Source organism: Rhizobium sp. 01T444, assembly GCF_056398305.1.
On sequence record NZ_JBFTPD010000013.1, the window covers coordinates 115,344 to 170,624 of the forward strand.

Genomic DNA, 55,281 nt, shown 5'->3' on the forward strand with positions numbered 1-55,281 from the left:
ATGGCGCCTTGAAGCCTACAAGCGCTGGCTGACGATGGACGAGCCCACCTGGGCGCGCGTCGACTACCCGAAGATCGATTTCAACGAGATCCACTATTACGCGGCGCCGAAGAGCACGCCGGGTCCGAAGTCGATCGAAGACGTCGATCCTGAAATCCTCAAGGTCTACGAGAAGCTCGGCATTCCACTGAAGGAACAGGAAATCCTGGCCGGCGTGCAGAAGCCGAAGATCGCGGTCGATGCAGTGTTCGATTCCGTGTCGGTCGTAACGACCTTCAAGGAAGAGCTGAAGAAGGCCGGCGTGATCTTCATGTCGATCTCGGAAGCCATCCGCGAGCAGCCGGATCTCGTGCGCAAGTACCTCGGCTCCGTCGTCCCGACGACCGATAACTACTATGCGACGCTGAACTCGGCCGTCTTCACCGACGGTTCCTTCGTCTTCGTGCCGAAGGGCGTGCGTTGCCCAATGGAGCTTTCCACCTACTTCCGCATCAACGAGAAGAACACCGGCCAGTTCGAGCGCACGCTGATCATCGCCGAGGAAGGCGCTTACGTCTCCTACCTCGAAGGCTGCACCGCGCCGCAGCGCGATGAAAACCAGTTGCATGCCGCCGTGGTCGAGCTCATCGCGCTCGACGATGCCGAGATCAAGTATTCCACCGTCCAGAACTGGTATCCGGGCGACAAGAACGGCAAGGGCGGCATCTACAACTTCGTCACCAAGCGTGGCGATTGCCGCGGCGACCGTTCGAAGATCTCCTGGACGCAGGTCGAGACCGGTTCCGCCATCACCTGGAAGTATCCGTCCTGCATCCTGCGCGGCGATGACTCCAGAGGCGAGTTCTACTCGATCGCCGTGTCCAACGGCCATCAGCAGATCGACAGCGGTACCAAGATGATCCATCTCGGCAAGAACACGTCGAGCCGCATCGTCTCCAAGGGCATCGCCGCCGGCGTTTCGCAGAACACCTATCGCGGCCAGGTCTCCGCCCACCGCAAGGCCTCGAACGCACGCAACTTCACGCAATGCGACTCGCTGCTGATCGGCGACAAGTGCGGTGCCCATACGGTGCCCTATATCGAGGCGAAAAATTCGACGGCGCAGTTCGAGCACGAGGCGACCACCTCGAAGATCTCCGAAGACCAGCTGTTCTACTGCCTGCAGCGCGGCATTCCGACCGAGGCTGCGATCGCGCTGATCGTCAACGGCTTCGTCAAGGAAGTTCTGCAGGAACTGCCGATGGAATTCGCCGTCGAGGCGCAGAAGCTGATCAGCATCTCGCTCGAAGGCAGCGTCGGCTGACATGAGCGAGGCGGACAAGAAGCGAATTCTTGAACGCCTGACGAATATGCGCGGAGAGATCCTGTCGAAGATAGGCCCCCGCGAGCAAAGATACGAGACAGCAGTGCCGCCGGAGCAGCCTTATATGTTTCTCCGGCAGCGCATGGAAAAATCGGCAAAGATGTTTCCGGATATCCCGGAATTTCTCGAAGGGCCTTGGCTCATAACGGTCGCGTTTCTCCGTGTCATTCGTTTCTTTTGGCGGTAGCGCCGAGCACAATATGCAGATGTCTTAGAAATTGCGCGAGGCTCCGATGAGCTACGCAGACCAAACGCAGGAACCAAAGATGCTTGAAATCAAGAACCTTCATGCCCGCATCGCCGAAGATGGCACCGAGATCATCCGTGGCCTGAACCTCACGGTGAAGGCCGGCGAAGTTGCCGCCATCATGGGCCCGAACGGCTCCGGCAAGTCGACGCTCTCCTATGTGCTGTCCGGCCGCAGCGATTACGAAGTCACCGAGGGCGACATTCTCTATAATGGCGAGAGCATCCTCGAGCTCGATCCGTCCGAGCGCGCCTCCAAGGGCATCTTCCTGGCCTTCCAGTATCCTGTCGAAATTCCTGGTGTCGCCACCATGCAGTTCCTGAAGGTGGCGATGAACGAGCAGCGCAAGGCACGCGGCGAAGACGAGCTGACGACGCCGGACTTCATGCGCCGGGTCAAGGACGCTGCGGCCAAGCTGCAGATCAACACCGAGATGCTGAAGCGCCCGCTGAACGTCGGCTTCTCCGGCGGCGAAAAGAAGCGCGCCGAAATCCTGCAGATGGCGCTGCTTGAGCCGAAGCTTTGCGTGCTCGACGAAACCGACTCCGGCCTCGACATCGACGCCCTGAAGGTCGTGGCCGATGGGGTCAACGCGCTGCGTTCGCCAAATCGCGCCGTTATCGTCATTACCCACTACCAGCGCCTGCTCGACTATATCGTGCCGGATACCGTGCACGTTCTCTACAAGGGCCAGGTCATCAAGTCCGGCGACAAGACGCTGGCCCATGAGCTGGAAGCCAACGGTTACGCCGACATCATCGGCGCCGCAGCCTGAGCGTGGCGGAAAGGACGACGTCCATGAACATGCAAACGACGAGCCGCCTGACCGCGGCCGAAGCGGCGCTGATCGAAGCGTTCAACCAGCAGATCGGCGAACTGCCGGGCAATGGCGCGGTCACTGCGCTGCGCGACCGGCTGCTCGACGACCTGAAGAGGGAAGGCCTGCCGACGCGCCGCGTCGAGGCCTGGCACTATACGGACCTGAAGAACCTGCTGCGCAACATTCCGGCCCAGGCGGGTGACGCCGGCTCAGAAGCGCTGGAGCCGCTGGTCGATGGTTCGCCGGTTCTTGCCGTGATCCAGGGCAAGCCTGATCACAAGGCTTCTGCCGGCGATCTCTCGGTTTCGGTCTATTCCGAAAAGCTGACCGACGGTTCGGCCGCCGCCAATCTCGACGCGCTCAGCCGCGACGATGCGGTCGGCCGCATCAACGGCAGCTTCGTTAAGGATGGCTATGTGATCGACGTGCCCGATGGCACCGAGTTCGAAGAGCCGCTGGAAATCCAGTTCGTGCATGCCGGCGGCGACATTCATACCCGCCTACCGGTTGCCTTCGGCGCCAATGTGAAGGGTGTCGTCATCGAGCGTCACCAGTCGGTGACCGACAATGCCGCACTCGTGTCGCATGTCAGTGACATAACGGTCGGGCAGGGCACGGAGCTCACCTGGATCATCCTGCAGCAGCAGGGGACTGAGGATACGCATCTCGGCCAGATCCGCGTCGATCTCGGCGCTGACGCCAAGTTGAAGCTCTTCGTCATCAATGCCGGCGGCAAGCTGGTGCGCCAGGAGCTGAATATCAAGGTGACGGGCGAGGGCGCCGATCTGACGCTGCGCGGCATCAATCTGCTCGGCGCCGAGACGCACACGGACGTAACGATGGTGCTTGGCCACGACGTGCCGCACACCGGCTCGACGGAAGTGATCCGCAACGTCGTCTTCGATCGCGCCAAGGGCGTCTTCCAGGGCATGATCCGGGTCGCGCCCGATGCCCAGAAGACCGACGCCAAGATGGCCTGCAACACGCTGCTGATGTCCGACGATGCCGAATTCTCAGTCAAGCCCGAGCTCGAAATCTTCGCCGACGACGTGCAGTGCGGCCATGGTGCGACGGTTGCCGATATCGACCACAACCATCTCTACTACCTGATGGCCCGCGGCATTCCGGAGAACAAGGCGCGCGCGATGCTCGTCAACGCCTTCGTTGCCGAGATCGTCGAGGAATTGGAAGACGAAGCCCTGGTCGAGGCGCTGGAAGGCGTCATTTCGGCCTGGCTGGAAAAGCACGCCTGATCGGATATCGCCATGGACAAGATCGTACCGGCAACCGCCTATGATGTCGAAGCCATCCGCAGGGATTTCCCGATCCTTGCGGAGAAGGTGCATGGCAAGCCGCTGGTCTATCTGGACAACGGCGCCTCCGCACAGAAGCCGCAGGCGGTGATCGATGCGATCTCGCATGCCTACAGCCACGAATACGCCAATGTGCATCGCGGCCTTCACTACCTGTCGAATGCCGCAACTGAAGCCTATGAAGCGGCGCGCGAAAAGGTTCGCCGCTTCCTGAACGCGCCTTCGGTTGATGACATCGTCTTCACCAAGAACTCGACCGAGGCGATCAACACCGTCGCCTACGGTTGGGGCATGCCCAAGATCGGCGAGGGCGATGAGATCGTGCTGACGATCATGGAGCACCACTCCAACATTGTGCCCTGGCATTTCATCCGCGAACGGCAGGGCGCCAAGCTCGTCTGGGTTCCCGTCGATGACGAAGGCGCCTTCCATATCGAGGATTTCGAGAAGAGCTTGACCGACAAGACCAAGCTCGTCGCAATCACCCATATGTCGAATGCGCTCGGCACCATCGTTCCGGTCAAGGAAGTCTGCCGCATCGCTCATGAGCGCGGCATTCCCGTTCTGATCGACGGTTCGCAGGGTGCGGTGCATCTGCCTGTCGACGTGCAGGAAATCGATTGCGACTGGTACGTCATGACCGGCCACAAGCTCTACGGACCGTCGGGCATCGGCGTGCTCTACGGCAAGAAGGACCGGCTGAAGGAGATGCGGCCCTTCCAGGGCGGTGGCGAGATGATCTTCGAGGTGAGCGAGGATATCGTCACCTATAATGATCCGCCGCACCGTTTCGAGGCTGGCACGCCGCCGATCGTGCAGGCGATCGGGCTTGGTTATGCGCTCGACTATATGGACAAGATCGGCCGCGAGAATATCGCGGCCCACGAGGCGGATCTGACTGCCTATGCCGAGGAGCGGCTCAAGGCGGTCAATTCGCTGCGCGTCTTCGGCAATGCGCCCGGCAAGGGCGCCATCTTCTCCTTCGAGTTGGCGGGCATTCATGCCCATGACGTCTCGATGGTGATCGACCGCCAGGGTGTTGCCGTTCGCGCTGGCACGCATTGCGCCATGCCGCTCTTGAAACGCTTCGGCGTGACCTCCACATGCCGTGCATCCTTCGGCATGTATAATACCCGCGCCGAGGTGGATGCGCTCGCAGATGCGCTCGACTATGCGCGCAAGTTCTTTGCTTGAGGAAGAAGCCATGAGCCTGAATGAAGAGAAGATCGACGTACGCGAAGGCATCGTGCATTCCAGCATTCCCGAAGCGGAGCTGGCGCGTCTCAGCGACGACGTGATCGGCGCTCTCAAGACCGTCTATGACCCGGAAATTCCAGCAGACATCTTCGAGCTCGGCCTCATCTACAAGATCGACATCGAAGACGACCGCATGGTGAAGATCATGATGACGCTGACGGCCCCCGGCTGCCCGGTTGCCGGCGAAATGCCGGGATGGGTGGAAAATGCCGTCGGCGCTGTTGAAGGCGTTTCGGGCGTCGAGGTCGCCATGACCTTCGATCCGCCGTGGACGCCGGAGCGCATGTCCGAAGAGGCGCAGGTCGCTGTCGGCTGGTATTGATCGATTAAGGTGATCGCCTTACATTGAATCATGAAGCACCGGATCTTGACCCCGGTTGTGGAAGGAGATTGAGCCCATGGGCTTTGCAGTAATGAGCATGACGGAAGCTGCCGCAGAACGCGTGAAGGCGATCGTTGGCAACGGTGGACCGGATGCCAAGGGCATTCGTGTCGGTATCAAGAAAGGCGGCTGCGCCGGGATGGAATATACCATCAACCTGGTGATGGAGGCCAATGCCAAGGACGACCTGATCGAGCGTGACGGTGCCAAGGTTTGGATCGAGCCGTCAGCCGTTCTCTACCTGCTCGGCACCGAACTCGGCTTCGAAACGACGACGCTACGTTCCGGCTTCATCTTCACCAATCCGAACCAGACATCGGCCTGCGGCTGCGGTGAGTCCGTCGAGCTGAAGCCCGCCGACCTGGCAGCGCTTGCCGCACGCGGCGATGCCGTGGTTCCGGCTCAGCATTAAAGCGTGTCGCGATCTTTCAGATCGCTTGACGCGCTTTAAGTCTTTGTTTTGCGCATATCGTTATCGCGAAACCGCTGCACACTTTTGCGCGACATGCTAAGCAATTTTTCATTGAAATTGCCTGAAGGCCGCCATAATTGGCGGCCTTTTGATTTTTATGAGCCTGTCCGAGACCGACAAGCGACCAAGAAGAAACGAAGCGGACAATGCTCTTTCTGTTCCTGAAGGGCGCCCTGCTGGGCGTCATCATCACCGCGCCGCTCGGGCCGATCGGAACGCTCTGCATCAACAGAAGCCTCGAGAAGGGGTTCTGGTACGGTTTTTCCGGCGGGCTGGGGACGGCGCTGGGTGACGCGAGCTACGCGCTGGTCGCGGTGACCGGGATTGCTGTTTTCTCCGAGGCCATGTCGACAGCCACTATTCCGCTGGCACTCGGCGGCGGGCTGATGCTGCTCTGGCTCGGCTGGCGGGGACTGAAGAACAAAGGAAAGATAAAGGCTGCGAAGATCGATGCGGCCGACTTCCTGCACACGACCATCTCGACCTTCCTGCTGACCATCTCCAATCCGGCGACGATCCTCTCCTTCGGAGCGCTGTTTGCCGGCCTCGGCCTGACCGAAGAGACGCGCCGCTTCAGCTCGGCGATGATCGTCTCGGGCGTCTTCCTGGGGTCGCTCCTCTGGTGGTTTTGCCTCAGTGGCGCGGTCAGCCTTGYAAGAGACCGGCTCTCGGCCGATTTCACGGCGAAAGTCGGCCGAGCGACGAGCTATATGCTGATCGCCTTCGGCGCGGTGGCGCTCGGTTCGGTGGCTTATTCGATCGTATAGCGAAGGGCGCTTTAATCGCGCTTGATGCTCATCAGCACATCCCAGAGATCGGCCCCGGTCTCAAAGACTGATGCGTTTGCCTTGTAGCTCTGTTCGGTCTCGACGAGGTCGGTCAGCTCGGTCGCGAAATCCACGCCCTGATCCGTCTCGGTGACGCTTGCCTGCACGCCTGAAGGTTCGACGGACTGGAAGCTGGTGTTCAGCCGGCCATAACCCGGCGTACTCGCATTGGCGACATTGTTGGCGATCGCACTTGCGCGCGTCGACTGCGCCAGCATTCCCGAGAGAGCCGTATGCGTAATTGCAGAAATGCTCATCGACCGTTTCCCTATTTCCGGACATCCAGCGTTTTACCGACAAGGATTTAGGGAATGCTGAACGGCTTCGGTTAGCGAAAGGCGAGGGGATCTGGGGCGGCTGTGCCGGAATGGCACGACAGCCTCAGCGACCGGCTCTCATACCCGCAATCAGGATATCGATGAGTTGCCTTGCTGCAGTCCGCCAGGCCGGGCCGCAGCTGATGCTCGCGCCGCCCGCCAGCGCGCGCAAAATGTCGAGAGGGTCCATCGCCAGACGGATTTCTCCGGTGGCGACTGCGCGCTCCACCAGCAGATTGACGGCACCGATAATCAAATCGGCAGAATCCGCATAGAGCTCGGAGGTGCCGCCAACAAGCGAATCCAGCACTTCCGACATGCCATGTTTCGTCACCACATAGTCGACGAACTGGACCAGCCACAGGCGGAGCGCTTCGACAGGCGGATGCGTTTCGGCGAGGCTTTTGGCGGCAGCGGCAAGCTGCGCCGTCTCATTGCGGTAGATGGCGGAAACCAGTGCATCGCGCGTCGGGAAATGACGATAGAGCGTACCGATGCCGACGCCGGCAATGCGGGCGATTTCCTCCAGGCTGGCGCTGGAACCCTTTTCGGCAAATACGGTCTTTGCCGTTTCCATCAACAGAAGGCGGTTGCGTTCGGCATCCGCACGCGGCTTTCGGACGGTGGACCCGTCACTTTTTTCGGCCATTTACGAGAAGTCCCCTTGATAAACGGAGGTACCCTCCGTATTTATCTGGAGGCATCCTCCTTTTATTCCATTTGAGGCCGGTGGGCAATGGTTCACCAGTCCGGAGCGGTGCGTCCATGATCAAGGAGATAATCATGAGTGGACTTTTTGGCGCGACATCGACCACCGACGAAGTGCTCGCCGGCGTCGATCTCAGGGGCAAGCGCGTGCTGGTGACGGGTGTTTCGGCTGGCCTCGGCGTGGAAACCGCACGCGTGCTGGCAGCCCACGGGGCGCAGGTGGTGGGCACGGCACGTGACATTGAAAAGGCGAGGGCGGCAACGGAAGTCGTGCGCGCGGATGCTGCCAATGGCGGCAGCCTCGATATCGTCGAGCTCGATCTTGCCTCTCTGGCAAGCGTGCGCGCCTGCGCCGACGCGCTCATTGCGGATGGCCGCCCCTTCGATGTCGTCATTGCCAATGCCGGCGTGATGGCCGCTCCCTTCGGCCACACCGCCGATGGTTTCGAAACGCAGTTCGGCACCAACCATCTCGGTCATTTCGTGCTGGTCAACCGCATCGCGTCACTCGTCAAATCGGGCGGCCGCGTGGTGATCGTCGCATCCTCGGGCCATCGCATGGCACCTTTCAGCCTCGACGACCTCAATTTCGAGAGCAAGACCTATGAGCCCTGGGCAGCCTATGCCCAGTCGAAGACCGCAAATATCCTGTTCGCGGTGGAGCTCGACCGGCGTCTTGGCGAGCGCGGCATCCGTGCAACGGCACTGCATCCCGGCGGCATCCAGACCGAGCTCGGCCGTCATCTCGACCCCGGCATGATCGAAGGCATAATGGCGCAGATCAATGCGGCACTCGCCGCCGAGGGCAAACCGCCCTTCCAGTGGAAGACGATTCCCCAAGGTGCGGCTACCTCCGTCTGGGCAGGTTTCGTCGCCCCGGCAGATGCGGTCGGCGGCAGATATTGCGAGAATTGCCACGTCTCCGAAGTGACGGATGCCGAGATCAGCCCGATTTCCGAGGGGGTGCGTTCCTACGCGCTAAATCCCGAGACGGCCAAGGCATTGTGGGCCAGGAGCGAAGAGCTGGTTGGCGAGCGCTTCTAAGCAGCAAATCGTCCCGCTTCGACGCAGATAGAAAGCAGGGGGACTGGGAAACTGGTGCCCCTGCCGAGGAATTGAACCTGGATCGGCTGCAAACCAGACAGCTGCTCTTACGTTGAGCTACGAGGGGCGTAGTGTCTTTGTGCCAGAAATTACGTTCGCAGGCGTACGGAGTTTCGATCGACGGTTCGAGAGTAAGGTTAACCCGGCGCGTAAGGCGATACAGGAGAAGGGTGCCCGGTACAGGGGCAGGCGACCCTTCTCCCTGCTGGTTTTACAGCGTCCAGCAACGATAGTTACGCAGAGAACCGAAAATGGTTCACAAGTGCGGATGAAAGTCCCGAAAAAGTCTGGCGGCTGTCCTTCATCGTCAGGAATGCATAGCTGCGCATCATCCGTCTCCGCAGCTCCTTGCCAATAGCCGCCGTTCAGGCCTTGATATCGAGGCCCGCTTCGACTGCGGCGGCGATGAATGCTTTGCGTGCATCCTCGCCGGTGCGCTTGCCCTTGATGACGTCGGCGCAGATCAGCAGCGCCTGGTCGAGTGCGGCGCCATCTTCCGTCGGCCAGTCCTCGATCATCGCCCAGGAGGCAGCCTGGGTATTATCGATGGTCACGTATTGGTCGGGCTCTTCGAGGGCGAGGAGTACAGGCTTCGACCATGGCGCCTGCATTCTGGCTTCGCTTTGATCCTGGGGCATTTGTTGTGGCCTTTCTTCGCGCATTCTCTATCAGAATTAGGAAAGCCCCTCCCATGATGGAAGGGGCTTGGATTGCTCAACGCTGGGCGTCTGGCCTGACTGCTATTCAGCTGCCTCTGCGTAGGCCTCAACCGGCGGGCAGGTGCAGATCAGGTTGCGGTCGCCATAGACGTTGTCGACGCGGTTGACCGGCGACCAGTACTTGTCCACGCGGAAGGCACCGGGCGGGAAGCAGGCCTGTTCGCGCGAATAGGGGCGATCCCATTCGCCGACAAGGTCTTCGACCGTATGCGGAGCGTTCTTCAACGGGTTGTTCAGCTTGTCCGAACGTCCCTCTTCGATGTCGCGGGCTTCCTGACGGATCGCCAGCATCGCTTCGCAGAAGCGGTCGAGTTCGGCCTTGGTCTCGGATTCCGTCGGCTCGATCATCAGCGTGCCGGCAACCGGCCAGCTCATGGTCGGTGCATGGAAGCCGCAGTCGATCAGGCGCTTGGCGACGTCATCGACGGTCACGCCGCAGCTGTCGACCAGCGGGCGGGTGTCGATGATGCATTCATGCGCCACACGGCCGGCAGCCGACTTGTAGAGCACGTCGTAAGCGCCCTTCAGACGAGCCGCGATATAGTTGGCGTTGAGGATCGCAACCTTCGTCGCCTGCGTCAGGCCTTCGCCGCCCATCATCAGGCAGTAGCTCCAGGAGATCGGCAGGATGGAGGCCGAGCCGAAAGCTGCTGCGGAGACCGCACCCGAACGGCCGTCCGTTTCCGGATGGCCGGGCAGATGAGGCGCCAGATGCGACTTGACGCCGATTGGGCCCATGCCCGGACCGCCGCCGCCATGTGGGATGCAGAACGTCTTGTGCAGGTTGAGGTGCGAGACGTCGGAGCCGATGTCACCAGGGCGAGACAGACCGACCATGGCGTTCATGTTGGCGCCGTCGAGATAGACCTGACCGCCGTGCTGATGCACGAGGTCGCAGATTTCCTTGACGGTTTCCTCGAACACGCCATGCGTCGACGGATAGGTGATCATGCAGCAGGAGAGATTATCCGCATACTGCTCCGCCTTGGCGCGGAAATCGTCGAGGTCGATATCGCCGTTTTCACGGACCTTCACGACCACGACCTTCATGCCGACCATCTGGGCCGAAGCCGGATTGGTACCGTGCGCCGAGGTCGGGATGAGGCAGACGTCGCGATGACCCTGGCCGTTTGCAATGTGGTAATTGCGGATGGTCAAAAGGCCCGCATATTCGCCCTGCGCGCCGGAATTCGGCTGCATGGAGAAGGCGTCGTAGCCGGTGACGGCGCAGAGCTTTGCCGTCAGGTCATCGATCATTTCGCGATAGCCGAGCGCCTGGTCGGCCGGCACGAAAGGATGGATGTCGGAAAATTCCGGCCAGGTGATCGGCAGCATTTCGGCCGTGGCGTTCAGCTTCATCGTGCAGGAGCCGAGCGGGATCATCGAGCGGTCGAGCGCCAGATCGCGGTCCGAGAGCCGGCGGATGTAGCGGGTCATTTCGCTTTCGGCGCGGTTCATGTGGAAGATCGGATGTGTCAGGTATTCGCTGGTGCGCAGCAAATCCTTCGGCAGGCGATAGGACGGCTCGAAATCGGCAATCTGGAAATTGCCGCCGAAGGCGCGCCAGACGGCTTCCAGCGTTGCCGGGCGGGTGCGTTCGTCGAGCGACATGCCGATCTTCGTCTGACCGACCTTGCGAAGGTTGACGCCTTCGGCGACGGCTGCACGCAGGATGAGGCCCTGCATGTGGCCGACATCGACGGTGATCGTGTCGAAGAAGGTATCAGGCTCGACCCTGTAGCCGAGCTTCTCCAGTCCCTTGGCCATCAGCACAGCCTTCTGGTGGACCTGCTGGGCGATCGCCTTGATGCCCTTCGGACCATGGAAGACGGCGTACATGGAGGCCATCACGGCGAGCAGAACCTGCGCGGTGCAGATGTTCGACGTCGCCTTCTCGCGGCGGATATGCTGTTCGCGCGTCTGCAGCGACAGGCGATAGGCACGGTTGCCGCGGGCATCGACGGAAACGCCGACGAGACGGCCGGGCATGGAGCGTTTGATGGCGTCCTTGACCGACATATAGGCGGCATGCGGGCCACCGTAGCCGACCGGAACGCCGAAGCGTTGCGAGGAACCGATCGCGATATCGGCACCCATTTCGCCCGGCGACTTCAGAAGCGTCAGCGACAGGATATCAGCGGCAACGACAGCGATGGCGCCCGTCTGGTGCAGGCGGGAGATCAGGCCGGTGAAATCGCGCACATGGCCGTGCGTACCCGGATACTGGAAGATTGCGCCGAAGACATCGACCGGATCGAGATCGGTGAAGGGATTGCCGACGATAACGCTCCAGCCGAGCGGCTCGGCACGGGTCTTGATCAGCTCGATCGTCTGCGGATGGCAGTCGGCATCGACGAAGAATGCCCTGGCCGTCGACTTGGAGACACGCTCGGCCATGGCCATGCCTTCGGCAGCGGCCGTCGCTTCATCGAGCAGCGAGGCGTTGGCGACGTCGAGGCCGGTCAGGTCGCAGATCATCGTCTGGTAGTTCAGGAGCGCTTCAAGGCGCCCTTGAGAGATTTCCGGCTGGTAGGGCGTGTAGGCCGTGTACCAGGCCGGGTTTTCCAGGATGTTGCGCTGGATGACCGGCGGCGTGATCGTGCCGTAATAGCCCTGGCCGATCAGCGAGGTCAGAACCTTGTTCTTGTTGGCGGTTTCGCGCAGCTTGTCGAGCGCTTCACGCTCCGTCATCGGCGCGCCCCAGAGGAGCGGCGCCTTCTGGCGGATCGATGGCGGCACGGTGGCGTCGATCAGCGCATCGAGGCTCTTGTAGCCGATGGTGCCGAGCATATCCGACATTTCAGACGGCGAGGGGCCGATATGACGACGGTTGGCGAAGTCATAGGGCTGATAGTMGGTGAACTGGAATTCGGTAGGCGTCGTCATTACGCAGTCAGCTCCTTATAAGCCGCTTCGTCGAGCAGGCCATCGGCATCGGCAAGGTTCTTGAGCTTGAGCTTGAAGAACCAGCCAGCACCCTGCGGATCGGAATTGACGAGCGACGGGTCGGCGACGATGGCCGGATTAACCTCGACGACCTCGCCATCAAGCGGGCAGTAGACATCCGAAGCCGCCTTGACGGATTCGACTGTCGCAGCATTGCCATCCTTGGAGAAGGTAGCGCCGACTTCAGGCAATTCCACGAAAACGAGGTCGCCGAGCTGCTCGACAGCGTAGGTGGTGATGCCGACGGTCGCGACATCGCCTTCGAGCTTCAGCCATTCATGTTCAGCAGTAAATTTCAGCATGGAAAAATCCTCTCGCAATAGGGGTCAGCGTTTGTAGGTCGGCGTGATGAAGGGAAGGGCGGAAACGGTGACAGGCAGATACTTGCCACGCACTTCGGCATAGACTTGCGTGCCGGCTGCGGCATGGGAGACCGGAACATAGCCCATGGCGACAGGGCCTTCGACGGAGGGGCCGAAACCACCCGAGGTGACTTCGCCGATCTCGGTCTTGCCCTCGGCATCGGCATAGAGCTTGGCATGGCTACGCACCGGCGCCTTGCCCTCAGGCTTCAGGCCGACGCGCTTGCGGGCCACACCCTTGTCCAGCTCGCCGAGAATGCGATCTGCACCCGGGAAACCGCCGGCGCGCGCACCGCCGGTGCGGCGGGCCTTCTGCATGCCCCATTCGATGGCCGCCTCGACCGGCGAGGTGGTCGTGTCGATGTCGTTGCCATAGAGGCAGAGGCCGGCTTCGAGGCGCAGCGAGTCGCGGGCGCCAAGGCCGATCGGCTCGACATCGGGATGCTCGAGCAACCGGTTGGTGACATCCACGGCCTTGTCGGCGGGAATGGAGATTTCAAAGCCGTCCTCGCCGGAATAGCCGGAACGCGAGACGAGACAGGAAACGTCGTGCAGGCGGCAGTGACGCACGTCCATGAACTTCATGGCGGCGACATCTGCCCAGAGTTCAGCCAGCGCTTCGACGGCGCGCGGGCCCTGCAGTGCGATCAGGCCGCGGTCGAGGACGGTGATCTCGCAGGTGTCGGAAAGATGCTTCTGCAGGTGCGCGATGTCTTGTTCCTTGCAGGCAGCGTTGACGACGACGAAGAGGTGGTCGTCGAGATGGGCGATCATCAGGTCGTCGAGGATACCGCCATTCTCATCCGTGAAAAAACCGTAGCGCTGGCGCCCTTCGGCAAGACCGAGAATATCGACGGGTACGAGGCTTTCGAGCGCAAGCGCTGCATCCTCATACTTGCCGGACTTCGCCTTGATGATGAGCTGGCCCATATGGGAGACATCGAACACGCCGGCAGCGTTGCGGGTCTGCAGGTGTTCCTTCATGACACCGGCCGGATACTGCACCGGCATGTCATAGCCTGCGAAAGGCACCATGCGGGCGCCGAGCGACAGGTGCAGCGCGTGTAGCGGGGTTTTCTTGAGGGCAGCAGTATCGTCCAAACGACGCCTCCGGTGTTTGCGCCGGATATTCCGGGCGCGGGCTCAAAACTGAAGGCGCGGTTGCGCCTTGTCTCCTTGAGCCCCCTCTGTCCCTGTGCCTGAGATTGTTATCCCTTCGGCGGGCGTTTCGAGAACGCCACTCTCCAGAGTTCCGTCTGCCCCTTGTGGTCCTTTTGCCTGAGAGTTTCCGGGGCGGTTGCTCCTTCGGCACCGGCATCTCGCGCCGGATTCTCCCAACAAGGTTGCGGCAATTATCCGGCGGTGGCAGGCCTTGGCAAGCAAAATGTCGCGACCGCACAAATTTTTGTCGCGACTCTAAAAAGCCGGTTGCGGTCCGGGGCAAATGGGCTTTTGCGTTCGCAGGCGAAATTGGCTATCGGCAGCCGAGAGCCTTTCCTGATCAGATTGAAACATTCTGATCAGGAAAGGCTCTGAGAGCGAGGAGATATTCGATGAAGATTGTCAGGACATCAGCTTTGGCGGCGCTGCTTTGCGCTTGCGGCTTTGCCGGATCCGCTGTCGGCCAGGACCATCAGCACATGCAGGGCATGGACATGGGCAACATGGGTTCCATGAACATGGCCGCTGACGGCGACGTCGTGAAAGTCGGCGATCTCGAAGTCTCCGGCGGTTTTGCCAAAGCGATGCTGCCCGGCCAACCCGTTGGCGGCGGCTTCTTCACAGTGAAGAACAACGGCTCGACCGATGACCGCCTTGTGTCGGTCACGTCGCCCGATGCCGGCGCGGTACAGCTTCACGAGATGGCCATGAAGGACAATGTCATGAAGATGCGCGAGCTGAAGGATGGCATTGCGGTTCCCGCGGGCCAGACCGTGGAGCTTTCGCCCGGCAACCTGCATCTGATGTTCCAGAAAGTGAAGACGCCCTTCAAGCAGGGCGACAAAGTACCGGTCACACTGACTTTCGAAAAGGCTGGAAAGGTCGATCTGGTGCTGAACGTGCTGTCGGCCCAAGGCAAATAAGTGCTGAAAAACAAAAGCCCGCGACCAAAGTCGCGAGCCTTGCTCCTCCCAGCAATATTTAAATCTCAGACATCCTCGTAGGACTGCAGGGCCTGCTGCAAGCCTGCCTGTGGCTGCCGATAACCCTTGGTCATGAGATCAAGCGCAACTTCGGTATTCTGGATGATATTGGTCGATTCTTCCGGATCTTCGCCGCTTTGATTGAGCTGGCGTTCGGCAATCTTTCGGGCCTCCCGCGCGGCCGTGCTCGTCGCCACGCGCTGAGGAATGCGCAGGGATTCGAAGGCGAGGGCAGCTGTACTTGCCGATATGGAAACAAGCTGTGTCATGCGCCCGTCATACCGGTGCGATCTTCGCGTTCGGCTTAAGAAAATCATTCGCATTTTACCGGATGGTAAGAATTCCGCAGATGCGATTGGAATCAGGATGGAATCGCAATAAACCGGAGGCATGTTCCAGGCTCTGCTCGTCGCGGTCGGCGGCGCAATCGGTTCGCTTCTGAGATATTATGTCGGCCTGGGTTCGTTGCGGCTCATGGGGCCTGGCTTTCCATGGGGCACGCTTATCGTCAATGTCGTCGGCTGCTTCATCATCGGTGTCTTTGCCGAGATGATCATGCGCCGTTTCAATGCATCGGTGGAGCTGAGGCTGCTGCTGATCACCGGCTTCCTCGGCGGCTTCACCACCTTCTCAGCCTTCTCTCTGGATGCGATCACATTGTTCGAGCGCGGTGAGGTTTTTGCCGGCGGCATTTATATCGCGGCAAGCGTCGGGCTTTCGATGGTGGCTGTTATGGCCGGCCTCGGCCTGATGCGCGTGTTGCTCTGATTTCGATTCCGATTTCCGTTTTGTGAAAAATGCTCTAAAGGCAGCGGCAAGAGAGGCGCCGGCTCCGACCGCGCCCATATTTTCCGAAAGAATTCCATGGCAGGTATAGAACACATCAAGGTGGAGCCCGATGAAGCGGGCATGCGGCTCGACCGCTGGTTCAAGATCCACTATCCGGGGCTCGGCTTCGGCCCGCTGCAGAAGCTTCTGCGCTCCGGCCAGGTGCGTGTCGATGGCGGCCGCGTCAAATCGGATGCGCGTGTGCAGCCCGGCCAGATGGTGCGCATACCGCCACTCGATGTCGATGCCAAGGCGAAGTCCGGGCCGATCGCCGGCAAGGACCTCAAGCATTCGAGTGATTTCGAGCTTCTCTCCCGCATGGTGCTGCATGAAGACGAAAAGGTCATCGTGCTCAACAAGCCGCCCGGCCTTGCGGTGCAGGGCGGCTCAGGTGTCGCAAGGCACATCGACCAGATGCTGGAAGCATGGACCAGCCCGAAGGGCGAGAAGCCACGCCTCGTTCACCGCCTCGATCGCGATACATCAGGTGTACTCGTCATTGCCCGTACGCGCGGTGCCGCCCAGAAGCTGACGGCCGCCTTCCGCGAGCGCGACACCAAGAAGACCTACTGGGCGCTGGTGAAGGGCGTACCGCGCAAGCACGAGGACAAGATCTCGACCTGGCTCGTCAAGGAACCGACGGCCGATGGTGACCGCATGCGCATTGCCAAGCACGGTGAGGATGGCGCCGATCACGCGATTTCCTTCTACCGCGTCCTGGAGACGGCGGCACAGAACCTCGCATGGCTGGAGATGGAGCCCTATACCGGCCGCACCCACCAGCTGCGCGTCCATGCACTGCATATCGGCCACCCGATCATCGGCGATCCGAAATATTACGACGAGGATCCCAACTGGGATTTCCCCGGCGGTATCCAGAAGAAGCTGCATCTGCACGCGCGTCACATCGACATTCCGCACCCCTCGGGCGGGCGCCTGCGCGTTAGCGCGCCACTGCCACCGCATATGGTGCAGACCTGGAACCTTCTCGGTCTCGACCTCGCAGGCGCTGAAAGGGACAGCGAATGAAGCTCGCGCTTTTTGATTGCGACGGCACGCTGGTCGACAGCGCCGGGCTGATCCACGAAACAATGCGCCGCACCTTCGATAAGTTCGGCAAGCCGGAACCGCGATTTGAAGACACCAAGGCCATTATCGGTCTGACGCTGGATATCGCCATTGCCCGCATGCAGGGCAAGCCGCATGTCGAGCAGGAAGATATCGACATGACGGCGCATTACAAATCGCTGTTTTCGGTCGTGCGGCAGGATCTCGACTACCGGGAGCCGCTCTTTCCCGGCATCCGCGAGATGATCGACGCCATCAGCGGGCGCGAGGATCTGTTGATCGGCGCGGTGACCGGCAAGTCCCGGCGCGGGCTGAACCTTGTCATGGAAACTCACGGCTTCGACAAGCATTTCACCGTCGCGCGCACCGCCGACGATTGCCCCTCCAAACCGCATCCGGCCATGGTGACGGAGTGCTGCGACGAAACCGGAATGAATGCTGCTGATGCCATTGTCATCGGTGACGCGATTTACGATATGCAGATGGCAAAGGCTGCCGGTGCCAAGGCGATCGGCGTTGCCTGGGGCTATGCCAGCGTGGATGAGCTGATCGCCAACGGCGCCGATGCGATTGCCTATCATCCGAACGAGATATTGCGCCATTTTTCCTGAGGTGAGCCCATGCGCGACCTGCTGAACGACCTTTCCGAAGGCCTGAGCCATCCCGATCCGATCCGCCGCGCGCAGATCCAGATGAAGAAGCCGCTGCCGAAGCGCTTCTATCAGGCGGTTGCCGTGGCGCCCCACGAGGATGGTTTTGCGATCGAACTCGATGGCAAGATGGTGCGCACGCCCGCCCGTCAGATCCTGGCCGTGCCGAGCGAGACGCTGGCAAAGCTCGTTGCCGCCGAATGGGATGCGCAGGCCGAGGTGATCGATCCGTCGCTGATGCCGGTGACGCGCCTCGTCAACACGGCAATCGATGGTGTCGCGACCGACACACAGGCCGTCTTCGAGGATATCCTGCGCTTTTCATCGAGCGATCTGCTCTGCTACCGCGCCGATGGCCCGGAAAGGCTCGTAGAGCGGCAGACTGAGCGCTGGGATCCGGTGCTCGACTGGGCGGCCGCAGAACTCGGCGCGCGCTTCATCCTCGTCGAGGGCGTGATGCATCATGAGCAGCCACGCGAGGCAATCGCCGCCTTCGGCTCGGCATTGCGCCGGCACGACAGCGCACTGGAGCTGGCGGCCCTACACACGGTAACGACGATCACCGGTTCGGCGCTGCTGGCGCTTGCCATTGCCGAAGGCGAGATCACGCCTGACGAAGCCTGGTCGCTCGCCCATCTCGATGAGGACTGGACCATCGAACATTGGGGAAGCGACGAAGAAGCCGAGCAGCGCCGGGCCAAGCGTTTTGAGGATTTCAAAGCCGCGACGGATGTTTTTTTCGCGCTAAGGGCCTGAATCATATTGCGTTGATGGGCTTTATGACCAAATCTGCGACTCCAGACGGGGATGTGCGGGAATTTGGAATGAATTGGCCGAGGTTGAGATTTTGCCTGATAGCGCTTGCATGCGTGGCGCTAACGGCCTGCGCCAGCCTCATGCCGAAGAAGCAGGAAAAGCCTGTCTATGACGTGCGCGGCGCCGTCGTGCTCTCGAGCACGACTATGTCGGCGGAATTGCTTTCCGGCATCAGCGATCGTGTCAATGCCGCGATTCGCGGGACGGTCCGTACCAGCGAATTGCCGCGTGTGGTGCTGACGATCCGCATCGTTTCCATCGCAAAGGGCCTCGGGTTCCAGAAGGACCGCAATGTCGCGAAGGTGAGCATCGATGCCGCCTCCGTGGAAGACGGATCTGTGATCGCCGTGACCTCCTTCGAAGTCACAAGCATGACCGCCGATCCTGATCTGGCCGACGACATTCTGGCGGAAGATATCGCCGCGCGCGTGCGCTCCGCCTTCGCACTCAGCGGACGCTAGATCATTTCGTTTTTCTTCGAAACCCGGAAATGATCTATCTCTTTGTTTTAACGCAATTCCGGACGCAAAACCGCTGCACACTTTTGCTGGAATTGCTCTAGCTGTAAAATCGGCCGTCAACGGCGGCGAGGGGAGATCATGAAGGATATTCTGGAAGAGCTCGAACGCCGCCGTGGTATCGCTCGTCTCGGTGGCGGACAAACGCGCATCGACGCGCAGCACCAGCGCGGCAAACTGACGGCGCGCGAACGCATCGATCTCTTTCTCGACGAAGATTCCTTTGAAGAGTTCGACATGTTCGTGGAGCACCGCTCCACCGATTTCGGCATGGACAAGAGCCGCATTGCCGGCGACGGCGTGGTGACCGGCTGGGGCACGGTCAACGGCCGTACCGTCTTCGTATTCGCCAAGGATTTCACCGTCTTCGGCGGCTCGCTCTCGGAAGCCCATGCCGAGAAGATCATCAAGGTGCAGGATATGGCGCTGAAGAACCGCGCGCCCATCATCGGCATCTATGATGCGGGTGGCGCGCGCATTCAGGAAGGTGTCGCAGCCCTTGGCGGTTATGCCGAGGTCTTCCAGCGCAATGTGCTGGCCTCTGGCGTTATTCCGCAGATCTCCGTCATCATGGGACCGTGCGCGGGCGGCGACGTCTATTCGCCTGCCATGACGGATTTCATCTTCATGGTGCGCGATACGTCCTACATGTTCGTGACCGGTCCCGATGTGGTGAAGACCGTCACCAACGAGACTGTTACGGCCGAAGAACTCGGCGGCGCGAGTGTGCATACGACGCGCTCTTCGATTGCCGACGGCGCCTATGACAATGATGTCGATACGCTCCTGCAGGTGCGCCGGCTTATCGATTTCCTGCCGCAGTCGAACACCTCGCCGGTGCCTGAGATCGAATGTTACCAGTCGGTGACCGATGCCGACAATTCGCTGGATACATTGATCCCGGCCAATGCCAACAAGCCCTACGACATCAAGGAATTGATCCAGAAGGTGGCGGACGAGGGGGATTTCTTCGAGATACAGGCGAGCTTCGCCAAGAACATCGTCTGCGGCTTCGGGCGCATCGAGGGCTCGACTGTCGGTTTCGTCGCCAATCAGCCGATGATGCTTGCCGGCGTGCTCGACAGCGACGCCTCGCGCAAGGCGGCGCGCTTCGTGCGCTTCTGCGACTGCTTCAACATTCCGATCGTCACCTTCGTCGATGTGCCGGGCTTCCTGCCGGGCACGGCGCAGGAATATGGCGGGCTCATCAAGCATGGCGCCAAACTGCTTTTCGCCTATGCGGAGGCGACCGTGCCGAAGCTGACCGTCATTACCCGCAAGGCCTTCGGCGGCGCCTATGACGTGATGGCGTCGAAACATCTGCGGGGCGATCTCAACTATGCCTGGCCGACGGCGCAGATCGCCGTCATGGGCGCCAAGGGCGCCGTCGAAATCATCTTCCGCAAGGATATCGCCGATCCCGAAAAGATCGCGGCGCATACGAAAATGTATGAGGATCGCTTCCTGTCGCCTTTCGTGGCGGCCGAGCGGGGCTATGTCGACGAGGTGATCATGCCGCATTCGACACGGCGCCGACTGGCTCGCGGCCTGAAGATGCTGCGGAACAAGGATCTCAGCAATCCCTGGAAGAAGCACGACAACATCCCGTTGTGAACGAATAAAGGAGGTTCTTCAGGTGTTTATCCACTGTCGAAGTTGTGAACGCCTGTCAGCAAACTGTGTCTTCAATCCCTGTTAGAGACACGGTAACGCTCGGCAGTACACCCTTAAGGAGAGTCTTTATGTCAACTTTCGAGCGTCTATCCGCCTACCGCCCCTATGGTCTGGCCGCTCTCAGAATCATGACCGCGCTTCTGTTCATCGAGCACGGAACGATGAAGCTTTTTGGTTTCCCGGCAGCGCAAGGCGACGGCCCGCTGTCCACTTTGTTCCTGATAGCGGCACTGCTGGAAACCTTCGGCGGTATCCTCATTCTCATCGGCTTCGCAACACGGCCGGTGGCCTTCCTGCTGTCGGGCGAAATGGCGATCGCCTATTTCATGGCGCATATGCCGCACAGCTTCTTCCCGGCTCTCAACCAGGGCGACGGCGCGATCCTGTTCTGCTTCGTCTTCCTCTACCTGTTCTTTGCCGGCGCCGGTGCATGGTCCATCGATAACAGAAACGCATCAGCCTAAAGCGCGTCGCGATCTTTCAGATCGGCTTGCTGCGCTTTAGGTCTTTGTTTTTACGCGTGTCGTTGTCGCAAAACCGCTGCACACTTTTGCGCGACATGCTTTAACAGAAGAGGCTGCGGGTGCTTCATCGCCCGCAGCCTCTTCTTCATTTCAGATATTTCCTTTTCAGGCGGTCATTTTGAGGCCGGCGATGCCGGCGACGATCAGCGCGATGCAGATCAGACGAGAGGCGCTTGCCGCGTCCCCCAGAAGCCAGATGCCGAGCAGCACAGTGCCGACCGTGCCGATACCGGTCCAGATCGCATACGCGGTGCCAATGGGCAGGCTTTTGACGGCAAGACCGAGCAGGATGATACTCACCACCATGGAAATGACCGTGAGGATCGTCGGCATCGGACGGGTGAAGCCATCGGTATATTTCAGACCGATTGCCCAACCGCATTCAAAAAGGCCAGCGAGAAAAAGTAGGAACCAAGCCATCATACTCTCCTTGTCAAGAGCGAGGCCGTCCCCGCGACTTTGCGCCCGGACTGATCCAAGCGCCGCAGTCGTCTGCGTCACATCCCATATGTGCGAGGGAACGGCCGAGTTCAAGCTAGGAATTGGCATAGCTGCCATGCCACCCGATTTCAGCGCGCAAGGCGATGATCATGCATTCTTTGCCCGGCGGCAGAGACGGTCGAAGGTTTCCAGGAAACGCGAACGGTCCTTCGGGCTGAAGGAAGCGTTGTAGCCCTTGCTCTCGCCGGTTTCACGCAGATGCGCGCCGAGATCGCGCATGGCACTTGCCATGCCTATATTGGTTTCATCAAAGACGCGACCGGTCGGGCCTGTGACAAAGGAGCCCTTGGCAACGCAACGAACCGCAAGCGGCACATCGGCGGTGACGACCACATCTGTCGGGCCGGTATTGTCGGCAATCCAGTTGTCGGCAGCGYCGAAGGCGTTGGAGACGATGACGTTGCGCACCATCGGATCGCGCGACGGGCGGAGGCCCGAATTGGCGACGAAGGTCACTTCCATGCCGAGGCGTTCGGCCACTTTCAGGATTTCGGGTTTGACGGGGCAGGCGTCCGCATCGACATAGATCATGGCGATATCCTCACGCCAGCTGGGTGGCCGGCTGGCGGACCATGTCGAGATGGGGAATTCCGTCTTCCAGATATTCCTCCGAGGTTTTCATGAAACCGAAGGATTCGTAGAAGCGGCGCAGATGCGCCTGCGCCGAAAGCGCGATGGGATTTTCCGGATAAAGCCGCTCGCAGGCGGCGATCGATTCGGTCATCAGCGCGTCACCGAGCCGCTTGCCGCGATGGGTGGGCGAGACGACGACGCGGCCGATCTTTACCGGATCCTGCGCACTGTATGGCTTCAGGAGCCGCGTCGAGCCGAGCAGTTCGCCGTCATCCAGCAGCCGCAGATGCAGGGCGTCGATATCCTTGCCGTCGAGTTCCGCATAGGGGCAGTTCTGCTCGACGACGAAGACGTCGACACGCATCCTCAAGAGATCGTAGAGCTCCCGCGCGGAGAGCTCATCGAGACCCTTGAGGTCGGCCATGTAGGCAGGCGTGGCCATCAATAGACCACGACGCCACGGATGCTTTCACCCTTGTGCATAAGATCGAAGCCCTTGTTGATGTCTTCGAGCGGCATTGTGTGTGTGATCATCGGGTCGATCTGGATCTTGCCTTCCATGTACCAGTCGACGATCTTCGGCACGTCGGTGCGACCGCGGGCACCACCGAAGGCCGTACCCATCCAGTTGCGGCCGGTGACGAGCTGGAAGGGACGCGTCGAGATCTCCTGGCCGGCGCCTGCGACGCCGATGATGATGGACTTGCCCCAGCCGCGGTGGCTCGCTTCCAGCGCTTGGCGCATGACCTTGGTGTTGCCGGTGCAATCGAACGTGTAATCGGCGCCGCCGATCAGGTCGCCGTGGCGCTTCGTCATGTTGACGAGATAGGGCACGATGTCGTCACCGACTTCCTTCGGGTTGACGAAATGCGTCATGCCGAACTTCTCGCCCCATGCCTTCCGATCCGGGTTGATATCGACACCGATGATCATATCGGCACCGGCAAGACGCAGACCCTGCAGAACGTTGAGGCCGATACCGCCGAGACCGAAGACGATGGCCGTCGCGCCCATCTCGACCTTGGCCGTGTTGATGACGGCACCGATGCCGGTCGTCACACCGCAGCCGATGTAGCAGATTTTGTCGAAGGGCGCGTCCGGATTGACCTTGGCAACGGCGATCTCCGGCAGGACAGTGAAGTTGGAGAAAGTCGAGCAGCCCATATAGTGGTGGATCTTGTCCTTGCCGATCGAGAAGCGGGAGGTGCCATCCGGCATCACGCCCTGGCCCTGGGTCGCGCGGATCGAGGTGCAGAGATTGGTCTTGCGCGAGGTGCAGGAATAGCACTCGCGGCATTCCGGCGTGTAGAGCGGAATGACGTGGTCGCCCTTCTTCACGGACGTGACGCCCGGGCCGACGTCGACGACGATGCCTGCGCCCTCATGGCCGAGGATTGCCGGGAAGAGGCCTTCCGGATCAGCGCCGGAGAGGGTGAAATCATCGGTGTGGCAGATGCCCGTCGCCTTGACCTCGACCAGCACTTCGCCGGCCTTCGGACCCTCCAGCTGAACGGTCATGACCTCGAGCGGTTTTCCTGCCTGAACGGCAACGGCGGCGCGAACATCCATCTTCGATCTCCTCGTGATTTGCGTGTCGGACTCTTGCACGCCCGGCAAGGACGGCTCAAGCGGAAAAAGATCGAGAGAGCCGTGGATCCATCCGGATGCAGGCCGCTCTTCCTCTTTGAATTTATGCATCAGGCTTTAGGCGAATTCCATGATGACGGCATCGACCGCGAGGCTCTCGCCGGGAGCGGCCTTGATCTTGCCGACAACGAGGTCGCGCTCGGCACGCAGCACGTTTTCCATCTTCATGGCTTCTACCACGGCAAGCGTTTCGCCCGCCTTGATCTCCTGGCCCTCGGAGACGGCAATGGAAACGACGAGGCCGGGCATGGGGCAAAGCAGCAGCTTGGACGTATCGGGCGGCAGCTTGACGGGCATCAGACGGTCAAGCTCGGCATGGCGGGGCGTAAAGACACGCGCCTTGACCGACAGGCCCTGCCAGTCGATGCGCAGGCCGTTGAGAACAGGGCGGATCTGCGCCGTCACCTGCCGGCTGGCGACCCTGCCGTGCCAGACCGGATCGCCCGGTCTCCAATCGGTGACAACGGTTTCGATGCGGCCGCCGACCTCCATTTCCATTTCGAAGGGAATGGTGACGAGGCCATCGACCAGTTTGACCGGCACATAATTGCCGCCGAGCTTGACGACCCATTCTTCGCGGAGCGGGCCGCTGGGGTGACGCAGGCGATCAGCGAAGCCTTCGCGCCTGATAGCATCGACCAGGGTCGCCGACAGCGCGATAGCCGCAAGGGCTGCCTCCTCCGAAGCATCCGGCGCGATCGGCGCAAAGCCCTCAGGATATTCCTCGGCAATGAAGCCGGTGGAAAGACGCCCTTCGCGCCAGCGCGGATGTTTCATCAGTGCTGCGAGGAAGGGAACGTTGTGCTCGATGCCATCGACCACGAAGGCGTCGAGCGCCTGTCCCATCGCTTCCACCGCCTGCAGACGGCTCGGCGCCCATGTGCAAAGCTTGGCGATCATCGGGTCGTAATACATGGAGATCTCAGCGCCTTCGAAGACGCCGGTATCGTTACGGATGATCACATCGCCGTTGCGGCCTTCGGCCGGCGGGCGGTAGCGCGTCAGGCGGCCGATCGAGGGCAGGAAGTTGCGGTAGGGATCTTCCGCATAGAGGCGGCTTTCGACCGCCCAGCCCCTCAGCTTGATATCCTTCTGGGCGAAGGGCAGCTTTTCGCCGGCGGCGACACGGATCATCTGTTCGACGAGATCGATGCCGGTCACCAGTTCCGTCACCGGGTGCTCGACCTGCAGGCGGGTGTTCATTTCGAGGAAATAGAAATTGCGGTCGCGATCAACGATGAATTCCACCGTGCCGGCGCTCTGATAGTCGACGGCCTTTGCCAGCGCCACCGACTGTGCGCCCATAGCGGCCCGCGTTTTTTCATCGAGGAAAGGCGAGGGCGCTTCTTCGGCGACCTTCTGGTTCCGGCGCTGGATGGAGCATTCGCGCTCGCCGAGATAGACGACATTGCCGTGGGCATCCGCCAGAACCTGGATTTCGATATGGCGCGGATCGACGACATATTTCTCGATGAAGACGCGGTCGTCGCCAAAGGAGCTTTTGGCTTCAGAGCGGGCGCGGTCGAAACCGTCGCGCACTTCCGCTTCGTTCCAGGCAATGCGCATGCCTTTGCCGCCGCCGCCGGCCGAGGCCTTGATCATCACGGGATAACCGATCTCGGCTGCGATCTTTTCAGCGTGGGGTACATCCTCGATGACGCCGAGATAGCCTGGAACGGTCGAGACCTTGGCGGCATTGGCGAATTTCTTCGATKCGATCTTGTCGCCCATCGCCATGATGGCCTTGGGCTTCGGGCCGATGAAGATGATGCCTTGTTTTTCCAGCGCCTCGCAGAAGGAGGCGCGTTCCGACAGGAAGCCGTAGCCGGGATGCACGGCTTCAGCACCTGTCTCCTTGCAGGCGGCGATGATCTTGTCAGCGACAAGATAGCTTTCGGCGGCCGGAGCAGGGCCGATATGGACGGCCTCATCCGCCATCTCGACATGCAGAGCATCCCGATCCGCATCCGAATAGACTGCAACGGTGTCAATGCCCATGCGGCGCGCGGTTTTGATCACGCGGCAGGCAATCTCGCCGCGATTCGCGATCAGGATTTTCTTGAACATCGAGACTCCACCCAGGAAATGCGTTCCGGAGTTTTACGCATAAAAAGCCGGAACGCACAATTGGGCTGAAGAATCAGAGGCAGTCTGAAGATTTGGGAGATCAGGCAACTGCGGCTGCGGCGACAGGCTCTTCGTCGATGATGCGCAGCCAGCGGCTGCGCCTCGGCTGGGCATAATCCCGGAGTTCGACCGAAGCCATGATCTCGCCCCAGCGCTGATGATTGGCGCCTGATAGCGTTGTCGTCTCGATGCGCTGCAGGACGCCATATTCGATCGACGAAACGCCGATGACGCCGCCTTCGCTGACGCTTCTCAAAACGCGCATGACGTAATCCACGTCCTGCCGTGTGACGCTCCTGCGGTCGGTGGCACGGGTCAGCTTGTAACCGCCGATATCCTCGCCGAGCGCCAGGCGGAGCTGATCCAGCGCTAGCGCCCGCAGCTCATCGGGCACGTGAGCGCTGAGTTCCATGACGTGCAGGATGAGCTCAAGCTCGAGCGCGGAATTCACGACGCCGTCGGTCGTGAACATGCGCATGATCCATGCGACGTTGATCTCGTCCAGCGAGCCCTGCGGATAGGTATAATCGACGATGAAGCCTGCCAGCTGTTCAACGAAGAACGTGTTCCATTCGGCGCATTTTTCGGGGCAGGAATTATTGAGCGCTAACATCACCACGACATGATCGGATGTCCGGATTCCCTCCGGAAAGGTGTGTTTGCGCAGCAGCACTATGTCTTCGGCCGTCAGCCGATGCTTCCCGGCGATGACACACGCCGGAAAAGCGAGACGGAACTCACTCATGTTTTATCTCCAGACTTCATCATGAAGTCGGAAATGGTTTTAGCGATCCCGAATTGAAGATCCCTCAAGAAGCAGGGTTAACCTTCGATGCCGCATTTCGTGCGGATTTTAGTGATCGCGCCTGGAGACGCTCGCGCCAGATGATAAAAAGCCCCGATGCAACAATGATGGCGATGCCGATCCATTTGGAAACATTCGGAAAATCGCCGAAGAGGGCGTAACCAAGCACGGTCGCCGAAATGATCTCGAAATACTGGAACGGAGCGAGCAGCGAGAGCGGCGCCAGCCGGAAAGCCTTAACAACCAGCATGTGCGCATAGCCCGAAATCGTGCCGAGAATGAGCAGCAGCACGAGGCCGAGCCAGGAGGCGGGCAGGGAGGGCGTGAAGTCGGCACTGCCGATGCTGTTTCCGACGAAAAGTGCCGCGGTCATGAAGATCGTGCCGCCGATGCCGGACATGGTCTGCATCGTCAGCGGCGAATCCGCCTCGCCGATGGCGCGATTGAGGAAGAGATAGAGCGAGAAGAGAAAGGCGCAGAAGACTGGCAGCAGTGCTTTCAGGCCGAAGATCTCATAGCTGGGCTGGATGACGATCATGGCGCCGCCGAAACCGACGACAATTGCCATCCAGCGCCGCCAGCCGACCTTGTCTCCCAGGAAGAGCGCGGAAAGCGCCGTCAGCATGAAAGGCTCAACGAAATAGATGGCGAAGACATCGGCGAGCGGCATGTATTTGACTGCGACGAAGAAAAGCAGGCTCGCCGCACCATGCAGCGCGCCGCGCAGCAGGTTCATCCACGGGCGTTTGGCCGACAGAGCCTGCATGCCGAACATGGCAAAGAGGATCGGCAGGGTGCAGACGAGCTGGAAGAAGAAGCGGTAGAAGGTTACCTGTCCGGGCGACATGCCCTCGAAGGTCGCCATATATTTGGCGATCGCATCCATCGTCGGCAGGATGGCCATGGCACCGGCCATGATGGCCATGCCCTGGAGCGGATTCTGTGCGGAGGGAGATTCGGACATGATGGCTGCTTCTTGCGGATGGTGTCATGAACCACAGGAAGCCTGGGCAATCAAGGACGGCAATCAGGGACAGTGTCCGGTATCGTTGACGGTTTCGCCGAAGATTTCTTCGAAGGCGACACGCAAGCGGATATCGGCATCGGTCATCATGACCGGCAGGCCGAGATCGACGAGGCTGGTGACGCCATAGGCCGAGATACCGCAGGGCACTATGCCACTGAAATGATCGAGATCGGGATCGACGTTGAGCGACAGGCCGTGGAAGGTCACCCATTTGCGCAGGCGGATGCCGAGTGCCGCAATCTTGTCTTCCGCCATGGTGCCGTCAGGCAGCAGGGGTCTCTCCGGCCGGCGGACCCAGACGCCGACGCGATCTTCGCGGCGTTCACCGCGCACATTCATCGAATCGAGCGTGCGGATGATGACCTCTTCCAGTGCAGCGACGAAGGCACGCACATCCTGCCTGCGGCGCTTGAGATCGAGCATGACATAGGCGACCCGCTGGCCGGGGCCATGATAGGTGTATTCGCCGCCGCGTCCGGTGGCGAAGACCGGAAAACGATCCGGCTGGACGAGATCTTTAGCATCGGCGCTGGTACCCGCCGTATAGAGCGGCGGATGTTCCAGCAGCCAGACAAGCTCGTCGCCGCCATCTGCAATATCAGCCACTTCCCGTTCCATCGTCTCCACCGCTTCCTGATAGGGAACGATCCCATCGGCGATGCGCCAGCGAACGGGGCGCGAACCAAGTTTCGGGAGCATGGAGAAGTCGAGATCGGTGCGTAGCATGGCAGTCCTTGACGCTATCCGCAAAAAGAGAGGGCGGGCGCGGGCTTCTATATGGACGCAGGCGCAGAGCGATTCAATCGCTCTTTGCGGCGGGCAGCCGTCTCACAGATGCAATCAGCCGGTGCCAGCAGGCGTTGCTGTGATATCCACGAGGGGCGGTATCGGCGGGAAAGGGCTGCCGCGCGCTCGTCTTGCGGCAAGGACATCAGCACCGGAGAACTAAGCCTATGGCCAAAAAAGAAAAAACCCGCCGAAGCGGGTTTCTTTGGTGCGGTCGAGAAGACTCGAACTTCCACGGGTTGCCCCACAGCGACCTCAACGCTGCGCGTCTACCAATTCCGCCACGACCGCATCGTGGTAGAGCCGATTTGCGTCGGCGAGGCAGCATGTAGCAAAAGCCTCAGACGGACACAAGCGCGATGTGACAGTTTTTTTTAAAAGCTTGCCACAGGTGTGGATTAGGCGGCGCGGGACATTGAATTTACAAGAGAAAAGGGCCGGAAACCGGCCCTTTCTTAGATCATGTCAATGCATTGCGCGGCATGCCTCTGTGCGGCTTGCACCGCTATCGGCACCTTTCTGACGCGAGCCTTTCGGGCCGATCATGCTGTGGCAATCCGGAAGCGGCTTGATGCTGGCGGTCGCGGTGTTGTCGACTTTCGCGGGCTTAGACATCGCGGCAGGTGCGAAGCCGTCGCTGTCATTCGTATAGTCGCTGGAATAGGCCGGGGGGGCCACACGCGTCGGGTAGTGGACGGGCTTTGCCGGCGCGACCGGCGTCTGGTAGAGGCCATCACCATCGTTGGAATAATCGTCCATAAATTTCGGCTGCGCGAAAGCGGCACTTGCCATGCTGACGGCAAACAGGGTGGCGGCGACGGCGAATTTCATGCGCATGGGTCTATCTCCTCAATCTGTTGTTGAATTCAACAACGCAAAACCAATCCTCGGCAAGATCGAGTCCGCTCCCCAATTCGGGCAATTTTGTGAGAGTGATGACAGCCATCTTGCGACGTTTTGTCCAAATGAAATCACATATTTGTCAATGTTCTTGAGGGGCGCGTTACCTTAGCCGGCACAGTTAATTGCCTGAGATGTCAGCGCTTTCGCCAACATGACAATCCTGCAATCTTTAATTGATTAACTATTTGTAATTTTAGAGACATAAAAACCGGAAAGCAGGTCGCTTTCCGGTTTTGAAATGCGGCAACTTTGTGTTTTTCGGCCTTAATCCTCGTTCGGGATGTGGGCATCGACACCTGTCATCTGCAGCCGGTTGCGCACGCGACGAACACCATCCACCGACAGGGCGGCGAGCTCAACCTTGCGGGCAATGCCGATTGTTTCGACGGAACCCTCCAGCGTCACGGTATGGCCGTCGGCGTGAACTTCCACACTGTCGATATCCACGTCAGGGATGTTCTCCAGAGTCTCGGTCACGCGGGCTTCGAGGTCGTCACTCTCGTCGCGGTCGATCGTATCGGGCTCAAGGGAATCCTTCAGGCGGTTTTCATTGCCATCCTCATCCGTGCCATCGATGCGGAAGCCGCTATTGCGGTCGCGGTCGAAATTAGCCGAGGTTTCGCCATACGCACGGTTTCCGGTTGCCTCAGCCCTTGCGCCGCTGCCGTCGGCATAGGGCCAGCCGTCATCCAGATTGCGTTCTTCGAAGTCGCGGTAATCCTCTTCGCGGGAAAGCGGGGTCTTGTCATCGATCTTTGACTTTGCCATTTCCGTCTCCTTCCGGGTTTCGTTCTGCAAGGCAAACGCCGCAAGGGTGCTGATGGTTCGGCCGATCGTAGCAGGACCTCAGCTTTTCGTCTTTTCCCATTTCCTGATCAGCCGCTCACGCTTCAGCCGTGACAGGCGCTGCAGCCAGAAAATTCCGTCGAGCTGGTCGACTTCGTGCTGGATACAGATGGCGAGGAAGTCCGATGCCTCTTCTTCGTGCTGATGGCCATCCAGATCCTGATAGCGGAACCTTATTGCCTTCGGGCGCGTGACCTCGTCCGTTGCGCCGGGCATGGAGACGCTGCCTTCCATATGAACCATCGTCTCGTCCGAAAACCACGTGATCTCGGGATTGGCGTAGATGCGCACGTCATCCGCCTTGTCGAGCTCCAGCACCGTCAGACGCTGGAAGACGCCGGTATGGGCAGCGGTGATGCCGACGCCGGGGGCTGCGCGCATCGTCAGCAGCAGATCGTCGGCAAGCTGCGACAGGGCCGAATCGAACACCGTCACGGGGGCACAGACCGTCTTCAGGCCGGGATGCGGATAGCGGAGAATCGGGCGGATCGGCACAGCTAAGCTTCCTTTCGGCAAATGGCAGCGGAAACTATAACCGACCGCAGGCATTGTCATCAGAAAGCATAGGTTTGCGCTTTACGGCAGAAATGCTTTCGGCTAGCTGGTCAATGAGAATTCCGACGGCCGCAAGGGCAGGGCGGAATTCGCTTATCCGCTTGTTGACAATGCATTTTCAGCCGACATTCTCGAATGCGGCTCGTTAGTCTTTGAAATCAAATTGAGATGCGAGGGCGGCATATGACGACGACCGACACGGAAGACCGCAATCGCAGACGTCCGGCCGACGGGGACGTCGACATCTATAACGAAGACGGCAATGTGCGCAGCGACTTCCTGGCGCGCCTGGGTGCCGCCATCGCCGACCGCGACACGCTGTTTCTTCGCCAGAATGTCGCGCGCCTGCACGAATCGGAAATAGGCGACCTGTTGGAATCGCTGCAGCCGGATCAGCGCCTGGCGCTGGTGCGCCTGCTCGGCGACGATTTCGACATGACGGCGCTGACCGAAGTGGACGAGACGATCCGCCGCGAGATCGTCGACCAATTGCCGAACGAGCAGATTGCGGCTGCCATCGGTGAACTGGATTCGGACGACGCCGTCTACATTCTCGAAGATCTCGACCAGGAAGACCGGGAAGAGATTCTCGCGCAGCTGCCGTTCACGGAGCGCGTGCGCCTTCGCCGCGCGCTCGATTATCCCGAAAGCTCCGCCGGCCGCCGCATGCAGACGGARTTCGTCGCCGTACCGCCATTCTGGACGGTCGGCCAGACGATCGATTACATGCGCGACGAAGAGGATCTGCCTTACTCCTTCTCGCAGATCTTCGTCATCGATCCGACCTTCAAGCTGCTCGGCGCGGTCGATCTCGACCAGATCCTGCGCACCAAGCGGCAGATGAAGATCGAAACCATCATGCGGGAAACGAACCATCCGATCCCCGCCGAGATGGACCAGGAAGAGGCTGCCCAGCTCTTCGAGCAGTATGACCTTCTCTCCGCAGCCGTCGTCGACGAAAACGAACGGCTCGTCGGCGTGCTCACCATCGATGACGTGGTCGACGTGATCCACGAAGAGGCGGACGAAGACATCAAGCGCCTCGGTGGTGTCGGCGACGAAGAACTGTCAGACAACGTCATCTCGACCGTGCGTTCGCGCTTCCTGTGGCTGCTGATCAATCTCGGCACGGCGATGCTGTCTGCCAGCGTCATCGGCCTGTTCGACGGCTCGATCGAGAAGATGATCGCGCTTGCGGTGCTGATGCCGATCGTCGCCTCCATGGGCGGCAATGCGGGCACGCAGACCATGACCGTGACGGTGCGTGCGCTCGCGACCCGTGATCTCGATATCTACAATGCCGGCCGCATCATCCGCAGAGAGGCGGGGGTCGGCATACTGAACGGAATGCTCTTCGCCTTGCTGCTGGGCGTGATCGCCGGCACCTGGTTCCACAATTACCAGCTCGGCGCCGTCATCGGAGCGGCAATGATCATCAATCTGATTGCAGCGGCGCTTGCCGGCATCCTGCTGCCGCTGCTGCTCGACAAGATGGGAGCGGACCCGGCAATCGCCTCGTCCGTATTCGTCACGACCGTCACCGACTGCACCGGCTTCTTCGCCTTTCTCGGCCTCGCGACATGGTGGTTCGGTATCTGAGCAGATGCCGAAATTGACTATTACGTAAAAGTCAATATTATGCCGGGTCGATGACGGGGATGAGATGTTAGTGAACAAGTATTATACCATAACGGAACTGACGCGCGAATTCGGAGTGTCGACGCGCACGCTTCGCTTCTATGAAGACGAAGGTTTGATCCATCCGGAGCGCCGCGGACGCACGCGGTTGTTCCGGCCTGCCGACCGGCGCCTCATTCAGGAAATCCTGCGCGGCCGGCGCATCGGCTTCACCATTGCTGAAATCCGCGAAATCATTCAGGTCTACAAGGAGCCGCCGGGCGAACTTGGCCAGATCAAGCTGCTCATGAAGCGCGTCGACGAAAAGCGCGAAGACCTGCGCCAGAAGCGCAAGGATATCGACGAGACGATTACCGAGCTCGACAATATCGAGGAGGCCTGCCTCGGCCGTCTCGCCGAGATCGGCGTTACCACCTGATCATTGCCTGATCATGCCTGGGGCTTGATCACTGTTGAGGCTCGGGCTGTGACTGCGGCGCAGGCTCTATTTCGGCGCTGCACTGGCTTGCAAGCGCCATAATCCGCTCATCATCCGCCTTGACCTCGCCGGCCTGGAACGGCGCGAAGAGTTGTTGCGCCTGCAGCTGATCGAGCGTGCACTGGCAGAAGCCGCGGCAGAGCGCTTCGCCCTGCTCGACCGTGCAGGACGTGTTGCATTGGCGCAGATAGGTCGCGGCCGGATCGGGCTTTGGCGGCGCGACGATGAAGGTCAGGCCATAGGCGATGGCGATCAGCACCGGTTGGTGGATGAGGTAGAAGGCGAGGCTGTGGCGGCCGAGGCGCGCGAGCCATGTTCCACCCGTGCCCAACGATGCCAGCTTCTGCGGCAGGTTCGTACGGAAGGAAAGACGCGCGAGGCCCATGCCGAGGAAGAAGGGCGTTGCCCAGGGGAAGAGCGGCACAAAATCGTTCGACCGGTCTGGCGTGGCCGCAAAGCCGAGCCAGGCCAGATATTTCGGGTCGAACAGGTGCGAATCCAGCACGCCGGGCATGACGAAGGCATCGGCGATCCAGGCGACGAACAGTGCCAGCGCGACGAGCAGGGTCACGGGCAAGGGTAGGCGCAGGAAGACCACACCAATCAGGCTCAGAACCGCGATGGAATGCAGGATGCCGAAATAGATCCATCCGCCGGGCACGAAATAGGCTGTCGCTGCCGATATCACCACGGCCGCGCCGGCGATCATGGCGAAACGCTTCCAGAAGGAAGGCCAGCGGATGTCCGGCCGGCTGGAAAGCACAAGACTGACACCGACGATGAAGAGGAAGGTGGTGGCGATCGCCCGGGCATAGATCTTCAGCCAGCCGCTCTCGGCCGTTCCGGGCGTAAGGTAGCCCATGAACTCCAGATCCCAGCTGAAATGGTAAGTGGCCATGGCAATGAGCGCCGCGCCACGCACCGTATCCACAAGGCCTATACGCGGCGGTTTTGCGGCAGCCGCCGCTTCCGTTGCCGACACTATCATTCACAATCCCTCGGACAGCTCATCACCGTCACTCGCTGACGGCTTGTTGCGCTGAACAGGAGAAAGGTGGAGATTTGGTGGCGGGTTTGCGTCCATGATGGCGAGGCGCGCTTCCGAAAAGAATTGCCGGCGGGTAAGGACGAAAACCACGATTGATGTCGTACCCATAAAAACATAGGGATTAATGAACCAGCCGAGATAGCCGATCGACAGGAAGATCGCCCTGAGACCCTCGTTGAAATGGCTGCCGGCGATGACGTTCATGCGGATGACACGCTCCGCCGCCCGCTCGGCGGCAATGATGTCCTTCTCCGTATCATGCACCATCGGAATGCCGCCGAAGAGAATGGTGCAATAGTTGAAGAGGCGGTAGGACCAGCCGAACTTGAAGAAAGCGTAGCCGAAAAGGGCAGCAAGGCCGCCGACCTTCATTTCGAAGACGGCGTGGCCGCTGTGGAAGACGAAAGGCAGGTCGGCGAAGACCGCGTCCACCTTTTCCGTGGCGCCAAGCAAGGCGAAGCAGCTGCCGATCGCGAAAATGGATGTGGAAGCAAAAAAGGCGGTGCCATTCTGCAGCCCGGCCATGATCTGGGTATCGATCATCTTCAAATCGCGGCGCAGGGAATTATATATCCATTCACGCCGCCGCTCTGCCATGGCATGGGTCAGGCTGGTGCGCCCGAAGAAGGTCTGGCCGTGCAACAGCCACGAATAGCCCATCCAGATAAAGATAAAGAAGGCAAGCGCGATATAATCCGCCGTCGTCATCATCAGTGATTCATTTCCCGCATCAAACGTGGCCACTCTACATATGCATGCGATTGCTGCAATGACCGGCAAAGAAGAGAATGACTAGCAAGATGGAGCGCTTCGAACGAGAGCCTTTCCCGGTYAKMTTGMAGCATTCTGCCGGAGCAGGTTTTCGTCAGGGCAGAAGCGATTGGCGAAGGGCATACCTCTGGGGTATGTCCGAGCCGATCGCTTCTGATCCTGGCGGAAAGATGCCCGGCCCTTCGGGTTGGCTGAAACGGGCCGSCTGATCGACCGGCCGGCTTGGCCGTAGATCTGGGCTACGACGCGCGCCGGCCGGTCGATTATCCGACTCCGTTTGAGCCAACAGAATGCTTCAATCTGACCGGGAAAGGCTCTAGTGTCCGGCCGGATGTCGCACCGGTTCAAGGCGATGTCGGTCCGCCACGCGGATGCGGAACCGGGCTGGCATAGTCTGCATCGTGAAATTTAAAAGGCGCTTCCATGTTTCTTTCGGTATTCGATGTGTTCAAGATCGGTGTCGGGCCGTCGAGCTCGCATACGATGGGGCCGATGACGGCTGCCAACCGGTTCCTTGAGCTCATCCTGTCCAACGAATGGCCGCGTCCTTCCACCGGCGCGCAGGTGGCCGCCATCAAGGTGAGCCTGCACGGTTCGCTCGCCCACACAGGGATCGGCCATGGAACGGGCAGGGCGGTCATTTTGGGCCTGATGGGCGAGGCGCCAGACAAGGTTAACCCCGACCGTATGGATGCGATCATCAATGGGGTGGAAAAGAGTGGCCGGATCACGCCCGAGGGGCATCCAGCCTACCAGTTCCAGCCGAAAACGGACCTGATCTTTGACAAGAAGCAGCCGCTGCCGGGTCACGCCAACGGCATGAGCTTCTCCGCCTATGACAAAGACGGTCGGCTTCTCGTCAAGCGCATCTATTATTCCGTCGGCGGCGGCTTCGTCGTTACCGATACGGAGCTGGAGCAGATGCGAGCGCGCAAGAAGACCTCGCAGGGCAATTACAAGGTGCCTTACCCTTTCGCCAGTGCCAAGCAGATGCTGGAAATGGCAGAACGTTCCGGCCTGTCGATTGCGCAGATGAAGCGCGCCAATGAGGAAAGCCAGCGCAGCCGCGAGGAGCTGGATTCCGGCCTCGACCGCATCTGGGAAGCAATGCGCTCCTGTATCGAGCGCGGGCTTAAGGTCGAGGGCATCATGCCCGGCGGGCTGAACGTCAAACGCCGGGCCAAGCATATTCACGACAAGCTGCAGGAAGAATGGCGCAGCAACCGCGTCAACCCGCTGCTCGCCAACGACTGGCTGAGCGTCTACGCGATGGCGGTCAACGAGGAAAATGCTGCCGGCGGGCGCGTCGTGACGGCGCCGACCAATGGCGCGGCAGGCGTCATTCCCGCGACGATCCGCTACTACGAGCATTTCCACGAGGACTGGGACCGGAACGGCATCCACGACTATCTGCTGACCGCAGCGGCGATCGGCGGCATCATCAAACACAATGCGTCGATCTCGGGCGCGGAAGTGGGCTGTCAGGGTGAGGTCGGCTCGGCCGCCGCGATGGCAGCAGCCGGCCTCGCAGCCGTCATGGGCGGCACGCCGGCCCAGATCGAAAACGCCGCGGAAATCGCGCTCGAACACCATCTCGGCATGACCTGCGATCCGATCGCCGGCCTGGTGCAGGTCCCCTGCATCGAGCGCAATGCGCTGGGTGCGGTGAAGGCGGTCACGGCCGCATCCCTCGCAGTAAAGGGCGACGGCAAGCATTTCGTGCCGCTCGACGCCTGTATCGAGACGATGCGCCAGACGGGTTACGATATGAGCGAGAAGTACAAGGAAACCTCGACTGGGGGCCTTGCCGTCAACGTCGTAGAATGCTGAGTTTGTGGACGCCCGTTGCTTCCTTCTTGACGCTGCCGGTCAAAAGGATTTCAACGGCAGCATGGCACTAAATCTCATCAAGCTCTGCGTCGGCTGCGACTCGATCGAAGACCTGCGCGAATGGGTGGCCGAACGGTCGTTGCGCGCCATCGCCGCTGGACTGGAACCGCATTCGGTCCATACGACCCGCATGGTACCGAAGCGCGTGGAAGAACTGCTCGACGGCGGCTCGCTCTATTGGGTGATCAAGGGGCAGGTACAAGCCCGCCAGAAGATCCTCGATATCCAGACATTCACGGACGGTGAGGGGATCGGCCGCTGCCATCTGGTGCTCGGTCCTGAGGTGATCGAAACCTCGGTGCAGCCAAAGCGGGCCTTCCAGGGCTGGCGTTATTATCCTGATGAGGATGTGCCGCGCGATCTCCACAGTCTCGGCGCCGGTATTGCCGAAATGCCAGCAGATCTTCGTCGCGAGCTGTCGGAACTCGGATTGCTTTAAAGCCGTTTGTTTTTACGCAAAACCGCTGCGCACTGCTGGAATTGCTTTGACGCCTCAGCGCAAACGCAGCACGACCGGCGAATTGCCATCGGGCGACGTGATGTGCAGGTGGATATGCGCCTCCGGCTGCGAGTAGCGCCAGGCGCGCGCACCGTGGCACAGCAGCAGGTTGATGAGATCACGGGTCTTCGGCGACTTCGCTCTTGGGCGCTGCAGGCCGATTTCGGCAAGACGCAGCGCTGCTTCGTGCAGCGGATGCAGGCCGGAACGGCCCTTGTTGACCGCCCGGCGCCCTGCAGGCGCATTTGGAATATTCTCGTTGATCGACATCATCTTCCTCGTACGCAATACAAATCGAACTAGGATCGACTGCCGGCGGCGCGAACACCGCAGCCGGCAGGCGGGAGCGCCGCCAAATCATTCATAGGCAGCGCCGGATATCTCATTGAGCAGCCGCCCAGCACTTGACGCCGGCCTTCTTCAGGGCCTTGCAGGCGTTGACCGCATCACGCTGGCCATCGAAGCCGCCGAAACGTGCGCGGTAGATTTGATCGCCGTCATTGGCATAGGCGACGGCGAAGGGCTTGGCGGAGCTCAGCGCCTTGCCGCCCTTTGCCTTGGCGTTTGCCAGGAGGTCCATCGCCATTTCACGACTGGAGGAAACGCCGATCTGGACGACCCAGCCGGATGGCTGTGGCACTTCCTTGGCGGCAACTTCCTTTGCCGGGGCAGCCTTGGTGGAGGCTGTCGTCAACTCGTCGACGGAAGTGTCGCCCTGTTCCGGCGGTATATAGGCAGGTGCCGGCGTCGGCACGGCGACGGAAGCCTGTTCCTGCTGCTGCTTGATCGGCACGGTCTTGACCTTGGTCGGAGACGGCATCGGCTGCGTCAGCAAGGGATTGTCTGTCTTGGGTGCGGCGGTTTCCGCATAGGCAACTTCGGTGCTTGCCGTCTGATAACGGCTGTCCGGAAGCGGACCCTTGTGCGGCAGGCCGAGATCGGCAGCGGCTGCCGTGACCGGCGGCTGATTGGCTGTGATCGTTTTCTTTTCAGCCACCTGGGCAACCTTGGCAGGGGAAACCGGAGCAGGTGTTTCGATTATCTCGGGCATCGGCTTCGACTGGGCGACAAGCGCGCCGCCGCTGCTGGAAGCCTTCGGCATGTAGGTCGCGAGCAGATTGCGCATCTGCGAGTCGCGGGCAGGGGTGGATGCACCGCCGAGAACCACGCCGACAATCGACTTGCCATCGACCTGCAGGGAGCTGACCAGATTGAAGCCAGCGGCGCGGGTGTAACCAGTCTTGATACCATCGACACCACGCACGGAGCCGACGAGACGGTTATGGCTGCGGATCACGCGGTTGCCGAACTTGAAGGCGCGGGTGTTGAAATAGCCGTAATATTGCGGGAAATGCTGGCGAAGGGCGATGCCGAGGCGGGCCTGATCGCGGGCCGTCGTCATCTGCGCGGTATTCGGCAGGCCGTTGGCATTGCGATAGGTCGTGCGCGTCATGCCGAGTGCATGGGCCTTGGCTGTCATCATCTGGGCGAAACGATCTTCCGAACCACCGAGCATTTCGCCGAGGGCGGTCGCAGCATCATTGGCAGACAGCGTCACAAGGCCGAGGATACCCTGTTCGACGGTGATCGTGCCGCCGGCGCGCACACCAAGCTTGGTCGGTGCCTGGGCGGCAGCGTGAGCGGAGAAGGGGACGGGCGTATCGAGGCGGATGCGACCCTGCTCGAGCGCCTCGAATGTCATGTAGAGCGTCATCATCTTCGTGAGCGACGCCGGATATTGCAGACGGTCGGCATTCTCGCTGTAGAGAACATTCCCCGTCCGGGCATCGACGACGATACCGGCATATTTCGGATTTGCAGCTTCCGCTTCGGCATTGACCGAGTCGACCGCGACGATCGCGATAGCCATCGAAAGGATCGTCAGCACCTTTGCGAGGAAACCGGCAGACCGCGGCGATGATACGGAGGAAATTGACCTTGACACTATTCCACTCTTCGCTTGCATTTTGGATATTCGGCGGGTCACGCGCCCCCTACTGCGTAACCGGCTGTCTTGGAAAACTACCGGTTCAGCGTTACCAATCCGTTTATGATGAATCGTTTCTTCAGACATTTGCGGGGATTTTAGCGGAGTGTTGCAGACCGGCTCACAAGCCGGCTTTCCACAAAAGTCCTGATCGCGGCATCAATATGGTCCCAGTCGGCCAAATGACGGCTCGAGAACCGGTAGAGCACACTTAAATCCTTGCCGACCTTGATATCGCGCTGGCAATCGCCGCTGGTTGCCATTTCCGCAGACGAGGGCAGGACGCAGCGCACGACGTAATCGGCGCTTCCTTCGCGCGGCGCGGTCAGCAGCACCTCGCCGTTGTAGCCGGCATCGGCTCGCAGGCGGTGCAGCGTCAGGCCATGGGCAAAGGTTTCCGAGGCACCATCCATCAGGTGCGAATAGATCGGCTCCAGCCGGCCCGACATGTCCCGCGACATCGTGCCTTGGGTGATCTGCAGGAAAATCAGGCCTGACGATTGGGCAACGTCGTCGAAACGCTGGCGCGTTTCCTTGCTGTAGCCCTGCATTTCCGGCCAGGTGAGATAGAGATCGACCCGTTCGGCCGTGCCGTCATGACGTTCGCTGGGGAAGCGAATCGTGTTGGCAGGCAGGCCGACCGTGTCGAGGCCGATGGTGAGCGTGATCCCGGCATTGCTTTCAGTATTGCCCGCAAGCGAGATGTGACGGCCGAACCAGCGGCCGGCAACGCTGATCGCAACCGTCAGCAGCGCCAGGACCGCAATCGTCGCCGTGACGCGAACCAGGAAGCGGGTCGAAAGAAGGGGCTGCTCACCAGGGTGGCCCACGGCGGAATTGCTCATCGTCGTCCTCGGATATCGGGCCGCCGTAAGAAAAACGCGAGTCGTCGGTGCCGGTGAAGAATCTCCTGATGAGGATGGGGTGCCGGGAGTTAATGGGCCGTTAACTCAACCAAAAGGGAGTGCCACAAAAGAAGCGAGCCGTTCCCGGGACAGCGGGAACGGCTCTGGGCGCCGGTCGGGACGGGGATGCGGGGACTGACCGGGGCCGGTATGCCTGTTACTTCACGCTACCGACAGCGACGGCGCGGCCGTCCTGCAGCTTCGTCCAGCGGGCCGGATCATCGGCGGACTGGCGCTTCAGGTAAGTGTATTCGGTATCCGACCACAGCAGCACCTTGTTGCGCATATTGTCGAGAATGAAGTCGCCGTGATCCGTACGCACCGTCAGCACCGCATGGCCCTCGCCATTCGGCTGCAGCACGACAGTCATCAGCGTATCTGATGGAGAGAAGCCGGCATCGATCAGCATCTTGCGCTTCAGCAGCGCGAAATCCTCGCAGTCGCCGACAGTGCGCGGATAGGCCCAGCGCTCCTCGACACCATAGATCTCCATGTCCGTCATCGGCTGGATGGTCGAGTTGACGGTGTAGTTGACCTTGAGGATCTCCTTCCAGCGATCCTCGGTCAGGATCGCCGGGCCGGCATCACCGCCGGCATAAGCGCATTCACTCGGATTGGCCTGACAGAATTCATAGTGCCCGATCGGCGGGCTCGCATTGCCTGCAAGTGTCATGCTGGGGGGTGATGCCTGTCCTGCGCCCGCCATTGCCACCGTTACGCTAACGGCCAGAAGGCCGCTCTTCAGTAGATTTCGAATTGACATTATCGTCTCCCCGTTATGAGGACGACAATGACACGGACGTTTTTATCTCACGCAAAATTACGCAATCAAATTAATGGCTTAGTTGATTCAAAAGCGCATCGAACTTGATTCAAATCCACATCGAATACGCTTAAAATTAAAAGCGCATTCGTCTCGAATTCGATTAAAATTGAAGGATTGGGAAAAAGGCTTTCGGGCGGGAAATGGCCGAAAAACGGACAGGCTGTTAACGATTTTCGATAAGCCGGATAAATTTCTGCAACAAGCTGCAGTGGGGATGGCGACCGGCGGAGATCCGATTGAAGCGTACAAACAGGCGGAATCGCCGTGCAGAAAGCCGATTTCGCCTTACGTCCCGATTTTCCGCCGTAGAAATAATTTCGTCAGAGATCGCGGAATCTGTTCGTCGCAGCGACGATTGCGGCGGCAATATCCGTATTTGCAGTCGAATGGGCCGCCTTTGGCAGCACGATGAACTCGGCGCCCGGCCATGCGCGGGCAAGTTCCCAGGCGGTGACAAGCGGTGCTTCTATGTCGAAGCGTCCGTGGATGAGAAAGCCGGGGATGCCGGCGAGGCGATCGGCATTCTTCAGTAGAATGCCGTCTTCGAGCCACGCGCCCTCGCGGAAATAGTGGGTGATGATGCGGGCGCGCGTCAGAAGGTAGCGCGGATCGGACCAGCGCCCGGGCAGACCGGCGGGATCGGCAAGAAGGATTGTCGCCGCTTCCCATTCATGCCAGTCGCGCGCCGCTTTCAGCCGTACCTGCTCTTCGGGATCGTTGAGGAGTTGATGATAGGCGCTCACCCTGTCGATGCCACGGAGCTCCGGTGGCAGCGCCTTGCCGAAACGGTGCCATTCCTCGGGAAAGAGCGGCGCCATGCCGCGATAGAGCCAGTCGATTTCGGAACGCCGTGTCGTGGTGACTCCTGCAATAACTATGCCGCTGACATGATCCGGATGGGATTGCGCATAGGCGAGCGCCAGCGTCGAACCCCAGGAATTGCCGAAGATGATCCACTTTTCCACGCTAAAGAGGCTGCGCAGCCTCTCTATATCCTCGATGAGATGAGCGGTCGTGTTGCGGGAGAGGTCGGTCGCGGCGTCGGCGGCATTCGGCAGGCTGCGCCCGCAATTGCGCTGATCGAAAAGGATGATGCGGTAAACGGACGGGTCGAAATAGCGGCGCGCAGCAGTGGAGCAGCCGGAGCCTGGTCCACCGTGCAGGACAAGCACCGGCTTGCCCACCGGATTGCCGCAGGCCTCCCAATAGATAAGGTTGCCGTCGCCTGTATCGAGCAGGCCGTGTTCATAGGGTTCGATTTCCGGAAACAGGACTGACATGACCGCGCCACTTGCTGAGGCGCGCTGTATCCTTCAAATCTGTGACGGATAAATGACAAGAGCGACGGCATTCTATGGCATCGGCCACACGAGATGCAGGAGATTATTCAGCCCAACATGGAAATTGTCAGTCCTACCTCTTGCAGTGCAGGACAGAAAACCGGGAGTAAAACCGCGGCGCACTTTTGCTGGAATTGCTTTAGAGAAATTCGCGCAACGTCTCGCGCGACTGGACCGACAGGAACTCGATCGCAACACCCTCCGAGAAGTGGCGAACGACGCGGCCGCGCATGTTGCCGAGGCGAACAGGCGTGCCGAGCGGCGGGCGCACTTCGCAATCGACGGCAGCGCCCGAGAGCGAAAGGTCCATGATGCGGCAGGTGTAGCGCGTGCCGTCTTCGAGCGTAAGGTCGGTCTTGGTCTCGCGCGGGGTCAGACGATCATGACGGCGATCTTCCGGCAGGCCGAGCTCGTGTTTGTTGGCAAGCCAGGTGAGCTGGGCCGCGAGCTTCTCGCGCTTGCGCTCGGTGGCGTTGATCGACATGGTGAAGCCGCGCATATCGACGGTCTGTACATGGCCTTCGACGCGGCCGAGATGGTCGATGTAGGCGACGATGCGTTCATTGGCGCGTGGGCGGCCAGCGCAGGTGACATACATGTCGCCGGGCGACATATCGATCACCATGCACTCGAATTCCTCGTAGTTCGCAAGCATCAGCCGGCCCTGCATATTGATGGGCACGCGCTGGAACACTCCCTGTTCTGGGCGCGGCGCAGGCCGGTGCGTCTGAGCGGGCTGGAACGAGTGCATCAAAGGGCTTCTTTATGAAATCGCTGAGCCCAATCCTTACCTGCAATCCCTTAACAGAAGGTTGTGGAACGAGCCGCCGCATAACCCTAAAGTACTATAGGTGGCGACCCAAAATGGAACGGTCAGCGAGCAGCTGCCCCATGCAGGAAATGCGACATGGCGCGGAGCATGGCGCGGCCGAACGTGGCCTGTTTTTCGGCAGCGACCTCGACAGGGCGACGCGGTTCGGCCTCGGCCGTGCGGCCGAACTTGTCGTGCAGCAGCCGGCTGCGATCGAGGGCGAGAAGCTCCAGCGGCACGATCTCCAGCCAGGTTGCAGCAGCGGCAGGCGCGATGGCGCCAAGCAGCCGGTCGCAGCCGCCTTCGGGCGAACGCAGTGGCATCATGATGATCTCGAAGGCCGCGTGATGGCCGGCGATGCTGTAGCCCGTCACGTTGAAAAGCGTTGGAATAGCGTGAGCCATGACGCCCTGTGCCGTCCTTTCGATATCCTCGTGCTGGCCGTTGGCCCAAAGGGCGGAGAAACGCTCGCCGCGCAGATCGTGGCCGAAGAGATCGCAGATCTTGGTGCCGGCGAGGCGGAAGCGGATATGCCGGTCTGCCGCCGTCTCCAAGATGAAGAGGCTCGACAGAAGATGAGGGATCGCGCCGGGCTCGATCTGCGATTTCAGCGGTGCATCCCGCCCGCCGCGCAGAGCATTCCAGTAGTCGAATATGTCGATCGTGATCTGAAGGCGCATGGCAGTGTCTCATTTCGGTTCATTGGGGCGCGGTTTTCGCCCCTTCACCTTCTACCTTGCGGATTTCATGCCAAATCCGGCGAGTTAAGGTTAAGAAAGGGTTTTGCTTGAGTGCCAGGGCCTGTCATGAGACCGTCTCTCCATCACTTCGAACAGTGAAGTTCTGCACAAGACTGCCAGGGGAGGGGCATCCTTCGGGGAACCCAGGCGAGCCGTCCGGCCAGTTCCGGACGGCTTTTTTTTTGAAGCTGGCTCCTGTATGGCTGTGACCTCCAACGAGGCGAGATGAGCATGAACGAACAGACGTCCGGGCCTGATCAAGCTTTCCAGCCTATGCAGCCCGAACCGCCGGCCAGGCCGCCACGCCAGCCGGTTTTCAATCTTCCGCCCGCGCTGTTTGCCACCCTCCTGCTTCTGATCCTGATCTACGCCGGGCAGTCGCTACTGTCTCCCGACGGGCTTTCCTGGTTCCTGTTCAACTTCGGCTTCATTCCGCTGCGCTATGCTGTTTCGCTTGCAGAGCAGGGCCCGCAGCTCTACTGGACGCCGGTCACCTATTCGCTGCTGCACGGAAGCATCGAGCATATCGTCTTCAACGGCCTGTGGCTGATGGCCTTCGGCGCGCCCGTCGTGCGCCGCATCGGCGCGTTCCGCTTCATCGTCTTCTGGATTCTTTCCTCTGTCGCCTCGGCGGCCCTGCATGCGGCCCTGAACTGGGGCAGCGAAGGGCTGCTGATCGGTGCATCGGGTGTGGTCTCGGGCCTCATGGGCGCGGCCTGCCGCTTTGCCTTCCCCTCCGGGCGGCAGATGGTCCGCCCCGCGCACCTCAATCCGCGACTGTCGGTGCTGCAGGCGATGCAGAGCCGCACGGTGATCATCTTCACGCTGTTATGGCTGGTCGGCAACGCGCTGATCGCCGTCGGCATCCCGCTCGTCGGCGACGGCAGCCAGGAGATTGCTTGGGATGCGCATATCGGCGGTTTCGTCTTCGGCTTCCTCCTTTTCGCTCTCTTCGACCGGAAACTGCCTGAAGAACCCGTGCCCCATCCTGACGACGAGTTGCAATCCTGACCCAAGCAGTGCACCATTGATCAATCCGCGATGGGAGGAGAAACCGCCGCGGAGCCTGTGTTCCCGACAAGTGTTTCACTTTCGCCATGGGAGGTACAAATGGCCAGTTCCGTCAAGGCAATACTCGATCTGAAGGGTCGTGACGTCGTCACCACCGGGCCGAACACCACGGTTGCGGAGGCGGCTTCGATTCTGAGCAAGAAGAAGATCGGCGCGATCGTCGTCGTCGGCATGGAAAACAAGATTTCCGGCATGTTCACCGAGCGCGATCTCGTGCATGTCATCGCCAAGTCCGGCAAGGACGGGCTCGATCAGACGCTTTCTTCCGTCATGACCTCGAAGGTCCTCCGCTGCAACGAGCAGACCTCGGTCAACGAGCTTATGCAGCTGATGACCAGCAAGCGTTTCCGCCACGTTCCCGTGGAAGCCAACGGCAAGCTTGCCGGCATCATTTCGATCGGTGACGTCGTGAAGTCGCGCATCGCCGAGGTCGAGCGAGAAGCCGAAGAGATCAAGGCTTATATTGCAAGCTGAGTGACTCTTTATTCTACGCAATTCCGAACGCAAAACCGCGACGCACTTTTGCTGGAATTGCTTGGGCGTCAGGGGTGCCTGGCGTAGAGTTCCTGCATACGCTGCAGCTCGGGCAGCCTTGCCCGGGCTTCCTCATAGCCACGTTCGATGGCTTCCCCCGCACGATGGAATTCCGACAGGCCGATGTCCGACAGGCGCGGCTGCAGCGAGATATCGGGCGGATCGCCAGCAAGGCGCGCTCGCGCGATACGATCCTGAATGATGTTGAAGGCCTGCACCATGACGCCGGTCATGCCCATCCTGGCGGCATAGGGCGCATCCCTCTGCTGCTGCACTTCGGCAGGCGAGAGGCTGGCATTGTGGCGAACGACGGCGGAACGGCCGTAGAGATCATAGTTAAGGTTGACGGCGACGACGAGCGGCTGCTCGTAGCTTCTGCAGACGGAAACCGGCACGGGATTGACAAGCGCGCCATCGACCAATGTGCGGTTATTGCTGCGCACCGGCTCGAAAATGCCGGGCAGGGCGTAGGATGCGCGGATCGCCGTGATCAGCGAACCGTTGGCGATCCAGACTTCGTGCCCGGTGTTGACCTCGGCCGCGACGGCGACAAAGGGCCGGTCGAGATCCTCGATCGTCAGTCCTTCCAGATGCTCTTGCATGCGTTTGGTCAGCCGCATGCCGCCGAAGAGGCCGGAGCCGCCGATCGTCAGGTCGAGCAGGCTTGCGATGCGGCGCATAGTGAGCGAGCGAGCGAAACCTTCCAGCTCGTCCAGTTTGCCGGCGAGATAGCAGCCACCAACAAGCGCGCCGATCGAGGTGCCAGCGATCATGCCGATCTCGATGCGGGCCTCATCGAGCGCACGCAGCACGCCGATATGCGCCCAGCCTCGAGCGGCGCCGCCGCCAAGCGCCAGGGCAAGCTTTGCTTTCTTTTCGGGAACGGCGAGCACGGGAGAAACGGGCGTATCGTCACGCACCGCCAAGCCGGAACCGCCCCCATCGGAGCTTTGACGATTCATACTCCAGCCCAACATGGCGTTCCTTCCTCCCGGCAGAACACTGGGTTCCTATTAACCGCCCCGAACCCTTTCCAAATTGTATATAGAGACGACCGGCGTCGCAATAAGGAGCAGGTGGCCGGGATATTTGGCCTATTTTCCGTAGATGTCCTTGGGATCGAAATGCAGGTCGTCATCCACGATGGTCAGCATGGGCTTTCCATCTTCCAGGGTGACGGTGCGGTAGAAGCAGGAGCGGCGGCCCGTGTGACAGGTCGCGTCATGGCCGGCGACCTCGACCTTCAGCCAGATGGCGTCCTGATCGCAGTCGGTGCGGATCTCCTTGACGGTCTGGAGATTGCCCGAGGTCTCGCCCTTCTTCCACAGCTTGCCGCGCGAGCGACTGAAATAGTGGGCGAAGCCGGTCTGGATGGTCAGCGCCAGGGCCTGCGCATTCATATGGGCGACCATCAGCAGTTCGCCATCACCGGCATCGGTGACAATGGCCGTGATCAGACCGCGATCGTCGAAGCGCGGCGTGAAATCGCCAGCATCCTCCAGCTCGGATTTATCGTCCGACGGCTGATTGAAAATCAGTTCACTCATCGCGGCCCTCCTGAGGGAGCTGATCTCAGCGGCCCCTTACCATTGTCATGAATCGGACCTGATCGGCCGGTTCAGTCTTGAACGTTCCAGTAAAGGTTGTCGTCAATGTGGTCGAACCCTGCTTCTGAACGCCGCGCATGGCCATGCACATATGTTCGGCCTCGATCATGACGGCGACACCGCGCGGGCGCAACGTTTCATCGATGGCCTTGGCGATCTGCGAGGTCATCGTTTCCTGCGTCTGCAGGCGGCGGCCGTAGATTTCGACGACGCGGGCGATCTTGGACAGGCCGAGAACGCGTCCGTCCGGCATATAGGCGACATGCGCCTTGCCGATGATCGGCACCATGTGATGTTCGCAGTGAGAGAAGAAGGGAATGTCCTTCACCAGCACCATGTCGTCATAACCGGCAACCTCCTCGAAGGTCCGGCCGAGCACGTCTTCCGGGCTCATTTCGTAGCCGGCGAAGAGCTCGCGATAAGACTTGGCGACGCGGGCAGGCGTATCCAGCAGACCCTCACGCGACGGATCGTCGCCGGCCCAGCGCAGCAGGACGCGAACGGCGTCCTCTGCCTCCTGCTGGGAGGGGCGATCGGATTCACGGGCGGTCTGCGGAAAATTCTTGACGATGGCGTCCATATTCAATGGTCTCCTGGTCCGCAACGCGGACCTTATTCGGACTAGCCACTGGTACCCCAAGCGGGAATTCTTGCACCTTTGGCAGGCTCCGGGGCTTTCCAGGCTCGCTTTCTCGAACCCTTCCGGCACGGTTTCCCAATCAAACTTATCCAGGCCCATTGCATTTCAATGGCCCTCGAACGACATACATATAGGAAGACTACCCTGGTATGTAAGTATGCTGTCGTTTGACTGTGTGTTTTTTGTTTACATGACAATCACATAGGAATTAGCGTCGCTTTTAGGCGTTTTTGGAGCCAAATCCGTCATGGATGACATCTATAACAGCAAAATCCTCGAATTTGCCGGCAATATTCCTCTGACCGGCACGCTTGACGATGCGGATGCCAGCGCCCAGGCGCATTCCCGGCTCTGCGGCTCGAAAGTGCGCATCTGGCTGAAAATGGATGGCGATAGGATCAGCGCCTTTTCGCATGACGTGAGGGCCTGTGCCCTCGGCCAGGCCTCCTCCTCGATCATGGCCCGCCATGTTGTCGGCGCGACATCAGGCGAAGTGCGCAAGGCGCGCGAGGATATGCTCGCCATGCTGAAAGCGGATGGCGAGGGGCCGGATGGACGGTTCGCCGACATGCGCTATCTCCTTCCCGTGCGTGATTACAAGGCGCGTCATGCCTCCACCATGCTGACCTTCGATGCCGTCGTCGATGCCATCGGCCAGATAGAGGCAAAGCGCGCTGAAACCGTCGAGGCGTAAGCTATGTGCGAATTCTGTCTGCTGCGCGAAGAAGAGGAAGACGAGGGCGGTGCCGCCGCGCCGAAGCCTCGCGCCCGACCGCTGCAGAGATTTTCGCGCAACTACCAAGGCCCGTTCCGCAAGACGCCTGACCGGCTTTTCGGCATGGGGCTCATCCGCCTCTATCAGCTGACGCTCTCCGGCTTCGTCGGCAATTCCTGCCGGCATATCCCGACCTGCTCCGAATATGGCTATGAGGCCGTCGCCCGCCATGGGCTCTGGGCCGGCGGCTGGATGACGCTCTTCCGCGTCGGCCGGTGCGGTCCGGGCGGCACAAGTGGGCTCGATCCGGTACCTGACAACCTCGAATCCCGTTTCCGCTGGTTTACGCCGTGGCGCTATTTCGGGCTCGGGCGGAAGGAGGCATAAGGTGTGTACCTTCATCGCACTTCTGCACAGCATCGTCCTGACCTCCGAGCGGCGCGTGATCATGGAAGATCTGCGAAAGCTTGCCGAAGAGCTGGGCTATCGTGAACCGCGCACGCTGGTCTCCACCGGCAACCTCGTGTTCGAGGCAGATGAAATGCGGCCGCACGAAGTCGAAGAGCAGTTGGAGGAGGCTTTTGAAGAAAAATTCGGCAAGCATGTCGATATCATCGTGCGCAGCGACTGCACCTGGATGGCGCTCTGCAGCGCCAATCCCTTCAAGGACGGCGTTGGCGACCAGGTGATCGTGCGCGTCAACCGGCTGCCGATCGACCCGGACAAGGTGGAAGCGCTGAAGCCGCTCCTTGCCGAAGGGCAGCGGATGAAGCTTGTCGGTTGCGATCTCTGGATCGATTTCCACGGCAAGCCGAGCCAATCGAAGCTGCTATCGGCGCTCACGACCAAGCGCATGGGCGTGGGGACGATGCGCAACTGGAACACAGTGCGCGGCCTTTTCGATATGGTCCTCTAGGCTCGCTTCTCCTTTACTCAGACACCAAATATCAGTATCAGGCGGCAGCGGCATTCCCGGTGGATGACGCTTCCGTTTCAACCACCCGCATTCGTTGGCGGGACTGGACAAGGAGAATTTGAATGTCCCAATCCGTTTCCCTGACATTTCCCGATGGTTCGGTGCGCAGCTTCCCGGCTGGCGCGACCGGCAAGGATGTTGCCGAATCCATTTCCAAGTCGCTCGCCAAGAGCGCTGTCGCGATTGCGATCGACGGCACCGTGCAAGACCTTTCCGATGCCGTCACCGACGGCAAGATCGAGATCATCACGCGCAAGGATGGCCGCGCGCTGGAACTCATCCGGCATGATGCCGCACACGTGATGGCAGAAGCCGTACAGGAACTGTGGCCTGGCACGCAGGTGACGATCGGCCCCGTGATCGAGAACGGCTTCTATTACGACTTTGCCAAGAACGAGCCTTTCACGCCCGACGATCTGCCCAAGATCGAAAAGAAGATGAAGGAGATCATTGCCCGCAATGCGCCCTTCACCAAGCAGATCTGGTCGCGCGAGAAGGCCAAGGAAGTTTTTGCCGCAAAGGGCGAACAGTACAAGGTCGAGCTCGTCGATGCGATTCCCGAAGGGCAGGATCTGAAGATCTACAATCAGGGCGAATGGTTCGACCTTTGCCGTGGCCCGCACATGGCCTCCACCGGCCAGGTCGGCACCGCCTTCAAGCTGATGAAGGTTGCCGGCGCCTATTGGCGCGGCGACAGCAACAACGCCATGCTCTCGCGTATCTACGGCACGGCATGGGCTGACCAGGCCGATCTCGACAATTACTTGCATATGCTGGCGGAAGCCGAAAAGCGCGACCACCGCAAGCTCGGCCGCGAAATGGACCTGTTCCATTTCCAGGAAGAAGGCCCGGGCGTCGTCTTCTGGCATGGCAAGGGCTGGCGCATCTTCCAGTCGCTCGTCTCCTACATGCGTCGTCGGCTCGCCGTCGACTATCAAGAGGTCAACGCACCGCAGGTGCTCGACACCGCACTCTGGGAAACCTCGGGTCACTGGGGCTGGTATCAGGAAAACATGTTCGCCGTGAAATCGGCCCATGCCATGACGCACCCCGAAGACAAGGAAGCGGATAACCGCGTCTTTGCGCTAAAGCCGATGAACTGCCCCGGTCACGTGCAGATCTTCAAGCATGGCCTGAAATCCTATCGCGAGCTGCCGATCCGTCTCGCCGAATTCGGCCTTGTGCATCGCTACGAGCCCTCCGGCGCACTGCACGGGCTGATGCGCGTGCGCGGCTTCACGCAGGACGACGCGCACATCTTCTGCACCGACGAGCAGATGGCAGCCGAATGCCTGAAGATCAACGACCTGATCCTCTCGGTTTATGAAGACTTCGGCTTCAAGGAAATCGTCGTGAAGCTCTCCACCCGTCCGGACAAGCGCGTCGGCACCGATGCGCTCTGGGATCGGGCGGAAGCCGTCATGACCGATGTGCTGAAGACGATCGAGGCGCAGTCCGAGGGACGCATCAAGACCGGCATCCTGCCGGGCGAGGGCGCTTTTTACGGGCCGAAGTTCGAATACACACTGAAGGACGCGATCGGCCGCGAATGGCAGTGCGGCACGACGCAGGTCGACTTCAACCTGCCGGAACGCTTCGGCGCCTTCTATATCGACAGCAATTCGGAAAAGACGCAGCCCGTGATGATCCATCGCGCCATCTGCGGCTCGATGGAGCGCTTCCTCGGCATCCTGATCGAGAACTTCGCCGGCCATCTGCCGCTGTGGGTTTCGCCGCTGCAGGTCGTCGTCGCCACGATCACCTCGGAAGCTGACGGCTACGGCCAGGAAGTGGCCGAGGCGCTGCGCGAAGCCGGACTGCATGTCGAGACCGACTTCCGTAACGAGAAGATCAATTACAAGATCCGCGAACATTCCGTTACGAAAGTTCCCGTCATCATCGTCTGCGGCAAGAAGGAAGCCGAGGAGCGCACGGTCAATATCCGCCGCCTCGGCAGCCAGGAGCAGACATCGATGTCGCTGGATTCGGCTGTCGAAAGCCTTGCCCTGGAGGCGACTGCGCCCGATATCCGTCGTAAGCTCGAGGCAAAGAAGGCCAAGGCAGCCTGAAAATTGCCTTTTGGATAATGGCAGCGCCCGGCATTGATCTGCTCGGCGCTGTCAGAAATCTGACATGCAACAGTAATATAGCCGCCAAAAAACAGGGGACGGGTTTCATCCCGGCAGGCATTCGAGTGCGCTTCAAAGAGCTTTCCTACGCGAACGAACGGGATCCGCGCCTGAAGCGCTGGCTCATCCGCTCCATCGAGGGCCTTTCCGGCCGTGACCGCTATGTACGGCTCTACGACATCTGGCGCTCCGACATCGTCGGCAAAAGCGACCGCGTCTTCGGCAAGATGCTCGACCTCATCGATGTCGAGATCAATGTGAAGGGCAGCTGGCCGCTCGAGCCGGTGCCGGACGAGCCGATCGTCATCGTCGCCAACCATCCCTTCGGCATCGGCGATGGCATTGCAGTGCTGGCGCTAGCCGAGCAGATTGGTCGTCCATTCCGGGTACTGATCCACAATGATCTCCTGAAGGTGCCGGAAATGGCGCCTTATTCGCTGCCGATCTCCTTCGAGGAGACCAAGGAAGCGATGGCGATGAACATGAAGAGCCGGCACGAGGCAGTTCGCCTGCTGAAGGAAGGCACGACGATCGTGATTTTTCCGGCTGGTGGCGTGGCCACCGCCAAGAAGGGCTTCGGCCGCGCCGAAGACCTGCCGTGGAAGATGTTCCCGGCCAAGCTCATCCAGGCGACCCGCGCCAGCGTGCTGCCGATCTATTTCGAGGGCCAGAACGGCCGGCTCTTCCATCTCGCCAGCAGGGTTTCGATGACGCTGCGCCTGTCGCTGCTCATCCGCGAATTCCGCCGTCTTTCAGGCAGCACGATCACCGCGCATGTGGGTAGGGTACTGTCCTGGGAAGAACTCAGCAGCGGCAGCGACCGCAAGGATCTGCTCGCCCGCCTCTTTGACGCAGTCTTCTCGATGGCGCCGAAGAAGAAGGCCTTCCTCAAGCGCGCAAGCTGAGCATTTCCGGAGATTTCGGACGCGGCGTCAGTCGAGGCTGGCGCCGTCGCCGCTTTGCAGATCTTCATAGGACGGCAAGGGCGGCTGCGGCGGGATCTCGCCGCCCGGCTGGGGCACACCCTTCGGCCCGGCCGCGGCCTGTCCTGGCGGCACGGCTGTGGCGGCCGGAGCAATCGGCTGCTGGGCCTGCTGGTTCTTCATCAGCACTTCGACATCGGTATTGACGCCGGCAGCGACGGTGAAGTCACGCTGATAGATCTTGTCCTTGTTGCGGGCGACCGCCGTGTATTCACCTTCCGCCAGGACCATGGCCGGAAAGGCGCTCACACTTTCGCCGACGCTGTCGCCGGCTGCCGTCAGGATCGACCAGGCGGTATCGGCGATCGCTTCGCCACCGGTTTCCGAGACCAGCTTGAAATTGATCTGTGCCGCCCTGTGCTGGATCGTCGCTTCGGTGAGCTTGCCGGCCTCCACCTGGATGTCGGCACGGATGGTCGCGTTGACATTGCCGTATTCGGAGACGACGTGATAGGTGCCGGCGTTGAGGCGCACGACCGTATTCGGTGGCACATCGGCCATGACAAGGCCGCGCTCGCCGTCGTCGCGGACTTCCGCGGAATAGATCGAGAAGCTCAGCTGGTTGGGCCGAATGCGGACATCGGAGCCGGAGACGGCGTTGAGCAGCAGCCCGCCGGCATCGAGAACCATCACCTGCTTGTCGACTGCGCCTTCATCCGACACCGTCAGCTTCTTGGTGACGCCGGCGCGGCCGAAGGAAACGTTGACGAAATAATCGCCGGCAGCGAGCTGGAAGGCTGCGGTGCCACCGCGGGAGCTTGCGATGAGCGGCAGCTTGCCATCATTTCCAGCGACGGGACTGAATACATACCAGGAAAGCCCGTCTTCGACAGGCGCGCCATCGGCCGTGAGCTTGGCTTCCAGCGAGACGTCACGCAGATGCACGCCCTCCTGCGTCGTGCCTGGCGCGATGAACGCGTTGAGCTTCGGCATTTTCGGCGTCGATTCGAGCTGCTTGAACTCCTTGAAGGCGTCCTGGGCGGCGGCGCCAAACGGCGTCAGCAACATCAGGGCAACAGCAAGGCCGATCCGTGCAAAAGGCAAAATGCCAAACATCCTGTTCGTGAACCGATTGACTTCTGAAATCGCAGAGTCCACTTCAAGACCAATGCCATGGCAAATTCAAGACCTGTGGCCAGCCTCTGCATACAAATGAGAGTTTCTCCCGCATGAAATCCGACATCAAGCTGATCGATTATCTCGCCGTGCGCCGCTCCATCCCTGCGTTCCAGATGTGCGAACCGGGACCGGCAAGGGACGAGATCGAGGAAATCCTGCGCCTTGCATCGCGCGTTCCCGATCACGGCAAGCTCGCCCCCTGGCGCTTCATCGTCTATCGCGGCGAAGAGCGCGTGCGGCTGGGCGAAGAACTGCTGAAGCTGGCGCTCGAAGCAAAACCCGATCTCTTAGAGGAAATGATCCTGGTGGAACGCRCACGCTTTACCCGTGCGCCTGTCGTCGTCGGCATCGTCAGCAAGGCCGGTCCGCATTTCAAGATCCCGGAATGGGAACAGATCATGTCGGCGGGCGCGTTGTGCCTCAACGTCATCCTGGCTGCCAATGCGCATGGTTATGTCGCCAACTGGCTGACAGAATGGTTCGCCTTCGACGAGCGCGCCTATCCGCTGCTCGGCGTCCAGCCGGGCGAAAAGGTTGCCGGTTTCATCCACATCGGCTCCACTACCTTTCCACCCGTCGAGCGTCCACGCCCTGAGCTAACCGAGACGGTCACCTGGCTCGGCGGTGAAGACTGATGTTCTACACAACGGACACCAACCGGCACGGGCTGGCGCATGATCCCTTCAAGGCGATCGTCGCGCCACGGCCGATCGGCTGGATCGGCAGCAAGGGCAGGGACGGGTCGATCAATCTCGCGCCCTATTCCTTCTTCAATGCGGTAGCCGACAAGCCGAAGCTGGTGATGTTCTCATCGAGCGGGCACAAGCATAGCCAGAAAAACGCCAGGGAGACCGGCGTCTTCACCTGCAATTTCGTCAGCCGCAACCTCGCGGAGAAGATGAACCTGACCTCGGCCGCCTTGCCCTACGGCACCAACGAGTTTGAATTCGCCGGGCTGACCCCAAAGCAGGCAGAGCTCATCGATGCGCCCTATGTGACAGAGGCCTTCGCCGTGCTGGAATGCAAGGTGACCGAGATCATTGAGCCGAAGACGCTGTCCGGCGAAGCATCCGAGAATGTCTTCGTTTTCGGAGAGGTCGTCGGCATCCATATCGATGAGGCGATCGTCAGAGATGGCCGGTTCGAAGTGGCGCTGGCGCGGCCGATCGCACGCATGGGCTACATGGACTATTGCGAAGGCAGCGAGGTCTTCGAAATGTTCAGGCCAAAGGCCTGACCTCGGCACAAGGCTTGAACAAAGCCTAATAAATATGGTGAACCAATCATAAACTTTTTCCGGCTATCGTCCTTGTATTGAATAAGACGCGAAGGAATCGCGTTCAGTGCTGGGGCGTTGTCGTGATCATTGAAGCATTTCTTCGTTGGGTCGAAACGGCCAAGACGGCTGACAGGGCGGCCGCTGCAAATGCTCTGGGACGCGTCTATCTCAAATCGGAAATGTCGGACGAGCGGCGCGACGCTGCTGAAAAGGCGATGACCTACCTGCTCGACGATCCGTCGCCGCGTGTGCGGCTTGCGCTCGCCGAAGCAATCGCCTGGGCGCCGCATGCGCCGCGCAACATCATTCTCTCGCTTGCCGAAGACCAGCCGGAGATCGCCTGCCATGCAGTGACCTGCTCGCCGATCCTGACCGATGCCGATCTCGTCGATCTCGCAGCACGCGGCAGCGGTGCAACGCGCATGCTGATTGCGGCGCGCGCCCATGTGACCCGCCCCGTTTCGGC

Annotated in this window: 61 protein-coding genes, 2 tRNA genes, 1 pseudogene and 1 riboswitch (2 of these 65 running past the window's edge); of the genes and pseudogenes, 31 read left to right on the plus strand and 33 right to left on the minus strand. The window is 60.4% G+C overall.

Features of this window, described 5'->3' with window-relative positions:
- The 8 genes from sufB to AC1DTN_RS18735 all read left to right on the plus strand — a co-directional run.
- A protein-coding gene (sufB, locus tag AC1DTN_RS18700; protein WP_310388190.1) for a Fe-S cluster assembly protein SufB crosses the window boundary here: on the plus strand, positions 1-1,303 show its 3' portion. Its footprint begins 167 nt before the window's first position; only the last 1,303 of its 1,470 coding nucleotides appear in the window; its start codon lies beyond the left edge, outside the window; its stop codon occupies positions 1,301-1,303.
- Position 1,304: 1 nt separating this feature from the next.
- Positions 1,305-1,550, plus strand: coding sequence for a hypothetical protein (locus AC1DTN_RS18705; protein ID WP_439015075.1), 246 nt, complete (start codon positions 1,305-1,307; stop codon positions 1,548-1,550).
- 79 nt (positions 1,551-1,629) lie between these two features.
- The gene (gene sufC / locus AC1DTN_RS18710) at positions 1,630-2,385 is read left to right on the plus strand and encodes a Fe-S cluster assembly ATPase SufC (protein ID WP_477922018.1); all 756 of its coding nucleotides are present in this window, start codon (positions 1,630-1,632) and stop codon (positions 2,383-2,385) included.
- A 23-nt stretch (positions 2,386-2,408) separates the two neighbouring features.
- A complete protein-coding gene (gene sufD, locus AC1DTN_RS18715; protein WP_477922019.1) occupies positions 2,409-3,683 on the plus strand; it encodes a Fe-S cluster assembly protein SufD in 1,275 nt (424 codons plus the stop codon).
- 12 nt (positions 3,684-3,695) lie between these two features.
- Positions 3,696-4,937: a cysteine desulfurase gene (locus AC1DTN_RS18720; RefSeq protein WP_477922021.1), complete on the plus strand. Its 1,242-nt coding sequence runs from the start codon at positions 3,696-3,698 to the stop codon at positions 4,935-4,937.
- Positions 4,938-4,947: 10 nt separating this feature from the next.
- Positions 4,948-5,322, plus strand: coding sequence for an SUF system Fe-S cluster assembly protein (locus tag AC1DTN_RS18725; RefSeq protein WP_113325606.1), 375 nt, complete (start codon positions 4,948-4,950; stop codon positions 5,320-5,322).
- 76 nt (positions 5,323-5,398) lie between these two features.
- Positions 5,399-5,794 (plus strand): Fe-S cluster assembly scaffold SufA, encoded by a 396-nt coding sequence (gene sufA, locus AC1DTN_RS18730; protein ID WP_113325605.1) that lies wholly within the window; start codon positions 5,399-5,401, stop codon positions 5,792-5,794.
- Between the two features lie 206 nt (positions 5,795-6,000).
- Positions 6,001-6,621, plus strand: coding sequence for a LysE family translocator (locus tag AC1DTN_RS18735; protein WP_477922022.1), 621 nt, complete (start codon positions 6,001-6,003; stop codon positions 6,619-6,621).
- Between the two features lie 11 nt (positions 6,622-6,632).
- On the opposite strand, the gene AC1DTN_RS18740 is transcribed toward AC1DTN_RS18735, so the two are convergent.
- Together AC1DTN_RS18740 and AC1DTN_RS18745 are read right to left on the minus strand one after the other, a co-directional pair.
- A complete protein-coding gene (locus AC1DTN_RS18740; RefSeq protein ID WP_113325603.1) occupies positions 6,633-6,938 on the minus strand; it encodes a flagellar basal body protein in 306 nt (101 codons plus the stop codon).
- Between the two features lie 124 nt (positions 6,939-7,062).
- Positions 7,063-7,647, minus strand: a complete 585-nt coding sequence (locus AC1DTN_RS18745) for a TetR/AcrR family transcriptional regulator (RefSeq protein ID WP_477922024.1) — start codon at positions 7,645-7,647, stop codon at positions 7,063-7,065.
- 134 nt (positions 7,648-7,781) lie between these two features.
- On the opposite strand from AC1DTN_RS18745, the gene AC1DTN_RS18750 reads away from it, so the two are divergent.
- Positions 7,782-8,750: an SDR family NAD(P)-dependent oxidoreductase gene (locus tag AC1DTN_RS18750; RefSeq protein ID WP_477922025.1), complete on the plus strand. Its 969-nt coding sequence runs from the start codon at positions 7,782-7,784 to the stop codon at positions 8,748-8,750.
- A gap of 52 nt (positions 8,751-8,802) precedes the next feature.
- Here the strand turns inward: AC1DTN_RS18750 and AC1DTN_RS18755 are convergent.
- The 5 genes from AC1DTN_RS18755 to gcvT all read right to left on the minus strand — a co-directional run bounded on the left by AC1DTN_RS18755 (position 8,803) and on the right by gcvT (position 13,938).
- Positions 8,803-8,878 (minus strand) — tRNA-Thr (locus AC1DTN_RS18755).
- 297 nt (positions 8,879-9,175) lie between these two features.
- Positions 9,176-9,421 (minus strand): DUF982 domain-containing protein, encoded by a 246-nt coding sequence (locus AC1DTN_RS18760; protein ID WP_442205922.1) that lies wholly within the window; start codon positions 9,419-9,421, stop codon positions 9,176-9,178.
- 129 nt (positions 9,422-9,550) lie between these two features.
- Positions 9,551-12,415 (minus strand): aminomethyl-transferring glycine dehydrogenase, encoded by a 2,865-nt coding sequence (gene gcvP / locus AC1DTN_RS18765; protein ID WP_477922026.1) that lies wholly within the window; start codon positions 12,413-12,415, stop codon positions 9,551-9,553.
- Complete coding sequence (gcvH, locus tag AC1DTN_RS18770) at positions 12,415-12,777, minus strand: glycine cleavage system protein GcvH (RefSeq protein ID WP_477922028.1); 363 nt, start codon at positions 12,775-12,777, stop codon at positions 12,415-12,417. The genes gcvP and gcvH overlap by 1 nt, the downstream gene beginning before the upstream one ends.
- 24 nt (positions 12,778-12,801) lie before the next feature.
- Positions 12,802-13,938, minus strand: coding sequence for a glycine cleavage system aminomethyltransferase GcvT (gene gcvT, locus AC1DTN_RS18775; protein WP_477922030.1), 1,137 nt, complete (start codon positions 13,936-13,938; stop codon positions 12,802-12,804).
- 155 nt (positions 13,939-14,093) lie between these two features.
- A riboswitch (glycine riboswitch) is annotated at positions 14,094-14,185 on the minus strand.
- 259 nt (positions 14,186-14,444) lie between these two features.
- Here gcvT and AC1DTN_RS18780 point away from each other — a divergent pair.
- A pseudogene (locus AC1DTN_RS18780) lies at positions 14,445-14,921 on the plus strand (copper chaperone PCu(A)C); the annotation flags it as partial.
- 65 nt (positions 14,922-14,986) lie between these two features.
- Here AC1DTN_RS18780 and AC1DTN_RS18785 read toward each other — a convergent pair.
- On the minus strand, positions 14,987-15,250 hold the full coding sequence (locus tag AC1DTN_RS18785; RefSeq protein ID WP_113325596.1) for a hypothetical protein: 264 nt from the start codon (positions 15,248-15,250) through the stop codon (positions 14,987-14,989).
- A gap of 121 nt (positions 15,251-15,371) precedes the next feature.
- Here AC1DTN_RS18785 and crcB point away from each other — a divergent pair, with 121 nt between their 5' ends.
- The 7 genes from crcB (at position 15,372) to AC1DTN_RS18820 (ending at position 20,999) form a co-directional block, all read left to right on the plus strand.
- On the plus strand, positions 15,372-15,749 hold the full coding sequence (gene crcB, locus AC1DTN_RS18790) for a fluoride efflux transporter CrcB (protein ID WP_477922032.1): 378 nt from the start codon (positions 15,372-15,374) through the stop codon (positions 15,747-15,749).
- A 96-nt stretch (positions 15,750-15,845) separates the two neighbouring features.
- Positions 15,846-16,838, plus strand: coding sequence for an RluA family pseudouridine synthase (locus AC1DTN_RS18795; protein ID WP_439015061.1), 993 nt, complete (start codon positions 15,846-15,848; stop codon positions 16,836-16,838).
- Positions 16,835-17,488 carry an HAD-IA family hydrolase gene (locus AC1DTN_RS18800; protein WP_442205854.1) on the plus strand — a complete coding sequence of 218 codons (654 nt, stop codon included), beginning with the start codon at positions 16,835-16,837 and terminating at the stop codon, positions 17,486-17,488. The genes AC1DTN_RS18795 and AC1DTN_RS18800 overlap by 4 nt, the downstream gene beginning before the upstream one ends.
- 9 nt (positions 17,489-17,497) lie before the next feature.
- Complete coding sequence (locus tag AC1DTN_RS18805) at positions 17,498-18,283, plus strand: ATP12 family chaperone protein (protein WP_477922034.1); 786 nt, start codon at positions 17,498-17,500, stop codon at positions 18,281-18,283.
- Between the two features lie 68 nt (positions 18,284-18,351).
- On the plus strand, positions 18,352-18,804 hold the full coding sequence (locus AC1DTN_RS18810; RefSeq protein ID WP_477922035.1) for a hypothetical protein: 453 nt from the start codon (positions 18,352-18,354) through the stop codon (positions 18,802-18,804).
- Positions 18,805-18,942: 138 nt separating this feature from the next.
- Complete coding sequence (locus tag AC1DTN_RS18815; RefSeq protein ID WP_442205857.1) at positions 18,943-20,475, plus strand: acyl-CoA carboxylase subunit beta; 1,533 nt, start codon at positions 18,943-18,945, stop codon at positions 20,473-20,475.
- A 128-nt stretch (positions 20,476-20,603) separates the two neighbouring features.
- On the plus strand, positions 20,604-20,999 hold the full coding sequence (locus AC1DTN_RS18820; RefSeq protein WP_477922037.1) for a DoxX family protein: 396 nt from the start codon (positions 20,604-20,606) through the stop codon (positions 20,997-20,999).
- Positions 21,000-21,164: 165 nt separating this feature from the next.
- On the opposite strand, the gene sugE is transcribed toward AC1DTN_RS18820, so the two are convergent.
- From sugE to AC1DTN_RS18880, 12 genes are all read right to left on the minus strand, one after another.
- On the minus strand, positions 21,165-21,479 hold the full coding sequence (sugE, locus tag AC1DTN_RS18825; protein WP_113325762.1) for a quaternary ammonium compound efflux SMR transporter SugE: 315 nt from the start codon (positions 21,477-21,479) through the stop codon (positions 21,165-21,167).
- A 168-nt stretch (positions 21,480-21,647) separates the two neighbouring features.
- Complete coding sequence (locus tag AC1DTN_RS18830) at positions 21,648-22,091, minus strand: YaiI/YqxD family protein (RefSeq protein WP_477922039.1); 444 nt, start codon at positions 22,089-22,091, stop codon at positions 21,648-21,650.
- A 10-nt stretch (positions 22,092-22,101) separates the two neighbouring features.
- On the minus strand, positions 22,102-22,575 hold the full coding sequence (locus AC1DTN_RS18835) for a GNAT family N-acetyltransferase (protein ID WP_113323418.1): 474 nt from the start codon (positions 22,573-22,575) through the stop codon (positions 22,102-22,104).
- On the minus strand, positions 22,575-23,702 hold the full coding sequence (locus tag AC1DTN_RS18840) for an S-(hydroxymethyl)glutathione dehydrogenase/class III alcohol dehydrogenase (RefSeq protein WP_007826120.1): 1,128 nt from the start codon (positions 23,700-23,702) through the stop codon (positions 22,575-22,577). Before AC1DTN_RS18840 ends, AC1DTN_RS18835 begins: the two co-directional genes overlap by 1 nt.
- 135 nt (positions 23,703-23,837) lie before the next feature.
- Positions 23,838-25,847, minus strand: coding sequence for an acetyl-CoA carboxylase biotin carboxylase subunit (locus AC1DTN_RS18845; RefSeq protein ID WP_477922041.1), 2,010 nt, complete (start codon positions 25,845-25,847; stop codon positions 23,838-23,840).
- A gap of 100 nt (positions 25,848-25,947) precedes the next feature.
- Positions 25,948-26,652 (minus strand): hypothetical protein, encoded by a 705-nt coding sequence (locus tag AC1DTN_RS18850; protein ID WP_477922043.1) that lies wholly within the window; start codon positions 26,650-26,652, stop codon positions 25,948-25,950.
- A 64-nt stretch (positions 26,653-26,716) separates the two neighbouring features.
- On the minus strand, positions 26,717-27,676 hold the full coding sequence (locus AC1DTN_RS18855) for a DMT family transporter (RefSeq protein WP_477922045.1): 960 nt from the start codon (positions 27,674-27,676) through the stop codon (positions 26,717-26,719).
- Positions 27,677-27,739: 63 nt separating this feature from the next.
- On the minus strand, positions 27,740-28,465 hold the full coding sequence (lipB, locus tag AC1DTN_RS18860) for a lipoyl(octanoyl) transferase LipB (protein ID WP_477922047.1): 726 nt from the start codon (positions 28,463-28,465) through the stop codon (positions 27,740-27,742).
- Positions 28,466-28,731: 266 nt separating this feature from the next.
- Positions 28,732-28,816: transfer RNA gene (locus AC1DTN_RS18865), tRNA-Leu, on the minus strand.
- A 174-nt stretch (positions 28,817-28,990) separates the two neighbouring features.
- The gene (locus AC1DTN_RS18870) at positions 28,991-29,362 is read right to left on the minus strand and encodes a hypothetical protein (protein WP_439015045.1); all 372 of its coding nucleotides are present in this window, start codon (positions 29,360-29,362) and stop codon (positions 28,991-28,993) included.
- Positions 29,363-29,692: 330 nt separating this feature from the next.
- Positions 29,693-30,196 carry a BON domain-containing protein gene (locus tag AC1DTN_RS18875; protein WP_439015043.1) on the minus strand — a complete coding sequence of 168 codons (504 nt, stop codon included), beginning with the start codon at positions 30,194-30,196 and terminating at the stop codon, positions 29,693-29,695.
- Between the two features lie 78 nt (positions 30,197-30,274).
- Positions 30,275-30,769: a peptide deformylase gene (locus tag AC1DTN_RS18880; protein WP_477922049.1), complete on the minus strand. Its 495-nt coding sequence runs from the start codon at positions 30,767-30,769 to the stop codon at positions 30,275-30,277.
- A 243-nt stretch (positions 30,770-31,012) separates the two neighbouring features.
- Here AC1DTN_RS18880 and mgtE point away from each other — a divergent pair, with 243 nt between their 5' ends.
- Both mgtE and AC1DTN_RS18890 read left to right on the plus strand, forming a co-directional pair.
- Positions 31,013-32,428, plus strand: a complete 1,416-nt coding sequence (mgtE, locus tag AC1DTN_RS18885; RefSeq protein WP_113323426.1) for a magnesium transporter — start codon at positions 31,013-31,015, stop codon at positions 32,426-32,428.
- Between the two features lie 64 nt (positions 32,429-32,492).
- Positions 32,493-32,885 carry a MerR family transcriptional regulator gene (locus AC1DTN_RS18890; protein WP_037102513.1) on the plus strand — a complete coding sequence of 131 codons (393 nt, stop codon included), beginning with the start codon at positions 32,493-32,495 and terminating at the stop codon, positions 32,883-32,885.
- A gap of 28 nt (positions 32,886-32,913) precedes the next feature.
- Here AC1DTN_RS18890 and AC1DTN_RS18895 read toward each other — a convergent pair whose 3' ends face one another.
- Both AC1DTN_RS18895 and AC1DTN_RS18900 read right to left on the minus strand, forming a co-directional pair.
- Positions 32,914-33,933 (minus strand): heparan-alpha-glucosaminide N-acetyltransferase, encoded by a 1,020-nt coding sequence (locus AC1DTN_RS18895; RefSeq protein WP_477922051.1) that lies wholly within the window; start codon positions 33,931-33,933, stop codon positions 32,914-32,916.
- A complete protein-coding gene (locus tag AC1DTN_RS18900; protein ID WP_113323430.1) occupies positions 33,934-34,701 on the minus strand; it encodes a DUF599 domain-containing protein in 768 nt (255 codons plus the stop codon).
- A 486-nt stretch (positions 34,702-35,187) separates the two neighbouring features.
- Between AC1DTN_RS18900 and AC1DTN_RS18905 the strand changes: the two genes are divergently transcribed.
- Together AC1DTN_RS18905 and AC1DTN_RS18910 are read left to right on the plus strand one after the other, a co-directional pair.
- Positions 35,188-36,594 (plus strand): L-serine ammonia-lyase, encoded by a 1,407-nt coding sequence (locus tag AC1DTN_RS18905; RefSeq protein ID WP_477922053.1) that lies wholly within the window; start codon positions 35,188-35,190, stop codon positions 36,592-36,594.
- A gap of 61 nt (positions 36,595-36,655) precedes the next feature.
- Positions 36,656-37,093, plus strand: a complete 438-nt coding sequence (locus AC1DTN_RS18910; protein WP_310388143.1) for a DUF1489 family protein — start codon at positions 36,656-36,658, stop codon at positions 37,091-37,093.
- Between the two features lie 54 nt (positions 37,094-37,147).
- On the opposite strand, the gene AC1DTN_RS18915 is transcribed toward AC1DTN_RS18910, so the two are convergent.
- The 7 genes from AC1DTN_RS18915 to AC1DTN_RS18945 all read right to left on the minus strand — a co-directional run bounded on the left by AC1DTN_RS18915 (position 37,148) and on the right by AC1DTN_RS18945 (position 43,702).
- The gene (locus tag AC1DTN_RS18915; protein ID WP_310388317.1) at positions 37,148-37,423 is read right to left on the minus strand and encodes a hypothetical protein; all 276 of its coding nucleotides are present in this window, start codon (positions 37,421-37,423) and stop codon (positions 37,148-37,150) included.
- A 112-nt stretch (positions 37,424-37,535) separates the two neighbouring features.
- Positions 37,536-39,119, minus strand: a complete 1,584-nt coding sequence (locus AC1DTN_RS18920) for a serine hydrolase (RefSeq protein ID WP_439015035.1) — start codon at positions 39,117-39,119, stop codon at positions 37,536-37,538.
- 119 nt (positions 39,120-39,238) lie between these two features.
- Positions 39,239-39,985: a hypothetical protein gene (locus tag AC1DTN_RS18925; protein ID WP_477922055.1), complete on the minus strand. Its 747-nt coding sequence runs from the start codon at positions 39,983-39,985 to the stop codon at positions 39,239-39,241.
- Between the two features lie 217 nt (positions 39,986-40,202).
- Entirely contained in the window at positions 40,203-40,808 is a 606-nt protein-coding gene (locus AC1DTN_RS18930) for a transglutaminase-like cysteine peptidase (RefSeq protein ID WP_477922057.1), read from the minus strand.
- 383 nt (positions 40,809-41,191) lie between these two features.
- On the minus strand, positions 41,192-42,151 hold the full coding sequence (gene pip, locus AC1DTN_RS18935) for a prolyl aminopeptidase (protein ID WP_477922059.1): 960 nt from the start codon (positions 42,149-42,151) through the stop codon (positions 41,192-41,194).
- 199 nt (positions 42,152-42,350) lie between these two features.
- On the minus strand, positions 42,351-42,962 hold the full coding sequence (locus AC1DTN_RS18940; protein WP_007816614.1) for a PilZ domain-containing protein: 612 nt from the start codon (positions 42,960-42,962) through the stop codon (positions 42,351-42,353).
- Positions 42,963-43,084: 122 nt separating this feature from the next.
- Entirely contained in the window at positions 43,085-43,702 is a 618-nt protein-coding gene (locus AC1DTN_RS18945; RefSeq protein WP_477922061.1) for a PAS domain-containing protein, read from the minus strand.
- Positions 43,703-43,993: 291 nt separating this feature from the next.
- Here AC1DTN_RS18945 and AC1DTN_RS18950 point away from each other — a divergent pair, with 291 nt between their 5' ends.
- On the plus strand, positions 43,994-44,773 hold the full coding sequence (locus tag AC1DTN_RS18950) for a rhomboid family intramembrane serine protease (protein WP_477922063.1): 780 nt from the start codon (positions 43,994-43,996) through the stop codon (positions 44,771-44,773).
- Positions 44,774-44,872: 99 nt separating this feature from the next.
- Positions 44,873-45,307, plus strand: a complete 435-nt coding sequence (locus AC1DTN_RS18955; RefSeq protein WP_113323437.1) for a CBS domain-containing protein — start codon at positions 44,873-44,875, stop codon at positions 45,305-45,307.
- Between the two features lie 68 nt (positions 45,308-45,375).
- On the opposite strand, the gene AC1DTN_RS18960 is transcribed toward AC1DTN_RS18955, so the two are convergent.
- The 3 genes from AC1DTN_RS18960 to folE all read right to left on the minus strand — a co-directional run bounded on the left by AC1DTN_RS18960 (position 45,376) and on the right by folE (position 47,554).
- Positions 45,376-46,344: a patatin-like phospholipase family protein gene (locus AC1DTN_RS18960; protein WP_310388127.1), complete on the minus strand. Its 969-nt coding sequence runs from the start codon at positions 46,342-46,344 to the stop codon at positions 45,376-45,378.
- A gap of 117 nt (positions 46,345-46,461) precedes the next feature.
- Positions 46,462-46,914, minus strand: a complete 453-nt coding sequence (gene hisI / locus AC1DTN_RS18965; protein ID WP_113323439.1) for a phosphoribosyl-AMP cyclohydrolase — start codon at positions 46,912-46,914, stop codon at positions 46,462-46,464.
- Between the two features lie 25 nt (positions 46,915-46,939).
- Positions 46,940-47,554: a GTP cyclohydrolase I FolE gene (gene folE / locus AC1DTN_RS18970; RefSeq protein ID WP_037102484.1), complete on the minus strand. Its 615-nt coding sequence runs from the start codon at positions 47,552-47,554 to the stop codon at positions 46,940-46,942.
- 307 nt (positions 47,555-47,861) lie between these two features.
- Here folE and AC1DTN_RS18975 point away from each other — a divergent pair, with 307 nt between their 5' ends.
- From AC1DTN_RS18975 to AC1DTN_RS18995, 5 genes are all read left to right on the plus strand, one after another.
- Positions 47,862-48,308: an iron-sulfur cluster assembly scaffold protein gene (locus tag AC1DTN_RS18975; RefSeq protein ID WP_037102481.1), complete on the plus strand. Its 447-nt coding sequence runs from the start codon at positions 47,862-47,864 to the stop codon at positions 48,306-48,308.
- Positions 48,309-48,311: 3 nt separating this feature from the next.
- On the plus strand, positions 48,312-48,716 hold the full coding sequence (gene yidD, locus AC1DTN_RS18980; RefSeq protein WP_310388121.1) for a membrane protein insertion efficiency factor YidD: 405 nt from the start codon (positions 48,312-48,314) through the stop codon (positions 48,714-48,716).
- A 1-nt stretch (position 48,717) separates the two neighbouring features.
- A complete protein-coding gene (locus AC1DTN_RS18985) occupies positions 48,718-49,245 on the plus strand; it encodes a DUF1697 domain-containing protein (protein WP_439015021.1) in 528 nt (175 codons plus the stop codon).
- A 122-nt stretch (positions 49,246-49,367) separates the two neighbouring features.
- Entirely contained in the window at positions 49,368-51,374 is a 2,007-nt protein-coding gene (gene thrS / locus AC1DTN_RS18990; protein WP_477922066.1) for a threonine--tRNA ligase, read from the plus strand.
- A 125-nt stretch (positions 51,375-51,499) separates the two neighbouring features.
- Positions 51,500-52,339 carry a lysophospholipid acyltransferase family protein gene (locus AC1DTN_RS18995; RefSeq protein WP_439015017.1) on the plus strand — a complete coding sequence of 280 codons (840 nt, stop codon included), beginning with the start codon at positions 51,500-51,502 and terminating at the stop codon, positions 52,337-52,339.
- A gap of 27 nt (positions 52,340-52,366) precedes the next feature.
- Here the strand turns inward: AC1DTN_RS18995 and AC1DTN_RS19000 are convergent, their stop codons facing one another.
- A complete protein-coding gene (locus AC1DTN_RS19000; protein ID WP_439015015.1) occupies positions 52,367-53,473 on the minus strand; it encodes a hypothetical protein in 1,107 nt (368 codons plus the stop codon).
- 113 nt (positions 53,474-53,586) lie between these two features.
- On the opposite strand from AC1DTN_RS19000, the gene AC1DTN_RS19005 reads away from it, so the two are divergent.
- From AC1DTN_RS19005 to AC1DTN_RS19015, 3 genes are all read left to right on the plus strand, one after another.
- Positions 53,587-54,171, plus strand: a complete 585-nt coding sequence (locus AC1DTN_RS19005; RefSeq protein ID WP_477922069.1) for a nitroreductase family protein — start codon at positions 53,587-53,589, stop codon at positions 54,169-54,171.
- The gene (locus tag AC1DTN_RS19010) at positions 54,171-54,773 is read left to right on the plus strand and encodes a flavin reductase family protein (RefSeq protein WP_477922071.1); all 603 of its coding nucleotides are present in this window, start codon (positions 54,171-54,173) and stop codon (positions 54,771-54,773) included. Before AC1DTN_RS19005 ends, AC1DTN_RS19010 begins: the two co-directional genes overlap by 1 nt.
- 122 nt (positions 54,774-54,895) lie before the next feature.
- Positions 54,896-55,281, plus strand: partial view of a DUF2336 domain-containing protein gene (locus AC1DTN_RS19015; protein WP_477922072.1) — the 5' end (the start) only. 745 nt of this gene lie beyond the right edge of the window; the window shows 386 of its 1,131 coding nt (coding positions 1-386); its start codon is at positions 54,896-54,898; its stop codon lies beyond the right edge, outside the window.

Coding starts and splice junctions, on each gene's coding strand:
- AC1DTN_RS18785 (WP_113325596.1), bottom strand. CDS start 15,250: ATGACACAGCTTGTTTCCATATCGGCAAGTACAGCTGCCCTCGCCTTC.
- sugE (WP_113325762.1), bottom strand. CDS start 21,479: ATGGCTTGGTTCCTACTTTTTCTCGCTGGCCTTTTTGAATGCGGTTGG.
- lipB (WP_477922047.1), bottom strand. CDS start 28,465: ATGCTACGCACCGATCTCGACTTCTCCATGCTCCCGAAACTTGGTTCG.
- AC1DTN_RS18915 (WP_310388317.1), bottom strand. CDS start 37,423: ATGTCGATCAACGAGAATATTCCAAATGCGCCTGCAGGGCGCCGGGCG.
- AC1DTN_RS18930 (WP_477922057.1), bottom strand. CDS start 40,808: ATGTCAATTCGAAATCTACTGAAGAGCGGCCTTCTGGCCGTTAGCGTA.
- AC1DTN_RS18955 (WP_113323437.1), top strand. CDS start 44,873: ATGGCCAGTTCCGTCAAGGCAATACTCGATCTGAAGGGTCGTGACGTC.
- AC1DTN_RS18910 (WP_310388143.1), top strand. CDS start 36,656: ATGGCACTAAATCTCATCAAGCTCTGCGTCGGCTGCGACTCGATCGAA.
- AC1DTN_RS18905 (WP_477922053.1), top strand. CDS start 35,188: ATGTTTCTTTCGGTATTCGATGTGTTCAAGATCGGTGTCGGGCCGTCG.
- AC1DTN_RS18805 (WP_477922034.1), top strand. CDS start 17,498: ATGCGCGACCTGCTGAACGACCTTTCCGAAGGCCTGAGCCATCCCGAT.
- AC1DTN_RS18975 (WP_037102481.1), top strand. CDS start 47,862: ATGGATGACATCTATAACAGCAAAATCCTCGAATTTGCCGGCAATATT.
- AC1DTN_RS18705 (WP_439015075.1), top strand. CDS start 1,305: ATGAGCGAGGCGGACAAGAAGCGAATTCTTGAACGCCTGACGAATATG.
- sufA (WP_113325605.1), top strand. CDS start 5,399: ATGGGCTTTGCAGTAATGAGCATGACGGAAGCTGCCGCAGAACGCGTG.
- gcvH (WP_477922028.1), bottom strand. CDS start 12,777: ATGCTGAAATTTACTGCTGAACATGAATGGCTGAAGCTCGAAGGCGAT.
- AC1DTN_RS18820 (WP_477922037.1), top strand. CDS start 20,604: ATGTCAACTTTCGAGCGTCTATCCGCCTACCGCCCCTATGGTCTGGCC.
- AC1DTN_RS19010 (WP_477922071.1), top strand. CDS start 54,171: ATGTTCTACACAACGGACACCAACCGGCACGGGCTGGCGCATGATCCC.
- sufD (WP_477922019.1), top strand. CDS start 2,409: ATGAACATGCAAACGACGAGCCGCCTGACCGCGGCCGAAGCGGCGCTG.
- crcB (WP_477922032.1), top strand. CDS start 15,372: ATGTTCCAGGCTCTGCTCGTCGCGGTCGGCGGCGCAATCGGTTCGCTT.
- AC1DTN_RS18720 (WP_477922021.1), top strand. CDS start 3,696: ATGGACAAGATCGTACCGGCAACCGCCTATGATGTCGAAGCCATCCGC.
- AC1DTN_RS18850 (WP_477922043.1), bottom strand. CDS start 26,652: ATGAGTGAGTTCCGTCTCGCTTTTCCGGCGTGTGTCATCGCCGGGAAG.
- AC1DTN_RS18960 (WP_310388127.1), bottom strand. CDS start 46,344: ATGTTGGGCTGGAGTATGAATCGTCAAAGCTCCGATGGGGGCGGTTCC.
- AC1DTN_RS18815 (WP_442205857.1), top strand. CDS start 18,943: ATGAAGGATATTCTGGAAGAGCTCGAACGCCGCCGTGGTATCGCTCGT.
- yidD (WP_310388121.1), top strand. CDS start 48,312: ATGTGCGAATTCTGTCTGCTGCGCGAAGAAGAGGAAGACGAGGGCGGT.
- AC1DTN_RS18800 (WP_442205854.1), top strand. CDS start 16,835: ATGAAGCTCGCGCTTTTTGATTGCGACGGCACGCTGGTCGACAGCGCC.
- folE (WP_037102484.1), bottom strand. CDS start 47,554: ATGGACGCCATCGTCAAGAATTTTCCGCAGACCGCCCGTGAATCCGAT.
- AC1DTN_RS18925 (WP_477922055.1), bottom strand. CDS start 39,985: ATGAGCAATTCCGCCGTGGGCCACCCTGGTGAGCAGCCCCTTCTTTCG.
- AC1DTN_RS18810 (WP_477922035.1), top strand. CDS start 18,352: ATGAATTGGCCGAGGTTGAGATTTTGCCTGATAGCGCTTGCATGCGTG.
- AC1DTN_RS18940 (WP_007816614.1), bottom strand. CDS start 42,962: ATGCACTCGTTCCAGCCCGCTCAGACGCACCGGCCTGCGCCGCGCCCA.
- AC1DTN_RS18725 (WP_113325606.1), top strand. CDS start 4,948: ATGAGCCTGAATGAAGAGAAGATCGACGTACGCGAAGGCATCGTGCAT.
- AC1DTN_RS18900 (WP_113323430.1), bottom strand. CDS start 34,701: ATGACGACGGCGGATTATATCGCGCTTGCCTTCTTTATCTTTATCTGG.
- thrS (WP_477922066.1), top strand. CDS start 49,368: ATGTCCCAATCCGTTTCCCTGACATTTCCCGATGGTTCGGTGCGCAGC.
- pip (WP_477922059.1), bottom strand. CDS start 42,151: ATGTCAGTCCTGTTTCCGGAAATCGAACCCTATGAACACGGCCTGCTC.
- AC1DTN_RS19000 (WP_439015015.1), bottom strand. CDS start 53,473: ATGTTTGGCATTTTGCCTTTTGCACGGATCGGCCTTGCTGTTGCCCTG.
- AC1DTN_RS18750 (WP_477922025.1), top strand. CDS start 7,782: ATGAGTGGACTTTTTGGCGCGACATCGACCACCGACGAAGTGCTCGCC.
- AC1DTN_RS18950 (WP_477922063.1), top strand. CDS start 43,994: ATGAACGAACAGACGTCCGGGCCTGATCAAGCTTTCCAGCCTATGCAG.
- AC1DTN_RS18875 (WP_439015043.1), bottom strand. CDS start 30,196: ATGGCAAAGTCAAAGATCGATGACAAGACCCCGCTTTCCCGCGAAGAG.
- AC1DTN_RS18870 (WP_439015045.1), bottom strand. CDS start 29,362: ATGCGCATGAAATTCGCCGTCGCCGCCACCCTGTTTGCCGTCAGCATG.
- sufC (WP_477922018.1), top strand. CDS start 1,630: ATGCTTGAAATCAAGAACCTTCATGCCCGCATCGCCGAAGATGGCACC.
- AC1DTN_RS18890 (WP_037102513.1), top strand. CDS start 32,493: ATGTTAGTGAACAAGTATTATACCATAACGGAACTGACGCGCGAATTC.
- AC1DTN_RS18895 (WP_477922051.1), bottom strand. CDS start 33,933: ATGATAGTGTCGGCAACGGAAGCGGCGGCTGCCGCAAAACCGCCGCGT.
- AC1DTN_RS18945 (WP_477922061.1), bottom strand. CDS start 43,702: ATGCGCCTTCAGATCACGATCGACATATTCGACTACTGGAATGCTCTG.
- AC1DTN_RS18835 (WP_113323418.1), bottom strand. CDS start 22,575: ATGGCCACGCCTGCCTACATGGCCGACCTCAAGGGTCTCGATGAGCTC.
- AC1DTN_RS18745 (WP_477922024.1), bottom strand. CDS start 7,647: ATGGCCGAAAAAAGTGACGGGTCCACCGTCCGAAAGCCGCGTGCGGAT.
- AC1DTN_RS18840 (WP_007826120.1), bottom strand. CDS start 23,702: ATGGATGTTCGCGCCGCCGTTGCCGTTCAGGCAGGAAAACCGCTCGAG.
- AC1DTN_RS18920 (WP_439015035.1), bottom strand. CDS start 39,119: ATGCAAGCGAAGAGTGGAATAGTGTCAAGGTCAATTTCCTCCGTATCA.
- AC1DTN_RS18760 (WP_442205922.1), bottom strand. CDS start 9,421: ATGCAGGCGCCATGGTCGAAGCCTGTACTCCTCGCCCTCGAAGAGCCC.
- AC1DTN_RS18795 (WP_439015061.1), top strand. CDS start 15,846: ATGGCAGGTATAGAACACATCAAGGTGGAGCCCGATGAAGCGGGCATG.
- AC1DTN_RS18855 (WP_477922045.1), bottom strand. CDS start 27,676: ATGTCCGAATCTCCCTCCGCACAGAATCCGCTCCAGGGCATGGCCATC.
- hisI (WP_113323439.1), bottom strand. CDS start 46,914: ATGAGTGAACTGATTTTCAATCAGCCGTCGGACGATAAATCCGAGCTG.
- AC1DTN_RS18740 (WP_113325603.1), bottom strand. CDS start 6,938: ATGAGCATTTCTGCAATTACGCATACGGCTCTCTCGGGAATGCTGGCG.